Genomic DNA, 50520 nt, shown 5'->3' with positions numbered 1-50520 from the left:
TCCAGCGTCAGGTCATCGGCGAAACGCCGGTCACCGGTCGCGTCGGGCACGTACTTCACACAGACAACGATCCTCAAGCTCACGCCGGCTCTCCTGCCTACCTGGGTGTGGTCCCACCTGGGTGTCATTCGTACGGATGGACAGATTATGGCACTCAGTACCCTCTGTAAAGGTACGCAGTGCCAAATTGCTCCTTCCGGTGCTACGTTTCGCCGCATGAGCGAGGCGCGAGGACCCGAGAAGAAGGCACCCATGCGGGAGGTGCTCGCGCAGGCGGCCTTCCAGCTCTTCCTGGAGCGGGGCTTCGAGCGGACGACCGTGGACGACATCGTGGCGCGGGCCGGGGTGGGCCGGCGTTCGTTCTTCCGCTACTTCCCGTCCAAGGAGGACGCGGTCTTCCCGGACCATGAGCGCTGCCTCGCCGAGATGACCGAGTTCCTGGCCGCCGTCGACGGCAGTGACCCGGTCGGCGCGGTGTGTGACGCCGCCCGCATCGTGCTGCGGATGTACGCGGCCAACCCGGAGTTCTCCGTGCAGCGTTACCGCCTCACCCGGGAGGTGCCGGGGCTGCGGACGTACGAACTGTCGGTGGTGCGCCGTTACGAGCAGACCCTCGCCGGCCATCTCCGCGGCCGGTTCGGTGAGGGCGGCGACGGGGAGTTGAGGGCCGAGGTGATCGCCGCCTCTGTGGTCGCCGCGCACAACAACGGGCTTCGGCTGTGGCTGCGTTCGGGCGGCGAGGGAGACCCCGAGGCGGCCGTCGATCATGCGCTCGCCCTGGTGCGCGAGGTGTGGGGGCGGTCCGCCGCGGAGGCGGGCGCGCCATCGCCGGAAGGGGCGAGCGGGGGAGCGGAAGGGCTTCCGGGCGGTCCCGTGCCCGGCTCGACCGCGCCCCTTCCCGCGGCTCCCCCGCCCGCCGGCTCCTTTCCCGCCGGCTCCTTTCCCGCTTCCTCCTTTCCCGTCTCCGGCGACGGTGAGGTGATCGTGATGGTCGCGCGGAAGGGCACCTCGATGTGGCGTGTCGTGCAGCAGATCGAGGCGGCCGTCGGCGAGAACTGAGTGCCAATGGGCACTCAGTGCCTTTACGGTCCGGCACTGAGTGCCATATGGTGCGGACGCGCCCGCAGTGCAGGTGCGGCGCGTCCGAGTCGAGCGCAGGGGGTCGAGCCGTGTCCCAGACAGCAATGGGCACCGTAATGGGCACCGTCCAGAAGGCGCACGAGGAGTGCGGCCTCTCCTACAACCGCTGCCGCTGGTGCGGCACCGCCTCATTCCGGCGGCTGCTGTGCCCGGTGTGCGCGTCGAGCGAACTGGAGCCCGAACGCACCACCGCCCACGGAGTGGTCGTCCGGACCGCCGTGGTCCACCGCTACACCGAGGCGGCGCGCAACGAGTCCCTCGTGCGGTTCTCCGAAGGGTTCGTCTTCCGCTGCCGGATCGTGGGGGCGGCTCCGCACCTGGTGACGGTCGGCGCGCGCGTCCGGCCCGTCTCCGGGGAGGAGCCGGAGACGGGCGAGGTGGTCCTGGAACTCTGTGAGCCGCCCGCACGGCGCGACTGGGTCTGAACGTCCCGGCCGGCCGGGCGGCGCACCGCCGATCGGCCGGTCAGCCCAGCCGGTTGAGCAGCTCGGCGGCCAACGGGACGGAGGAGGCCGGATTCTGACCGGTGATCAGGTTCCGGTCGGTGATGACGAACGGCGCCCAGGGCTCGCCCTCCTGGAAGTCCGCGCCCAGCGCCACCAGCCGGTCCTGGAGCAGCCACTTGGCCTTGTCCGCGAAGCCCGCCTGGGTCTCCTCGGTGTTGGTGAAGCCGGTCAGCCGGTACCCGGCGAACGCGGATCCGCCGTCGGGGCCGGTCGCGGCCAGCAGCGCCGCCGGGCCGTGGCAGACGACACCGAGCGGCTTGCCCGAAGCCAGCACCCGGACGAGCAGCCGCCCGGAGACGGGGTCCACCGCGAGGTCCTCCATGGGGCCGTGACCGCCGGGGTAGAAGACGGCGTCGTACGCGTCCGGGTCCACGTCCTCCAGTGCGACCGGCCGCCGCAGCTCCTCGAACGCCTCAAGACCGGCCGCCACCGCGTCGGCACCCTCCTGGCCGCCGTTGACGTCGGGCGCCAGGCTGCCGCGGTCCACGGTCGGGACGACGCCGCCCGGGGTGGCGACGACGACCTCGTGCCCGGCGTCGGTGAACGCCCGGTACGGAGCCACGGCCTCCTCGGCCCAGAAACCCGTGGGGTGGGCCGTGCCGTCCGCCAGGGTCCAGTGGTCCGCGCCGGACACCACGAAAAGGATCTTTGCCATGTCGTACATCTCCGTTGGGTCGAGGTGGCTGACCAGGCCGACCGTAGGCCCGGCCAGGCCTGGGGCGTGTTTCGAAAGTCCCGCCTGCTCGGCGACGCCTGGCACGCACGCTCGCCGCGTTGTCGGGATCACCCCGATACGTCCAGTATCGGGGCGACCCTCCGCCTTGCGATCGCACGCACCAGACGCCGCCGAGCCCGCCCTCCGGGCGGACGGCGCTACTTTCGAAACACGCCCAGGATCCGCCTCCCGCCCACGTGTGCCGGAAAGAGGCTTCCGACGGGGCGGCGGCGATCGGCCGTCCGGCGGATCGCCTGCCCCCGGCGGACGGTCCGAATCATCCGGTGCGGCGGACTCGGCCGGCCGACTCATCCGGTGCGGCGGACTTGGGCGGCCGACTCATCCGTGCGGCGGACTCGGGAGGCAGAGCGCTACGCCGCCGGGACTCCCGAGCTCGGCGACTCGGTGAACTCGCGCATGTGGGCACGGTGACGTCCGGCTCGCCTCATTGCCCCGCCGGAGATGTCCGCATTCACCCGGGGGACGAGGGCTCGTACGGCCGTGCTTAGCTGGAGCCATGATCGATGACTTCCTGTACGGGACCGCCGGGCACACCGGACCGCAGGCCGAGGTCGAGGCCGCCGTGCGCGCCGCCGCCGCGGCCGAGATCATGCCGCGCCACCGGAAGCTCGCCGCCCACGAGATCATCGAGAAGAGCGGCCCCCACGATCTCGTCACCGCCGCCGACCGGCTGGCCGAGGAACACCTCACCGCCGCCCTCACCAAGCTGCTGCCCGGCTCGGTCGTCGTCGGTGAGGAGTCCGTGCACGCCGACCCGGCGGTCTACGACGCCCTCGGCGGCGACGCCCCGGTCTGGATCGTCGACCCGGTCGACGGCACCCGCCAGTTCGTCCGGGGCGAGGCCGGCTTCTGCACCCTGGTCGCCCTCGCCCTCCACGGCGAGGTGCATGCCTCCTGGACATACGCACCGGTCCGGGACGAGATGGCCGTCGCCGTACGCGGCCGGGGCGCCACACTCAACGGGGTGCCGATACGCTCCGGGGCGCCCGCACCCGGCGCCGTGCTGAACGTGGCGATGTCGCACCCCGACTACACCACCGAGGCCCAGAAGCGGGCCCTGCTCGGCCTGCGCACCGAATCCATCGCGGCCCGCCCCTGCGGCTCGGCCGGACTCGAGTACCTCGCCGTCGCCCGCGGCGCCCTGGACGCCACCGCCTTCAACTGGGAGTACGCCTGGGACCACGCCGCGGGCCTCCTCCTGGTCACCGAGGCGGGCGGCGCGCAGTCGACCCTGTCCGGCGCCCCGTTCCGTATCGCGGGCGGCAACGACCTGCCGTTCACGGCGGCCCGCGACGAGGCCACCGCCCAGCGCGTCCTTTCCGCCCTGCGCACGGACGGCTGACCCGCCCGACCGGGAACCCGGGGTACCCGCGTCCGCACGGTCGGTGGCGGCGAATACCCTGGAGGTCCGACTGCCGGCCGACGAAGGAGTCCCAAGGTGCCGTCGATGCTCGATGCGGTCGTGGTGGGCGCGGGTCCCAACGGACTGACCGCCGCGGCCGAACTGGCCCGCCGGGGCCTCGCGGTGGAGGTCCACGAGGCGCACGACACGGTCGGCGGGGGAGCCCGCACCGAGGAGCTGACCCTCCCGGGGTTCCGGCACGACCCCTGTTCCGCCGTGCACCCCCTCGCGATCGGCTCGCCCGCGTTCCGGGGCATGCCGCTCGACCGGCACGGACTTCAGTGGCTGCACCCCGAGGTCGACCTCGCGCACCCCTTCCCGGACGGCACCGCGGCCACGCTGACCCGCTCGGTGGGGGAGAGCGCAATGTCGCTGGGGGCCGCCGACGCCGGGGCCTACCGCCGCCTCGTGGCTCCCTTCGTCGGCCGCTGGGACACCCTGGCCGCCGACTTCCTGCGCACCCCCTGGGGCGGCCTGCCCCGCGACCCCTACCGGCTGGCCCGTTTCGGCCTGCTCGGACTCCAGCCCGCCACCTGGGTCTCCCGCCGCTTCGCCGGCGAGAAGGCCCGCGGCCTCTTCGCCGGCCTCGCCGCCCACGCCATAGCTCCCACCAGCGGATTCGCCACCTCGGCCATCGCCCTCGTCTTCGCGCTCGCCGCCCACGAGAACGGCTGGCCGGTGCCGCGCGGCGGCTCCCAGGCCATCTCCGACGCCCTCGCCTCCTTCCTCCGCGAACAGGGCGGCACGATCCGCACCGGCAGCGAGGTCAAGCGCCTGGACGAACTGCCGCCCGCCCGCGCCTACATCTTCGACACCTCGCCCTCCGCGCTCGCCCGGATCGCGGGCCTCGGCTCCGCGTACCACCGCTACCGCTACGGCGCCTCCGCCTTCAAGATCGACTACGCGCTGTCGGGCCCCGTCCCCTGGACCGCGTCCGAGGCCCGCCGCGCGGGCACCGTCCACATCGGCCCGGACGCCGGGACCATCGACACCGCGCTGAAGGCGGCCGTCGAGGGCCGCGACCCGAGCGTCCCCTTCCTCATCACCGCCCAGCCCAGTCTGATCGACCCCTCCCGGGCCCCCGAAGGACGCCATGTCTTCTGGGTGTACGGGCACGTCCCGGCGGGCTGGGAGGGCGACGCGACCGACGTCATCGAACGTCAACTGGAGCGCTTCGCCCCGGGGTTCCGCGACCTGGTGCTCGCCCGCGCTCTCGCCGGCCCGCCCCGGATCGCCGCGCGCAACGCCAATTACGTCGGCGGCGACATCGCGTGCGGAGCCTTCGCCGGCCTCCAGACGCTGATCCGCCCCAAACTCGCCCGCGTCCCCTACGCCACCGCGCACCCCGCGGTCTTCCTCTGCTCCTCGGCCACCCCGCCCGGACCCGGGGTCCACGGCATGTCCGGCCACCACGCCGCCAAGGCCGTATGGCGAAGGCTGCGGGCCTCCTGAACGGACCGGGCGGCGAAGGCCCCCGGTGCGCGGCATGATGTCCGCATGAGCACCTCTGTCTCCCCCGCCGTACGTCTGGTCCGCGGCGACATCACCGACCAGTCCGTCGACGTCATCGTCAACGCGGCGAACTCCTCGCTGCTCGGCGGCGGCGGAGTCGACGGCGCCATCCACCGGCGCGGCGGGCCCGACATCCTCGCCGCCTGCCGTGAACTGCGCGCCTCGCACTACGGGAAGGGACTGCCCACCGGGCAGGCCGTCGCCACCACCGCCGGACGCCTCGACGCCCGATGGATCGTGCACACCGTCGGTCCGGTCTTCTCCGGCGCCCAGGACCGCTCCGCCCTGCTCGCCTCCTGCTACCGCGAATCCCTGCGCCTGGCAGCCGAGTTGGGGGCCAGGTCCATCGCGTTCCCGGCGATCTCCACCGGTATCTACGGCTGGCCGATGGACGACGGGGCCAAGATCGCCGTACGCACGGTCCTGGCGGAGACCGTGGAGCCGGTGGAAGAGGTGCGCTTCGTCCTCTTCGACGCCCACGCGTACGTGGAGTTCGAGGAAGTCCTCGCGATGCGCTGAGGCCGTCCCTCGCGCTCCGCGCCCCGAAAGCCCCGTGCCCCGCGGCCACCGGACGGGTTCGGGCGGCTGTCGGATTTCCGCGTGAGGACCCTGTCGGATTTCCGCCAGCCAAGCCGCTGACCGGTGCACCATCCTGGAACCATGCACACCGACACCGAGCGCTGCGTGCGGGCCGTCCAGTCCAAGGACGCCCGCTTCGACGGCTGGTTCTTCACCGCGGTCCTGACCACCCGGATCTACTGCCGCCCCAGCTGCCCCGTCGTGCCGCCCAAGGTCCGCAACATGACCTTCTACCCCAGCGCCGCCGCCTGCCAGCAGGCCGGATTCCGGGCCTGCAAGCGGTGCCGCCCCGACACCAGCCCCGGCTCCCCCGAGTGGAACGCCCGCGCCGACTCGGTCGCCCGCGCCATGCGTCTGATCCGGGACGGGGTCGTCGACCGCGAGGGCGTACCCGGGCTCGCCTCCCGGCTCGGCTACTCCGCACGGCAGATCGAACGCCAACTGCTGGCCGAGCTGGGCGCCGGCCCGCTGGCCCTGGCCCGCGCCCAGCGGGCGCAGACCGCCCGCCTCCTCATCGAGACGACCGCGCTGCCCATGGCCCAGGTCGCCTTCGCCGCCGGCTTCTCCTCGATCCGCACCTTCAACGAGACGGTCCGCGAGGTCTTCGGCCTGGCCCCCGGCGACCTGCGCACCCGAGCCGCCCGGGGCCCCCGGCCCGCCGCCGTACCGGGTGTCATCGCGCTCCGCCTCCCGTACCGGGCCCCGCTCAACCCCAGCAACCTCTTCGGCCACCTCGCCGCGACCGCCGTCCCCGGCGTCGAGGAGTGGCGGGACGGCGCGTACCGGCGCACCCTCACCCTCCCGTACGGGCACGGCGTCGTCGCCCTGAGTCCGGCGCCCGACCACATCGCCTGCCGGCTCTCCCTCACCGACCCCCGCGACCTCACCCGGGCCATCAGCCGCTGCCGCTGGCTCCTCGACCTGGACGCGGACCCGGTCGCCGTCGACGCGCAACTGCGCACCGACCCGCTGCTCGCCCCGCTGGTCGACGCGGGCCCCGGCCGCCGGGTGCCCCGCACGGTGGACGGGGCGGAGTTCGCCGTACGCGCGGTGCTCGGCCAGCAGGTCTCCACCGCCGCCGCCCGCACCCACGCCGCCCGGCTGGTCACCGCCCACGGCGTCCCGGTCGAGGACCCCGAGGGCGGGCTGACGCACCTCTTCCCGACCCCGGAGGCGCTGGCGGGACTCGACCCGGAGGCCCTGGCCCTGCCGCGCACCCGCCGAACGACCCTCACCACGCTCGTCGCGGCCCTCGCGGAGGACCGGCTGCGGCTCGACACCGACACCGACTGGGAGCGGGCCCGCGCCGAACTGGCCGCCCTGCCCGGCTTCGGCCCCTGGACGGTCGAGTCCATCGCCATGCGGGCCCTCGGCGACCCCGACGCCTTCCTCCCCACCGACCTCGGCATCCGCCGGGCGGCCGAGCGGCTGGGCCTGCCGGTCACCCCCGCCGCCCTCACCGCACGGGCCGTCGACTGGCGCCCCTGGCGGGCGTACGCCGTGCAGTACCTCTGGACGGTGGACGACCACCCCATCAACCACCTGCCCGTCTGACGCCCGACGCTGACAAGGACACGGCTCCCATGACCACGACCAGCACCACCCCCATCTCACCGGTGACCAAGCAGCACACGGTCCTCGACAGCCCCTACGGCCCGCTCACGCTCGTCGCCACCGACGGAGTTCTCTCCGCCCTCTACATGACCGACCAGCGCCACCGCCCGCCCCAGGAGAACTTCGGCGTCCCGGATCCGGAGCCCTTCGCCGAGACGATCCAGCAGCTCACCGAGTACTTCGCCGGCCACCGCACCACCTTCGACCTCCCGCTGAGCCTGGCGGGCACGCCGTTCCAGCGGAGCGTGTGGGCGGAGCTGCGGAAGATCCCGTACGGCGAGACCCGTACGTACGGCGAACTGGCCGAGGAGCTCGGAAAACCGGGCGCCTCGCGGGCGGTAGGACTGGCCAACGGCAAGAACCCCGTCGGAATCATCGTGCCGTGCCACCGGGTGATCGGAGCCTCCGGGAGCCTCACCGGCTACGGCGGCGGCCTGGACCGCAAGCAGCGGCTGCTCGCCTTCGAGAGCGGGGGCACGGAGCACGGGGTGCAGGCGCTGTTCTGAGAGCGGGCCGGGGCGTGCCGCAGCCGGTACGCCCCGCCCTCGCGCTCCTCAACCGGTGAAGATCTCCACGGCCGTCCAGACGGCGAGGCCCAGCATGCAGATCCCGCCGATCCGCTGCACGGTCTTCAGCGGTACGCGCTTCGCGATGAACCGGCCCGCCAACAGCGCCAGCGCCGAGACGGACATCAGGGCGGCGGCCGCACCGATCGCCGTGGACCAGGTGCCGTTGCTCGCCGCGAGGTTGGCGGTGGTGATCTGCGTCAGATCGCCCCACTCGCTGATGAAGACCGCCATGAACGCGGTCGTGTAGACCGGCCAGAACCCGGTCACGGTCTTCACCTCGGCGTCCTCGTCGTCGTCCCCGCCGCTGCCGCGCAGCAGCATGAACGCGCCGAACGCGAAGAGCGAGGCCGAGACGAGCTTGACGATCCAGTCGGGCAGCAGCCCGATGAGGCTGCCCGCGCCGACGGCGATGGCGACGTGCACGACGAACGCGGACGAGGTGCCGAACCACACGTAGAGGGGCCGCATCCGTGTGCCCATGGCCAGCGACGCGAACATCGTCTTGTCGGGGAGCTCCGCGAGGAAGATCAGCCCGAAGGCGGTGATGATCGCCAGAGGGTCGAGGTGCATTCCGGGTGGCTTTCTGTTCGAGCCGGGCCCCGGATCTTCGCGAAGCGCCGCTCGGGCTTTTCGGAGGACCACTCGGCCCGGCATGACGGCTCCGCCCACAGGACGTGGACGTGTCATACAGGACCGAAGGTCTCGCCCGCCCGTGGCAGTCCTTCGCAGGACACACGAGCCCGGCCACCGGGAACCCGAAGGCTCCAGTATGTCGACGACCGGTTTGCGGGGCTACTCCCCTTCGCAGCCGTCAACACTACCCCACCCGTCCGGGCCCGGGTGCTGGTGTTCGAACCGTGAGCACCTCGGTAGCATCGTGATGATCACCCGGCCCGTGGTGGTCCGCCGCCATCCGACTCCACCCCACCGCGACGGGAAGTGCCCCCATGAGCCGCCGCCCCCGCAAGGACGTGCCCGCCCAGGGCACCCCCCGGCCCACCGTCAGCGTCTGCCGGGGCTGCTGCTGCGGCACGGAGAAGATCCCGGGCGTCGACCACGCGGCCCAGCTGACCCGGCTGCGCACCGGCCTGGAGGGCGCCGCCACCGTACGGGCGGTCGAGTGCCTGGACGCCTGCGAGCAGGGCAACGTCATCGTCGTGCAGCCCTCCGCCGAGGGCCGCCGAGCCGGGGGCCGGCCGGTCTGGCTGGGCCTGGTCAACGACGAGCACGCCGAGCAGGACATCGTGACGTGGGCGGCGGCGGGCGGCCCGGGGCTCGCGGATGCCCCGGACATCCTCGACCTCTACGTCTTCCAGCCCTCGCGCCGGGTCCGGGCGGGTCTGGACGGCTGACGCCCTCCAGCGGGGCCCGGAGCTCTTCGCGTCACAGGCCCCGCGTCAGGCGGTGGAGCCGCAGAGCCAGCTGGATCTCCAGGGTGCGGGCAGGCGTGTTCCAGTCCTGGCCGAGGAGCCGGCCGATGCGCTCCAGCCGCTGCACCACCGTGTTCACATGGACGTGGAGCAGGTCCTTGGTCCGGGTGAGGCTCGCCCCCTGGGCGAAATAGGCGTCCAGAGTGGTGACGAGATCGGTGCCACGCCGGCTGTCGTAGTCGAGTACGGGCCCCAGCGTCCGGTGCACGTAGCCGCCCAGGTCCGCCTGGTCGCCCAGCAGCACGCCGATGAACCCGAGGTCCCCGACGGCCCCGCCGCTCCCGGTGTGGCCGAGGGCGCGCAGCGCGGAGAGGCAGCGGTCGGCCTCGCTGTGCGCGCGCGGCAGCTCGGCCGGACCGGTGGCGGGGCCCGCCGAGCCGACCGTGACGGGGAAGCCGACCGCCTGGCCCAGTTCGGCGGCGAGCGCCTGGGCGGCCGGCCCCGGCGCGTCGGACGGCGCCACCAGGACGATGTGGTCGTGGTGCAGCCCGGCCAGACCGTTGCGGGCCTGCGCGCTCCGGGCGGCCGCGGCCAGCAGCCGGTGGCGGGGGGCCACCTCGCTGTGCGCGACGAACACACTGTGCCGCCCGCCCAGGTTGACGCCCAGCCGGCGTGCGCGGGCCGTCAGGGTGCCCGGGTCGCCGGTGCGCGAGAGCAGATCGCCCAGCAGCTCGCCCCGTACCCGGTCCTCCGTCTCGGCGACCGAGCGGCGCAACAGCATGAGCAGCGCGGTGACGACGCTCGCGCGCTCGAACAGGAGCCGGTCGGCGTCCGCCAGTCCCGCCCGGCCGGTCAGCGCGATGGAGCCGAGGAGCTCGGGGCCGGCGAGGACGGCGCAGACCCAGGTACCGGCCAGCGGAACGGCCCGGCCCCTGGCCCGGGACGCGGACACCGCGGGGATCGGCTGCGGCAGCGGCTCGGTGCGGGCGCGGGCCAGTTCGGCGCCGTCCGCGTCATGGATGAGGATCCCGCCGTCCAGGATGTCGGCGAGGGCCGCCGCCACGTCGTCGGCGCCGCCGCCCTGCAGGACGAGGTCGGTGAGCTGGTCGTGGGCCTCCTCGGCGCGGCGCATCGCCTCGCTGTGCGTCCGGATGGTCTCCGACGCCGCGTTGAGGTCGACCAGCGCGGCCCGGGTCTCCTCCAGTAGCCGCGCCCCGTCGATGGCGATGGCGGCGTGGTCGGCCAGGGACGAGAGCAGCGCCACCTCGGTGGCGGTGAACTCGCGGGGCGCCCGGTCGGCCGCGTACAGCACCCCGATGATGCGGGCGCCGAGGCGCAGCGGCACACCGAGGATCGCCCGCAGGCCCTCGTCCAGAACGGCGCTGTCGATGGTGGTGGTGTGGTGGAACCGGGTGTCGGCCTGGTAGTCCCCGGTGGCGTACGGGCGGGCGGTCTGGGCCACCAGTCCGCCCAGGCCCTCGCCCATGCCGAGCCGTACCCGCTGGAAGGCCTCGGCCACCGACCCGTCGGTGACCCGCATGTAGGTGTCGCCCGCGGCGTCGTCGTTGAGCGAGAGGTAGGTGACGTCCGTGCCGAGCAGCAGTTTCGCCCGGTGGACGATGGCCCGCAGGACGGCGTCCAGATCGCGCAGGGCTGCCAGGTCGCTGGCCGTGTCGAACAGGGCGGTGAGCTGCGCCTCGCGCACCCGGTGCTGGCCGAGGGTGCGCCGGATACGCAGCGCCACGGCCGCGGCCTCGGCGATCTCGGCCAGCTCGGCCTCGGACGCCCCCGCCTGCCGGGCGGCGGCGGCCGGCAGGTCGAACTCCTCGGCCGCCGCACCCCGGGCCAGCAGGTCGAGGAGCCGGCGCAGGGCGGGCGCGGAGTGCTGGGCGGCCGGTGGTGTCACGCCGGTGAGCATACGGTGATCGCCTCCCGGGAGGGGCCGAGCGGGCAACGGGGACGGCCCTCCCGAGCACCGCGGGGAGCGGTGCGCGGGAGGGCGTGGGATCAGTGGCCGAGGGGGACCGAGTCCTTGACGGCCGCGGCCGGCGCCGCCGGGACGGCGTCGTCGAGGCCGTCCTTGGTGAGGTCGCGGCCGCGGGTCTCCTTGGCCACCCAGACCGTCACCGCGGTGACCAGTGAGGCGAAGCAGAGATAGACGGAGATCGGGACCGACGACTCGTAGTCCTTGAGCAGCTCCACCGCGATGAGCGGGGCGAGGGCCCCGCCGATGATCGAGGCGAGCTGGGAGCCCATCGAGGCGCCCGAGTAGCGGACCTTCGTGTCGAACATCTCCGAGATGAAGGCCGCCTGCGGACCGTACATCGCACCGTGCAGCAGCAGGCCGACGGTGACCGCGGACACGATGACGGGGAAGGACTTGGTGTCCAGGAGCGCGAAGAAGCCGAACGCCCAGAACGCCATGCCGACCGCGCCGATCAGCGTGACCGGGCGGCGGCCCAGCCGGTCCGAGAGCGCACCCCACAGCGGGATGGTGACGAAGTGCACCGCGGAGCCGATCAGGACGGCGTTGAGGGCGTCGCTCTTGGACATCTCCAGGTGCACGGTCACGTAGACCAGCAGGAAGGCGGTGAGGATGTAGTACGAGATGTTCTCGCCGAAGCGCGTGCCGATCGCGAGGAGCACCTCGCGCCAGCTCCTGCGGAACACCTGGACGACCGGGGCCTGTTCCTTGACGCCCTGCTCGGCCGCGGCGGCCGACTTCCGCTGCGCCTCCAGGAAGACCGGGGACTCCTCGACCGAGATCCTGATCCACAGACCGATCATGACGAGGACACCGGACAGCAGGAACGGTATGCGCCAGCCCCAGGCGAGGAACGCCTCGTCGGACTGGACGGCGGCCAGCAGCGCGAGGACGCCGGTCGCCAGCAGATTGCCGCCGGGCGCACCGGACTGCGGCCACGAGGCCCAGAAACCACGGCGTTCGTCGCCGCCGTGTTCGGAGACGAGCAGCACCGCTCCGCCCCATTCCCCGCCGAGGGCGAAGCCCTGGACCAGGCGCAGGACGGTGAGCAGGATCGGCGCCCAGACGCCGATGCTCGCATGGGTGGGGAGCAGCCCCATGGCGAAGGTCGCGCCGCCCATCATGAGCAGACTGAGCACCAGGAGCTTCTTGCGGCCGATCTTGTCGCCGTAGTGGCCGAAGACGACGCCGCCGAGCGGACGGGCGGCGAAGCCGACCGCGTAGGTCAGGAAGGCCAGCAGCGTGCCGACCAGCGGATCGCTGCTGGGGAAGAAGAGGGTGTTGAACACGAGCGCGGCAGCCGAGCCGTAGAGGAAGAAGTCGTACCACTCGATGGTGGTGCCGACGAGGCTGGCCGCGACGATGCGGCCGATCTTGCCTCTGGGGGGCTGGACGGAACTGGGGGAACCCATGGTGGAGTCACCGCGTTTCATTGGCAGGGCGGTCAGGGACGGGGGTGCGGGTCGGGGCGGAGTCGCGAGCGGTACGAACGGGTGCAGCGGTACGAACGGATGAAGAGGTACGAACGGATGAAGAGGTACGAGCGGGTGGAGCCGGCGCCGACGGTGGGGGACCGTGGCGGAGATGGGGTCAGTGGGCGCCCCAGCCTCCGTCGACGGGGAGCGAGACGCCGGTGATGTAGCCGGTGTGGGGGCCGCAGAGCCAGCGGCAGACCGCGGCGACCTCTTCGGGCTCGATCAGCCGCTTGATCGCGGACCGGTCCAGGAGGATGTCGGTGACGACCTCCTCCGGGGGGATCCCGTGCGCGGCGGCCTGGCCCGCGATCTGGCCCTCCACCAGCGGCGTGCGCACATATCCGGGGTTGACGCAGTTGCTGGTCACCCCGTGCGGGGCGCCCTCCAGAGCGGCCACCTTGCTCAGCCCCTCCAGGCCGTGCTTGGCCGCGACGTAGGCGGACTTGAAGGCGCTGGCCCGCAGTCCGTGCATGCTGGAGACGTTGACGATCCGGCCCCACCCCCCGGCGTACATGTGCGGGAGGCAGTGCCGCATCAGCAGGAAAGGGGCGGTCACCATCACCTTCTGGATCAGCTCGAAGCGGTCCGGCGGGAAGTCCTCGATGGCCGCCACGTGCTGCAGCCCGGCGTTGTTGACCAGGACGTCCACACCGGTCGGCAGCGTTCCGATCGCCTCGGGTTCGGCCAGGTCCACGACGTGGGCCACGCCACCGATCGCGGCGGCGACGGACTTGGCGCTCCCGGCCTCGCGGTCGACCACGTGAACGAGGGCGCCGGCCCCGGCGAGCGCCTCGGCGGTGGCCCGCCCGATGCCGCTGCCGCCGCCGGTGACCAGGGCAGTACGCCCCCTGAGGTCCACGGCCCCGGCGCCCGGCGCGGAGGAACCGGAAGCTGCGTGAAATTGGCTCGTCATGGCCGGAAACGCTAGAGACACCTGGCCGGACATCCCATGGTGTGGATCTCCACAGCGAGCGGGCGCGGGGTGGTGGGTATCGCCACCCGGGTGCGAGTGGAGCGGCTACTGGTCCAGCGGGCAGCGGTCGAGCAGCTTGGCGGGCCCGGGCCTCCGTGGGGTGAGCGGTGTCAGGGGCAGGCGGAGTCGGCGAGGACGTAGTGGCCCGCCGGAGACTCCTTGAGGGTGTGCGTCACGAAGGTGTTGTAGAGCCCCAGCTGCTGGCCGGAGCCCTTCGCGTACACGTATCCGCCGGTGGTGGTGGCCCGTGCGGCGCGTACGTGCTCGTAGTTGCTCGCCGTCCAGCAGGCGGTGGGCTCGGTGGGCGGGTCCACGGGCGGTTCGGGGACGGTGCCGCCGTCCAGCCCGAAGAAGCGGGTGATCCAGTGGCTGGAGCAGATCGAGTCGATGAAGTGCTGGGTGCCGGTGGCTCCGCACTGCTCGCCGCCGCCACCCGGATCGACCGGAGTGCCGTGGGCGATGGCCGGCACCCTGTTGACCTCGACGACGCTCTCGCCGTCTGCCGACAGGTACGCGTCCCTGCGGGTGCTGTTGGGGCCGACGGTGGAGGTCCGGTCCGGCGACTGGTCGAGCCCGTGCACCGCTGTCCACTGGTCCCGCAGCTCATCGGCGTTCCTCGGGACGACGGTCGTGTCGTTGTCCCCGTGCCAGATGCTCACGCGGGGCCAGGGGCCCGCGTATCCGGGGTACGCGTCCCGGACGGCCCGCGCCCATGCCGCGGGGGTCCGGTCCACGCCGGGACTCATGCAGCCGAACGCCGACACCACGTCGACTCCGCAGCCGTGGGGGGTGCCCGCGACGACCGCGCCCGCCGCGAACACCTCCGGGTAGGCGGCCAGCATGACCGAGGTCATCGCCCCGCCCGCCGAGAGCCCTGTGACCCGGGCCCGGCCGTCCGCCCCGTAGGCGGACGCGGCATGGGCGACCATCTGCCGGATCGACGCGGCCTCGCCCTGCCCGCGCCGGGTGTCGCCCGGCTGGAACCAGTTGAAGCACTTGTTGGCGTTGTTGGCGGTGGTGGTCTCGGCGTAGACGACCAGGAATCCGTGGCGGTCGGCGAAGGTGTTGAGCCCGGCGTTGTCGGAGTACACCTGCGCGCTCTGGGTGCAGCCGTGCAGGGCGACGACCACGGGCGCGTCCGCCGGCAGGGCCGCGGGCCGGTACACGTACATGGTCAGGTTGCCGGGGTTGGCCCCGAAGGCGGTGACGCGCTCCAGGGAGGCGGCCGCCGCCGCTCGTGCCTCGGTGGCCGCCGCCGGGCCGGCCTGCGCCGCTCCTGCGGCCAGGGCGACCACGACGGCGAGCCGGGCGACGACGGCGGCGAGCCGGGCGACGACGGCGGCGAGCCGGCCGGCGACGACGGCGAGCCGGCCGGCGACACGGCGCCGGTGCCCGCCGCGTTCCGTTCCCGGCGGCGGCGGGGGCGGCGGTGGGGTCTCGGGCGCGTCCGGTTGCGACGGCACGACGTACGACATGGTGACCTCCCGTAGGACGGCGCACGGGATCGCCCGTGATCCCGTGACCCCTGCCGCGCGCCGCCGGTAGAACGGCGGCGGTGCGGCCGGGGTGCGGTCACCGTAGGGAGCGGGCGGGCGGCCCGGGAATGGCGGCGCCCTCCACAGCCCGCCGGGGAGCCGGGGGCCGCCACCCCTTGCGGGGCGCCCGCCCCTGCTGCTACGTGACAGCCCCGAGGGGCGGCCGGGACGGCGCTCCGGCCATCGACGCGAGCCCGTGCGCCACGGCCAGGTCCGCCCCGGTCGCGGAGCGGACCTGATCCACCGTCACCCCGGCGGCCAGTTCCCGCAGCAGGAAACCGTCGGGGGTGACGTCGAGAACCGCGAGATCGGTGATGATCCGGTGCACCACACCCCGGCCGGTGAGGGGCAGCGTGCACTCCCCGAGCAGCTTGGGGGAACCGTCGCGCGCTGTGTGCTCCGTCAACACGATGACGTGCCGGGCGCCGTGGACGAGATCCATGGCACCGCCCATCCCCTTGATCATCTTGCCGGGAATCACCCAGTTCGCGAGGTCGCCGGAGGCGGAGACCTGCATCGCCCCCAGGACCGCGACGTCGATGTGCCCGCCCCGGATCATCGCGAAGGAGAGAGCGGAGTCGACACAGGACGCCCCGGGCAGCAGGGTCACCGTCTCCTTGCCCGCGTTGATCAGGTCGGGCCGGACCTCGGACGCGACGGGGTAGGGGCCGACGCCGAGAAGTCCGTTCTCCGAGTGGAACACCACCTCGACGCCGTCCGGCAGGTGGTCGGGGATCAGCGTCGGCAGACCGATGCCGAGGTTGACATGGGCGCCGTCGGCCAGCTCCCCGGCGGCGCGGGCCGCCATCCGCGTACGCGTCAGCGGCATCTCAGGCGGTCCCTTCCTGGGCGGTGCGGACGGTACGGTGCTCGACGCGCTTCTCGGCGCGCGGGTCGGCCGTCCCGACGGGGACGACCCGCTGGACGAAGATCCCGGGCAGATGGACGTCGTCGGGGGTGAGTTCGCCGGGCTCGACGAGCTCCTCCACCTCCGCCACGGTGATGCGTCCGGCCATCGCGGCGAGCGGGTTGAAGTTACGGGCGGAGGAGTCGAAGCGGAGGTTCCCGTGCCGGTCGCCCACGGCCGCGCGCACCAGTGCGAAATCGGTGGTGATGCCCTCCTCCAGGATGTGCTCGCGCCCGCCGAAGGTCCTGCTCTCCTTGGGCGGCGAGGCCACCGCGACGGAACCGTCCGCGCCGTGGCGCCAGGCCAGACCGCCCTCCGCGATCACGGTGCCCGCGCCGGCCGGCGTGTAGAACGCCGGGATGCCCGAACCGCCGGCCCGCAACCGTTCCGCGAGAGTGCCCTGGGGGACGAGTTCCACCTCCAGCTCACCCTGGAGGTACTGGCGCGCGAACTCCTTGTTCTCCCCCACGTAGGAGCTGGTCATCCGCGAGATCAGCCCCTCCCGCAGCAGGAGGCCCAGGCCCCAGTCGTCCACCCCGCAGTTGTTGGACACCACCCTCAACTCACCGGCGCCCCGCTCCAGCAGCGCGTGGATCAGCACACTGGGTATGCCGCACAGCCCGAATCCGCCCACGGCCAGCGACGCCCCGCACCCGATGTCCGCGACCGCGTCCGCCGCGTCGGCGACCACCTTGTCCCTGCTCATCCGTCCACCTCTCGCCTCGTCGACTGCGCACGAGACTAGGAACCGGTGACGGCTCGCGGCGATGGCGGCCGACCCCATAGCGGGGCCGGGCCGGATGGTGGCCACGACGGTCGGCGCGAGCTCTCGGGGGAATGCGGCGCGCGTGCGGAACGCACCGGGGTAAGGTCCGCGCATGGCCAAGGTGAACGTCAGTCTGGATGCCGAACTCGTCGTCGAAGTGATGGTGCTCGCGGGGGTCGGGAACCCCCAGGACGCCGTCGAACTCGTGGTGCGCGACTACATCGCGCGCGGCCACCGCACCGAGGCCCTGGTCGCCGACCGCGAGGGCGCGGCGCGCGACGTGGAGATCAAGCCCGAGGCCCAGCAGGGCTGATCGCCCCGCGTCCCGCGCCGCTCACGCGACCGGCTCGCCGTCCTCCAGCTCCACGGTCCCGGCGCCGGACCCCAGTACCTCCAGCGCCGCCCGTACCCGGCCCCCGAGCGCGCCGAGCAGAAAGCCGTCCAGATCGGCCGGCGCCACCAGCCGCCAGGACAGCAACTCCTCCTCCTGGAGCCGGATCGCCGCCAGCTGGTCCGCGGTGAGCACCCCGCCGTCGTACAGGTACGCCACGATCGGCGGTCGGTCGGCGCCCCGCGCCCAGTCCACGGCGAGCAGCCGTCCCGGCGCCAGGTCGAGGCCGATCTCCTCCGCCGTCTCGCGCCGCGCGGCCTGCCGGGGCCCCTCACCCGCCTCCGACTCGACGGTCCCACCGGGCAGCGCCCAGCCCTCGCGGTAGTTCGGCTCGACGAGAAGGAGCCGTCCCTCGGCGTCACGGAAGAGCGAGGCGGCGCCTGACAGGACCCGGGGGAGCCCGGCGATGTACACGGCGTAGTCGGCATCGGGAGTCGTCACGGCCGACAGCGTAGTGGCGCGGGCCGGACCGCACGGGCGTGGACGGCCATGGGCAGATCAGGGGGCGTGCGGATAAGGTCGGGGCGGCGCGACTGCCTGTTCGAAAGCAAGGGATGCAAGGTGACGGACGGAGCAGATGTGGAGACCGCCCGCGTGCTCGTGGCGGCGGACAAGTTCAAGGGCTCGCTCACGGCCGTGCAGGTCGCGGAGCGGGTGACGGCCGGGCTGCGGCGCGTCGTCCCCGACGTGCGGGTGGAGACCCTGCCGGTCGCGGACGGCGGCGACGGTACGGTCGCGGCGGCGGTGGCCGCCGGATTCGAGCGCCGCGAGGCCCGGGTGACCGGTCCTCTCGGGGACCCGGTGACGGCGGCGTACGCGCTGCGCGGGTCCACCGCCGTGGTGGAGATGGCCGAGGCCTCGGGCCTCCAGCACCTGCCCGACGGGGTGTTCGCCCCGCTCACGGCCACCACGTACGGCTCGGGCGAGCTGCTGCTGGCCGCCCTGGAGGCGGGGGCGACGACGATCGTGTTCGGGGTCGGCGGCAGCGCCACCACGGACGGTGGCGCGGGCATGCTCGCCGCGCTCGGAGCCCGCTTCCTGGACGCGGACGGCAAGCCCGTGGGCCCCGGTGGCGGCCCTCTCGCGGAGCTGGCCGAGGCCGACCTCTCGGGGCTCGACCCCCGGCTGGCGGACATCGACCTGGTCCTGGCCAGCGACGTGGACAACCCGCTGACGGGGCCCAAGGGCGCGCCCGAGGTGTACGGCCGCCAGAAGGGCGCGAGCGAGGAGGACATCGCGGTCCTCGACGCGGCCCTGGCGCACTACGCCTCGATCCTGGGCCCGGACACGGCGGCCCTGCCCGGCGCGGGCGCGGCCGGGGGCATCGGCTACGGGGCGCTCGTCGCCCTCGGTGCCCGCTTCCGCCCCGGCATCGAGGTGATGCTCGACGTGCTCGGCTTCGCCCCCGCGCTCGCCCGCGCCACCCTGGTCATCACGGGCGAGGGCTCGCTGGACGAACAGACGCTGCACGGCAAGGCCCCGGCCGGGGTCGCCGCCGCCGCCCGCGCGGCCGGAATCGAGGTCGTCGCGGTCTGCGGCCGGCTCGCCCTGCCCCCGGAGGCCCTGGAGAAGGCGGGCATCCGCCGCGCCTACGCCCTGGCCGAGCTGGAACCGGACCCGGCGGTGTCCATGGCCCAGGCCGGGCCGCTGCTGGAGCGGGCTGCGGAGTCGATCGCCCGGGACTTCCTGCTGCGCTGACGCGAAGCGGCCGTCCGCGGATCACGGTCCGCGGATCACGGTCCGCGGATCACGGTCCGCGGATCACGGTCCGCGGGTCAGGCGTCCGCGGGCCAGGCGCACGGGGAGAGCACAGGGAGGGGCCCGGGGACAGACGCCGGGCCCCTCCCGCACGCCGGGCCATCGCGCCCCGCGCCGCGCGTGCCGGCCCCGCGCCCCCGGAGCCGCGCGCATTCGCTCCGCGCGTTCCCGCCTGGCCCCGGCCCCGCGCTGCACGTTCCCGCTCCCCGTCCCACGTACACCCGTGCGTTCCCGCGCCGCATCCCGCCCCACGTGCACCCCGCGCCGCACCCCGCCCCACGTGCACCCCGCGCCGCTCCGCGGGTTCCCGCCCCGCCCCGGGCCATCGCGCCCCGCCCCACGCCCCCGCCTCATGGCGGCGCCGACGACAGCCTCAGTACGTCCAGCGCCAGCACCAGGTCGACCAGCTCACGCGGCCGGGACAGCGAGCGCGCGGTCAACCGCTCCAGCCGCCGCAGCCGATTGAACACGGTGTTGCGATGACACCGCAGCCGTACCGCGGCCCGCCCCACCGAACCCTCGCACTCCAGCCACACCTCCAGCGTCCCCACCAGCACCGCACGCTCCGCCGGAACCAGCGCCAGCAGCGGACCGAACACCTCCGCTAGGAGCCGGGCCGACAGCTCCGGGCCGCTCACCAGCAGGGCCGTCGGCAGCCGCTCGTCGAGCCGTACGACCTCCCGGCTGCCGGGCGCGCACGTCAGCAGCGCCGTGCCCGCGAGCCGCCGTGCCGAGCCCAGCTGCCCCGGCGAGCCCACCACCGGACTCATGCCTCCCGGGCCCGCACCGTGCTCCCCGAGCCGCGCCACCGCCCCGGCAGGTCCCGCCGCACCCAGCAGCACCACCGCGACGTCCCCGTCCCCCGCACCGCACCACCACCAGCGCGCCCCGTCCCCGTCCGGGCCCTCCGCCACCGCGGCCTCCGGAACGGGCGTGCCCAGCACCACCACCGCGTAACGCCCCCGTTCCGGCAGCCCGAGGCCGCGCGCCGCACGCTCCACCAGGTCCGGCGGCGCCCCGCCCGCCAGCAGCGGGCCGAGCAGCGCCCCGTACCGCGTCCCACGCCGCATCCGCCGCTCCGTCCCCCGGGTCCGGGCGTCCCTGATGACCGATGAGGATGCCAGCGGCCGTACGGGCGGGCGCCCGCCCGTCACCGCGTCTGTGCGCGTGCACAACGAGGCCCTTCGTTCGCTGGTCGCCCGCATCGAGTCGGTCCCGCGCCGTGGACGCACGTCCCGCCCGGTGCTGGTCTGTGGCACCACACACGACGCCACGCCTTCACCGATGAGCACGACAGGTGAACACGGGACGACAAGGCGGAAGGAGGAGGACGCATGGCAACGCTAGAGATCCGCGCGCTGTCCGTCGGCTACGGCCCGGTCCGGGCGCTGCGCGACATCTCCGTCGATGTGCCGGACGGCGGGATCACCGCCGTACTCGGCGGCAACGGCGCGGGCAAGACCACGCTGCTGCGGGCCGTGTCGCGGACCCTCGGCTTCCACCGCGGGACGGGCACCGGAACCATCCGGTTCGACGGCCGCCCCCTGGAGGGGCTGCGGCCCGCCCAGGTGGTGGCCGCGGGAGTGGTCCAGGTGCCGGAGGGCCGGCAGGTCTTCGCCCGGATGACGGTGGCCGACAACCTGCGGGCCGGAGCCCTCGGGGCACGCGGCGGGCGACGGGCGACGGGCGCCGCGCTGGCCCGGGTCCACGAGCTGTTCCCGGTGCTCGCCGACCGCGCGCACCAGCGGGCCGGGCTGCTGTCCGGCGGCGAGCAGCAGATGCTGGCGATGGGCCGCGCCCTGATGGCGGGCCCGCGGCTGCTCCTGCTGGACGAGCCCTCGCTCGGCCTGGCCCCGCTGATGGCGGCCAGGATCGCCGAGACCGTGCAGGAGATCAACGCGGCCGGCACCTCCGTCATGCTCGTCGAGCAGAACGCGGCGATCGCCCTGCGGCTCGCCTCCACGGCGTACGTCCTCGACGTCGGCGAGGTCGCCCTGTCCGGGCCCGCCGACGAACTCGCCGCGTCCGACGAGGTCCGCCGCCGCTACCTCGGCGTCGTCGACGAGGACGCGGCGGCGGACGCCGACCCGGCCGCCCGGAACCGCCGCACCCTGAGCAGGTGGTCCGCGTGACCACCACCGCCACGGCCTCCGCGCACAGCACGACGGCCGCGCTCGCCGTCGAGGACGTCACCGTCCGCTTCTCCGGGCTCACCGCCCTGGACGGCGTCTCCTTCACCGTCGAACCCGGCAGTGTGCACGCCGTCATCGGGCCCAACGGCGCGGGCAAGTCCACCTGCTTCAACGTCCTGTCGGGCGTCTACCGCGCCACCTCCGGACACGTCCGCCTCGGCGACACCGATCTCACCGGACTCGCGCCGCACACCATCGCGGGTCTCGGGGTGGCGCGCACCTTCCAGAACCTGGCGCTGCCCCCGCACGCGACCGTCGCCGACAGCCTCCTGCTCGGCCGGCACCGGCTGACCCGCTCCGGGTTCGTCGCCACCGGCCTGCGGCTCCCCTCCGCCGCCCGGGAGGAACGGCGCCACCGCGAACGGGTCCGGGAGATCGCCGCGTTCATCGGTCTCGACAAGGAGTTGGAGCGCCCGGCGGGATCACTGCCGTACGGGCAGCAGAAGCTCGTCGAGCTGGGCCGCGCCCTGTGCATGGAGCCGAAGGTCCTGCTGCTGGACGAACCGATCGCCGGGATGACCGCGGTTGAGCGCCGCCGCACCGCGGCGGTCGTGGCCGACGTACGCGACAGCCTCGGCATCTCCATCGTGCTGGTCGAGCACGACATGGGGGTGGTGATGCGGCTCGCGGACGCGGTGACCGTACTCGACTTCGGACGACGGATAGCCGGGGGCACCCCCGCCGAGGTCCAGAACGACCCGGCCGTCGTCCAGGCCTACTTGGGAGCACCTCAATGACCACGTTCGTCGAACTCCTCCTCGGCGGCCTGTCGATCGGCTCGGTCTACGCACTCATCGCGCTCGGGTTCGTCGTCATCTTCAAGGCCACCGAGGTCGTCAACTTCGCCCACGCGTCGCTGCTGTTGGCGGGCGGCTACGTCACCGCCGTGCTCCACGACGACATCGGGTTCTGGCCCGCGCTGCTCGTCGGGATCGCGGGGGCGGCGACCGTCGGGGCGGGCATCGAGTTCTTCGTGATGCGCCGCTACCGGGGCAGTGACCAGAGCGTCCTGGCCATCGTCACCATCGGTGTCGACATCCTCCTGATCACCGAACTCACCCGCCGGATGGGCACGGACGTGCTCGCCCTCGGAGACCCCTGGGGCGACGAGGTCGTCTCCGTCGGCGGCATCACCCTCGCCCAGACCCGGATCGCCGCGTTCCTCGCCGCCGGGCTGCTGATCACGGTGTTCCTGCTCGCCTTCCGCTACACCTCGTGGGGCGTGTCGATGCGGGCCGCCGCCGAGAACCCGCAGACGGCGGCGCTCATGGGCATCAAGCTGGGGCGGGTCTCGCTCGCCGCGTGGGCGGTCGCCGGAGCACTCGCCGCCGTCGCCGCCCTCTTCCTCACCGTGTTCCCGACCCCGGGCCTGGAGCGTGCCACCTCGCTCGCCGCGCTCAAGGCGTTCCCCGCCGCGATCCTCGGCGGGCTCGACTCCACCACCGGGGCGCTCGCCGGGGGGCTCATCGTCGGCGTCACCGAGTCGCTCGCCACCGGCTACCAGAGCGACCTCGCCTTCCTCGGCCGGGGCATCGGCGACCTGGCGCCCTACGTGGTGATGGTGGCGGTCCTGCTCATCCGGCCCGCGGGCCTCTTCGGCACGAAGGAGCTGGCCCGTGTCTGACACCACCTCCGAAGCCGCCCCCGCCCCCGAAGCCCCTGCCGCGCCGGCCCCCGCACCCACCCGCGGCGAGGGCTTCACCGAACGGCTGCGCAGGCCCCGTACGTACGCCGTCCTCATCGGCTCCCTCCTGCTCCTCGTCCTCCCCTTCTACCTGGACCGCTTCTGGCTCCAGGCCGGACTGTTCGCGATGGCGGCGGCGATCGGCGCCATCGGGCTCAACATGCTCACCGGAGCCACCGGGCAGCTCTCCATGGGCCACGCGTTCTTCCTCGCCGTCGGCGCGTACGGCTACTCCGTCCTGGCGGGCGTGAGCAGTACCGAGAACGGGCACACGCTGACCGGGCTCGGGCTGCCCACCTGGCTGGCCGCGATCCTCGCCGTGCTGCTCGCCGGAGCGGCGGGCGGGCTCTTCAGCCCCATCGCCGGCCGGCTGCGCGGCGCGTACCTCGGCATCGCGACCCTCGCGCTGATCTTCATCGGGCAGCACGTCCTGTTCAACGCGGGCTCGCTGACCGGCGGTTACAACGGCCGGGCCGTACCGCCGCTTTCGCTGTTCGGCTTCACCTTCGACGACACCGAAGTGGTGGTCGCCGCCGTGCCGTTCGGCTCCTCGGAGAAGCTCTGGTACGTGGGCCTGGCCGCGCTCCTGCTGAGCGCGCTGTTCGCCCGGGGGGTGCTGCGCGGCCGGCCCGGCCGCGCGATGAACGCCATCCGCGACCACCGGATCGCGGCCGGGGTGATGGGCGTGCCGGTGGCCCGCTACCGGGCCGGCGTCTTCGTCCTGTCCTCGATGTACGCGGGCCTCGCGGGCGTCCTGCTCGCCCTGGTCTTCCAGCGGACCGTGCCCGAGTACTTCGGCATGATCCTCTCCCTCGAATACCTCGCCATGATCGTCATCGGCGGGCTCGGCAGCGTCGCCGGCGCCGTGATCGGCGCCGCCTTCGTCACCCTGCTCCCGCAGGTGTTCACGCACTACAGCGACTCCCTGCCGCTGGTCTCCGCCCCCGGCACGGGCGGGCTGGCGCCCGGTGAGGCGTCCCGCTATCTGTACGGCGCCGCGGTGGTCGCGGTGGTCCTGTTCCTGCCCGGTGGCCTCGCCCGCCTGGGCCTCGCACGCGCGAAGAAGCCCGCGGCTCCGAACGGGCCGAAGGCCACGAAGCGGTCAGCGGTTCCCAAGCAGTCACAGGCTCCGAAGAATCCAGGGGAGAAGTCATGAAACTCAGAGTGCTCACGGCCGTGGTCGCGACCCTCGCCGTCACCCTCGTCGGGTGCAGCGGCAAGGCGACCGACGGGAAAGCCGCCGAGGAGGGCGAGGGCGGGATCAAGACGGGTCCCGGGGTCTCCTCCTCGACGATCTCCCTCGGCGTGCTGACCGACATGACCGGCGTCTACGCCTCGCTGGGCAAGAGCGTCACCCAGGCGCAGCAGCTGTGGGTCAAGCAGACGAACGACGAGGGCGGCATCTGCGACCGGAAGATCGAACTGACGGTCCGCGACCACGGATACGATCCGCAGAAGGCGATCGCCGCGTACACCGAGCTGGAGCCGAAGGTGGTGGGCTTCGCCCAGTTCATCGGCTCCCCGTTCGTCGCCGCCGTCGAGCAGCGCATCGACGGCCAGGACAAGGGCCTCGTGCTGCCGCAGGCCTGGTCGGCGAATCTGCTGGGCTCCCCGTACGTCCGGGTCATCGGCGCCACCTACGACGTCGAGACGATCAACCTCATCGACTATCTCCTCGCCGAGAAGCGCATCGCCCAGGGCGACAAGATCGGTCATGTGTACTTCGAGGGCGACTACGGCGAGAACGCGCTCGTCGGCTCGAAGCACGCGGCGAAGGAGGCCGGGCTCACCGTCGTCGAGCAGAAGATCAAGCCGACCGACAACGACATGACGGCCCAGGTCGCCGCCCTCAAGCAGGCCGGGGTCAAGGCCGTGATCGTCAGCGCGGGCCCGCGCCAGGCGGCCTCGCTCGTCGGCGTCGCGGCGGCCACCGGCTTCAACGTCCCGGTCGTCGGCAACAACTCGGCCTTCGCACCACAGCTGTTGAAGACCCAGGCGGGTCCCGCACTGCTCAAGGACTACTACGTCGCCGCCTCCACGCTGCCCATCGGGGACCCGGGCGACGGCCCCGCCAAGCTCGCGAAGGAGTACGCCGCCCAGTACCCGAAGGACGTGCTCGACAACGGCGTCGTCGCCGGTTACACGGCGGCCTCCCTGTTCGGCGAGGCGCTGTCGAAGGCCTGCGACGACAAGGACCTCACCCGCGAGGGCATCGACAAGGCGCTGCTCACGATCAAGGGGTACGGGAGCGAGTTCGGGGTGTCGCACGACTTCTCGGACCCGAAGGCCCCGTCCACCCGGGAGAGCGTCATCATGAAGCCGGACGCGGGCGCCGCCGGTGGGCTGAAGGTGGTCCGGCCGGCCGAGGTCGCCGCGGCGGCGGAGTCCTTCACCGCCGGCTCCTGAGTTCTGCCGGGAGGTCCGGCCGGGAACGCCCGGTCAGACCTCCCGGCCGTCCATCCCGATGTACCGGAAGCGCCCCCGCTCCACGCGGTAGACGAAGACCCCGGTCCCGGTGTACATCCCGTTGGCGGGCTCGAAGGCGTAGCCCTTGGACACCCCCTTGTACGAGGTCGTCCGCAGCGCGGGCAGCAGGTCCTGGCGGCTGATCCTCTCCCGGCCCAGCCCCCGCGCACAGGCGGCGATCAGCCCGACCGCGTCGTACGCCTCCGCCGCGAACAGCGGTGGTGCACTGCCGAAGCGTTTGCGGTAGGCGGCGGCGAACGGGTGCACCGAGGGTACGGAAGCCGGGTCGGCGGCCGTCGAGACGACCAGCCAGCCCGCCGCGTCCTCGCCGGCCTCCGCCAGGAACCGTGGGTCGTGCACGGCCTGGGTGCCGATCTTCGGCCCCAGGAACCCGGCCCTGGTCAGCGACTTGGCGAACCGTCCGGCATCCCGCCACCCACCTCCGTACACCACCGCCCCCGGCCGCTTCGCGGCGATCCGCTCCGCCTCCGCGTCCAGGTCGCGCGTGCCCTCCCGTACGGTCTCCGCGAGCACCGTGCGGCCGTTGCCGCGCAGCCCGGTGTCGAGGAAGCGGGTGGTCTGCCTGCCGTACTCCGTGCCGTCGTCGACCAGCGCGATCCGGTCGATCTCGTACGCCCCCAGGAACTGGGCAACCGGCAGCATCTGCATGTCGTTGCGCGGCCGGGCGCACAGGAAGATCCGGTTCAGGTGCCGGATGTCCCCGTCGACCACGCTGAGCAGCGGCAGCGCCGCCTCGTCGTACGCGACCAGCGCCTCCCGCGCCGCGTCCGTGCCGGTCGCGCCCAGGGCGGCCACCAGCAGCGGGTCCTCGGCGAACCGGCGCACCGCCGCCCTGGCCCGCTCCTCGTCGCCCCCGTCGTCGACCGTGGTCAGCCGCAGTGTGAAGGGCGCGTCCCCCTGCGCGTTGTGCTCCGCGACCGCGAGCCGCGCCGCCCGGTCCTGTCCCTTGCCGAGGTCAGCCGACGGGCCGCTGAGGTCGGCCTGGAGCCCGATGTGCAGCTCCGGGCGGGTTGTCTTCCCGTCATCCCCCTCGCCCCCGCCGCCCGGGTCCTCGCCGTCGCCGGAGGAGACCAGCCACGCGGCGGTGCCGCCTGTCGCCGCTAGCGCCGCGCCGCCGGCGACGTACGCGAGGAAGCGGCGACGGGCGGGGGAGACCGGGACGGTGGCCGAGTCCCGGCCGCCGGTTCCGGTCCCCGTTCCGGCGCCTGTGCCCGTGTTCGTGCCCGTGTCCGTGCCCGTGTCCCGGCCGCCCGTCGTGCCGGCGTCCACGCTCGTCGCGTCGATGTCGGGCAGGGCGAGCATCCGCGCCGAGCGCTCGGCGATCAGATGGGTGACCGGACCGGGCAGCCAACTGCCGCCCGACACGTCCTCGGCGAACGCCCGGCGGATGTCCGCCGCCGCGGGACGGTCCCCGGGGTCCTTGGACAGGCACGCCTGGACGACGGAGAGCAGCCCGGGCGGCAGCGCGCTCAGGTCCGCCGTGTCGTGCACGGTGCGGAACAGCATCGCCTCCACCGGGCCGCTGCCGAACGGCCGCCCGCCCGTGGCCGCGTACACCAGGACGCAGCCCAACGAGAAGACATCGCTCTCCGGTCCGATCCGCCGCCCCTGCGCCTGCTCGGGCGAGAGGAAGCCGGGGGAGCCGACGATCACGTCCGTCGCCGTGAGGACGGTGTCGTCCAGGGCCCGCGCGATCCCGAAGTCGATCAGCCGGGGCCCGTCCAGGCCCAGCAGGACGTTGCCGGGCTTGACGTCCCGGTGCACGAGCCCCGCCGCGTGGACGGCGTCCAGCGCCTCCGCGAGCATCGAGCCCAGCGCCCGCACCCCGCGTTCCGGCAGCGGCCCCCCGCCGCCGACCGCCTCGCTCAGGGCGGGCCCGGGCACGAACTCGGTGGCCAGCCACGGGGCGGGCGCCTCGGTGTCGGCGTCGACCACCGGCACCGCCCACCGGTTGCGCACCTGCCGGGCGATGGCCACCTCCCGCCGGAAACGGGCGCGGAAGGCGGCGTCGTCGGCGTACTCCGCGCGGATCAGCTTGATCGCCACCAGCGCGCCGCCGGGCGACCGGCCCAGCAGCACCACGCCCATGCCCCCGGCGCCGAGCCGGCCCAGGACGCGGTACCCGGCGATCCGTGCCGGGTCGGTGGAACGGAGCGGTTCCATCAGGGGTCAGTGCCTTTCGTCCGGGCCCGCGGTCACTTCAGTTCCAGCTCGACGCGGTAGAGCACCTTGGCGCCGCCCTCGGCGGCGATCCGCAGCAGGTCGCTGTTCTGGTAGCCCTTCGCGCCCTTGACCGACACGGCCGTCGTCACCGGACCGATCCGGGACTTGGTCCACACATAGTCCTGGATCCCGCCCGACTCCGGGCCGGTGTACTTGCCCGCCTCGAACAGCGAGGCGTCCGCGTTGCGCACGTCCTTCTGATCGAACTGGAGCGACATCAGACCGCTGAGGCGCTGCCCGCCGCCCAACTCCTGCCGGGGGCAGCGGAAGCTCTCCTGGACGGTGTCCTTGATCTCCCTGTCCGCGCCCGCCACGCTCCGGTGCACGGTCACGGTCACCGCCCCCTGGACCCGGCCCCTGCCGTCCCGCGCCGGGATGTCGAGCCGCCGCGTGAAGCTGTCCAGGACGCCGGACGGCAGCGCGGAACGGGTCCAGACGCAGGAGTCGGGGAGCACGGGCCAGCTGCCGCCGCTCTCGTACGGGGCGTGCCGGACCATCCCGGCCGTCCAGTCGGCCTCCCCGAGTGCGGCGCTGCGGGTCAGCTTCCGTGCCCGGTCCGCGCTCTTCGGGACCCGCGCCGGGTTCGGCGTGAACTCGTAGGCGCCGGGCAGCGCACCCGGCAGCGTGGACTCCTTCGCGTCCGGCTTCCCCGTCTTCTTGCCGTCCGCCGCCCGGCTGCCCTGTTTCGCCGATCCGCTCGGCTTCGGGTCCGGCCCGTCCCCGCCCTTCGACGCCGACCCGCCGCACCCGGCCAGCAGTACCCCCGCCGCCGCGACCGCCACCGTGCGTGTCCCCACCGGCATCAGCTTCATCATCGAGCCCCCCTGGTCCCCCGCTCCGCACCCGGCCGAACGGTCCGGGCGTCGGTAGCGAGGCGATCCTAGAAGCGGACAGCGCCCCGGTGACGGGAACCCGGTACTCATCCGGTCGGCGGAACGGCTCAGCCGACAGCGGCGTTTCGTCTCTGGCGGCCCGGCGCGCGGGATGGTAGAGGCCCGACATGAAGGACGGCGGGCAATGGCCGGATCTCCACCGTCGACGCGAGGGGGAAGCCCGTTCCGGCGCGGCGCCAGCGGGGGCTCCGGTTTCGGGCGGCCGCTCTTCCGGGCCCCATGATCGGCGGAAAATTGGTCTGGACCACACGGAATGCCGGTGATTAGCTCATTCCGGACTCGGCGCCTCCGGGCCGGGTCCGCCCAGCTTTTGCCCATGTCCTGCCGAGTCCTGCTGAGGGGATCCATCCGTGATCGACATCGTGGCGGTACTCAGGACCGAGGACGCCGCTCTGGACTTCCTTTCCGTGCTCAGCGGCCGGGAGGACGAGGTCCACGTCCTGTGCGGCGACACCGGCGAGCGCCTGGTGCTCCCGGCGGGCCCTCCCCCGCCGCACCCCGGGGCCCTGACCACCCGCACCCCGGGGCCCTGACCACCCGCATGCCGGGGCCCTGACCACCCGCGCCCAGGGGTTCCGACCACCCGCCCGCCGAGCCGCCCGCACCCCCTCCGGAGGAACCGTGCCCATCTCCGTAACCCCGCCTTGGCGCACCGTCGTCGTCTCACCGCACTTCGACGACGCCGCCCTCTCCCTCACGGGACTGCTGCCCACCCTGCCCGGCCCCCTCGCGGTGGTCACCGTCCACGGCGGCTCCCCGGCCCCCGGCCTGGCGGTCTCGGGGTGGGACGCCCTCTGCGGGTTCAGCTCCGCCGTCGAGGCGTACCGCGTGCGGCGGGCCGAGGACGCCCGCTCCTGCGAGCTCCTCGGGGCCGAGCAGGTCCTCGTCGACCACCCCGACGGCCCGTACGTCGGCGAGGGCGACGAGCCCGTCGGCCTCGACGCCCTGCTGCGCTCGCTGGCCCCCGGCACCCGGGTGCTCGTACCGCTCGCCACCAACCAGCCGGACCACGAGGCGGTCCGGCTGCGCACCCAGCGCGTCCTCGCCGCGGCCGGGGCCCCCGAGCCCTGGGTGTACGCCGACCTGCCCTACACCGGACACCTCCCCGAATGGGGCACCCCCGGGGTGGGCGAGGCACTGGCCGCGAGCGAGGACTGGGGGTCCGCCTACCAGGCGCTGAACCGCACCCACCGGCTCACCGTCCGCCATGAGCTGGTGCTCTCCGACGAGCAGTGGGCGGCCAAGCGCGAGGCGGTCCTGTGCCATGCTTCCCAGCTCGCCGCGCTGGCCCCCGCCCACGGCCCCGTCCTGTCCCGGACGGGGCCGCTGCGCGCCGAGCTGATCTGGAGCCCGGAGCCCCGCGACGACGGCTGAGACAGGCGCCCGGAGCGTACGAGGGCCCGGTGCCGCATGAGCACCGGGGAACGCACGAGGGCCCCGGATGCCGGGGAGCATCCGGGGCCCTCGCCCTGATTTCGTTCATCCGCCCGCTACGGCAGCTGTGCCGCCCGCGCCTCGCGCCGGTTGTCACGGAACGTGTTCACCCGGCGCGCCGTGGCGAACAGCGGGATCACCGCGCCGAGCACCACCTGGAGCGCGCAGCCGGTCTGGAGCAGCAGCTGGCCGCCGGGCGCGTCGAACGCCCACGCGGCGAGCAGCCCCATCGCGGCCACGATCCAGCCGAGCATGGCCACCGCGAGGACGCCCCGCGGCTTGGGGTACTCCACCCGGCTCACCATCAGCCACGCCACACCGACGATCGCGAGCAGCGTCGGGATGAAGGGCAGCTCCAGGAGCACGATCGAGACGACCGTCAGCGCTCCGAAGGGGCTCGGCATGCCCTGGAACATGCCGTCCTTCAGCGTCACGCAGGAGAATCTGGCAAGCCGGAGCACCACCGCCAGCAATACGACGATCGCCGCCAGTGCCGACACCCGCTGATGGGCATCGTCGGCGACCATGCCGTACACGAGCACGAAGTAGGCCGGTGCGAGCCCGAAGCTGATGAGGTCCGAGAGGTTGTCCAGCTCGGCGCCCATCGGCGAGGAGCGCAGCTTGCGCGCCACGAGACCGTCGAACAGGTCGAAGATCGCGGCCATCAGCATGAGGATCACGGCGGTGGCGGCCGAGTGCCGGGCCATGCCCGTCTCGTCGCTGCCCGTGAGGTGCGGGATCAGAATGCCCGTGGTGGTGAAGTACACCGCCATGAATCCGCACGTCGCGTTACCGAGCGTGAGCGTGTCCGCTATCGACAGCCGCATGGAGAGCGGCATGTCCTCCGCGCCGTCGACGTCGTTCTCGTCGTCGGCCTCCGGCACCCAGCCGGCCTTGGTATCAGGATCAATCACGGTCAATTCGAGTCACCCCCGCGGTGGTGGCCTGACCGACCTCGACCGCGACATCGATACCCTCCGGGAGGTAGATGTCCACGCGCGAGCCGAAGCGGATCAGGCCGATGCGCTCGCCCTGCTCCACCTTCGTGCCCTCGGGGAGGTACGGCACGATCCGACGGGCGACCGCTCCCGCGATCTGCACCATCTCGATGTCGCCGAGCTCGGTGTCGAAGTGCCAGACAACGCGCTCGTTGTTCTCGCTCTCCTTGTTGAACGCCGGAACGAAGCCGCCCGGGATGTGCTCGACCGACGTCACGGTGCCCGCCAGCGGAGCGCGGTTGACGTGAACGTTGAGCGGGCTCATGAAGATCGCGACGCGGGTGCGCCCGTCCTTCCACGGCATGATGCTCTGCACCACACCGTCGGCCGGGGAGATGACCCGGCCGTCAGTGATCTCGCGCTCGGGGTCACGGAAGAACCACAGCATGCCCGCCGCGAGCGCGGTGGTGGGCACAGCCACTGCTGCCCAGCGCCCCGACTTGCGGGCGCGGGCCAGGCTGAGGGCTGCGGTGGCGACGGTCGGCAGGAGCCACGGCGATGCTCCGCGGGCGATGCGGACCCCGCCGCGGGATGCGGAGGAAGTGCTGTCGGGCATGAATGACCTTCGTAGCGGATGATGCCGCGCTGGCAACGGGGGACGGCGGCTTTCCGGCGATGCTATCGGTTGCCGGGCGCAACTGGGCAAGCCAGCAGCCGAGTCGGACGGCGGAAAGGCACCCGTCGAGGGTGACCCGGTGTGATGTTCTTCGCCACCAAATCACCCTGAAAGGGACAATCAGCCCTGGAATCGGTACTCCTCCAAGAGACGCCGGCCAATGATCATTTTCTGGATCTCGGCGGTACCTTCACCGATCAGCAGCATCGGTGCCTCGCGGTAGAGGCGCTCGATCTCGTACTCCTTGGAGAAGCCGTAACCGCCGTGGATACGGAAGGCGTCCTCGACGACTTCCTTGCAGTACTCGGAGGCGAGGTACTTCGCCATCCCTGCCTCCAGGTCGTTTCGTTCCCCGGAGTCCTTTTTGCGTGCCGCATTGACCATCATCGCATGAGCGGCCTCGACCTTGGTGGCCATTTCGGCCAGTTTGAACTGGATCGCCTGGTGCTGGGCGATCGGTTTGCCGAAGGTGTGACGCTGCTGTGCGTACGAGACGCCCAGTTCGAATGCACGTTGTGCGACACCGCAACCACGCGCGGCGACATTCACCCGGCCGACCTCGACGCCGTCCATCATTTGGTAAAACCCTCGGCCGGTCGTGCCCCCGAGGACGCGATTGGCCGGAATGCGCAGGTCGTCCATGATGAGCTCGGTCGTGTCGACGCCCTTGTAGCCCATCTTGTCGATCTTTCCGGGGATGGTCAGGCCGGGTCGGACCTCTCCGAAGCCGGGCTCCTTCTCGATGAGGAAGGTCGTCATCGACTTGTGGGGCGCGGTGCCCTCCGGGTGGCCTTCGTCACTTCGGCAGAGCACGGCCACCAGATTCGATGTTCCGCCGTTCGTCAGCCACATCTTCTGGCCGTTGAGCACGTATGCGTCGCCGTCCCTGACACCCTTCGACGAGATCGCCGAGACATCCGAGCCGAGCGCCGGCTCCGACATCGAGAAGGCCCCGCGCACCTCGCCCAGCGCCATCCGCGGCAGGAAGGTGTCCTTCTGTTCCTGGGTGCCGTGCTGTTTGAGCATGTAGGCCACGATGAAATGCGTGTTGATGATGCCCGAGACGCTCATCCAGCCGCGCGCGATCTCCTCCACGCACAGCGCGTAGGTGAGCAGCGACTCACCCAGCCCCCCGTACTCCTCGGGGATCATCAGCCCGAACAGGCCGAGTTCCTTCAGCCCCTCGACGATCTCCGTGGGGTACTCGTCGCGGTGCTCCAGCCGGGTCGCGACCGGAATGATCTCCTTGTCGACGAAATCCCGGACCGTGGCAAGGATTTCCCGCTGGATGTCGTTCAGACCGGCGGTCTGGGCGAGTCGCGTCATGGCTGCTTCTCCTGTGGCTTCACGCGGATGGCCTTAAGGCTTCACACAGTTACTTGGCGGGCGTCGGGCGGCCGGGCTGTTCGCCGCCACGCTCCTTGATGTACGTCTCGGTGGGGACCATCACCTTGCGGCGGAACACGCAGACGACCGTGCCGTCCTGCTTGTAGCCCTTGGTCTCCACGTACACGATGCCGCGGTCGTTCTTGGACTTCGACGGCGTCTTGTCCAGCACGGTCGTCTCGCCGTAGATCGTGTCGCCGTGGAAGGTCGGCGCGACGTGCTTCAGCGATTCGACCTCAAGGTTGGCGATGGCCTTTCCGGAGACGTCGGGCACCGACATGCCGAGCAGCAGCGAGTAGATGTAGTTGCCGACGACCACGTTCTTTCCGAAGTCGGTCGTGCTCTCCGCGTAGTTGCTGTCCATGTGCAGCGGGTGGTGATTCATGGTCAGCAGACAGAAGAGGTGGTCGTCGTATTCCGTGACCGTTTTTCCGGGCCAGTGCTTGTAGACCGCACCGACCTCGAACTCCTCATACGTGCGCCCGAACTGCATGATCAGGCCTCCGGGGCTTCGAACTTGGAGGTGCGCCGCATTCCGGCGGCCCGCCCCTTGCCCGCGATGACGAGAGCCATCTTGCGGCTGGCCTCGTCGATCATCTCGTCGCCGAGCATCGCGGAGCCCTTCTTGCCGCCCTCCTCGGAGGTGCACCAGTCATAGGCGTCGAGGATCAGCTCGGCATGGTCGTAGTCCTCCTGCGAGGGCGAGAACACCTCGTTCGCCGCGTCGACCTGACCCGGGTGCAGCACCCACTTGCCGTCGAAGCCGAGGGCGGCGGCGCGGCCGGCCACCTCGCGGTAGGCGTCCACGTCACGGATCTGGAGGAACGGGCCGTCGATCGCCTGGAGATCGTGCGTACGGGCCGCCATCAGGATGCGCATCAGGATGTAGTGGTAGGCGTCCGCCGGGTAGCCGGGCGGCTGCTGGCCGACGACCAGGGTCTTCATGTTGATCGAGGCCATGAAGTCGGCCGGGCCGAAGATCAGCGTCTCCAGGCGGGGCGAGGCGGCGGCGATGTCGTCGATGTTCACCAGGCCCTTGGCGTTCTCGATCTGCGCCTCGATGCCGATCCTCCCGACCTCGAAGCCCATCGTCTTCTCGATCTGGGTCAGCAGCAGGTCCAGCGCCACGACCTGCTGGGCGTCCTGGACCTTTGGCAGCATGATGCAGTCGAGGTTCGGCCCCGCGCCCTCGACGACCGTGATGACGTCCCGGTACGTCCAGTGCGTCGTCCAGTCGTTGACCCGCACGACCCGGGTCTTGCCGCTCCAGTCACCGTTGTTCAGCGCGTCCACGATGGTGTGGCGCGCGCCCTCCTTGGCGAGCGGCGCGCAGGCGTCCTCCAGGTCCAGGAACACCTGGTCCGCCGGGAGGCCCTGGGCCTTCTCCAGGAAGCGCGGGTTCGAGCCCGGAACGGCCAGACACGAACGGCGGGGGCGCAGCCGGTTCACGGGGGTAGGCGTGGTCATGCGGGGACCTCCAGAGGGTCGAGCTTGTTCGCTTTCCGGATCTCGTCGACGATACGGCCGATGATCTCGGTGATGCCGAAGTCCTTCGGGGTGAAGACGGCGGCCACACCGGCTTCGATGAGTGCGGCGGCGTCGGCCGGCGGGATGATGCCGCCCGCGATCACCGGGATGTCCGGGGCCCCGGCCTCGCGCAGCCGGTGCAGGACGTCGGGCACCAGCTCGGCGTGCGAGCCGGAGAGGATCGACAGGCCCACGCAGTGCACGTCCTCGGCGATCGCCGCGTCGGTGATCTGCTCGGGGGTCAGCCGGATGCCCTGGTAGACCACCTCGAACCCGGCGTCCCTGGCCCGTACGGCGATCTGCTCGGCCCCGTTGGAGTGCCCGTCCAGGCCCGGCTTGCCGACCAGCAGGCGCAGCCGTCCCACGCCCAGGTCGGCGGCGGTGCGGGTGACCTTCTCGCGGACCAGGGCGAGCGTGCTGCCCGGCTCGGCGGTGACCGCCACCGGGGCCGAGGAGACCCCGGTCGGCGCGCGGAACTCGCCGAAGACGTCCCGCAGCGCCCAGGACCACTCGCCGGTGGTGACACCGGCGCGGGCGCACTCGACGGTGGCCTCCATCATGTTCTCGGTGCCGGCCGCCGCCTTCTTCAGCGCGGCCAGCGCCTCGGAGGCGCGCGTCTCGTCGCGGTTGTCCCGCCACTCGTGCAGGGCGGCCACGACCCGGGCCTCGTTCTCGGGGTCGACCGTCATGATCGCGCCGTCGAGGTCGGCGGTGAGCGGGTTGGGCTCGGTCGTCTCGTAGATGTTGACGCCGACGATCTTCTCCTCGCCCCCCTCGATCCGGGCCCGCCGGGCCGCGTGCGAGGAGACCAGCTCCGACTTGAGGTAGCCGGACTCGACGGCCGCCATCGCGCCGCCCATCTGCTGGATCCGGTCGATCTCCGCCAGCGACTCCTCGACCAGCGAGCCCACCTTGGCCTCGATGACGTGCGAACCGGCGAAGACGTCCTCGTACTCCAGCAGATCGCTCTCGTGCGCCAGCACCTGCTGGATCCGCAGCGACCACTGCTGGTCCCAGGGCCGGGGCAGCCCCAGCGCCTCGTTCCAGGCCGGCAGCTGTACGGCGCGGGCGCGGGCGTCCTTGGAGAGGGTGACGGCCAGCATCTCCAGGACGATGCGCTGGACGTTGTTCTCCGGCTGCGCCTCGGTCAGCCCGAGGGAGTTGACCTGGACGCCGTAGCGGAAACGGCGCTGCTTGGGGTTGGCGATGCCGTACCGCTCGCGGGTGACGCGGTCCCAGATGCGGCCGAAGGCCCGCATCTTGCACATCTCCTCGATGAAGCGGACGCCCGCGTTCACGAAGAACGAGATCCGGGCGACCACGTCACCGAACTTCTCCTCGGGCACCTGGCCCGAGTCGCGGACCGCGTCGAGCACCGCGATGGCGGTCGACATGGCGTACGCGATCTCCTGGACCGGGGTGGCCCCTGCCTCCTGGAGGTGGTAACTGCAGATGTTGATGGGGTTCCACTTGGGGATGCGGTTGACCGTGTACGTGATCATGTCCGTGGTCAGCCGCAGCGAGGGCACCGGCGGGAAGACGTGCGTCCCGCGCGAGAGGTACTCCTTCACGATGTCGTTCTGCGTGGTCCCCTGGAGCTTGTCGGGGTCGGCCCCCTGCTCCTCCGCGACCACCTGGTAGAGCGCCAGCAGCCACATGGCGGTCGCGTTGATCGTCATCGAGGTGTTCATCTGCTCCAGGGGGATGTCCTGGAACAGCCGCCGCATGTCACCGAGGTGCGAGACGGGAACACCGACACGGCCCACCTCGCCGCGGGCGAGAATGTGGTCCGGGTCGTATCCGGTCTGCGTGGGCAGATCGAAGGCGACCGAGAGACCCGTCTGGCCCTTGGCGAGGTTGCGGCGGTACAGCTCGTTGGACGCCTCGGCGGTCGAGTGACCGGCGTACGTCCGCATGAGCCAGGGCCGGTCCTTCTGACGTTCGTTCATCGGAGAACCTCAGACGTTGCGGAAGCGGTTGATGGCGTCGATGTGCTGCTCGCGCATTTCCTGGTCGCGCACGCCCAGGCCCTCACGGGGGGCCAGGGCGAGGACGCCGACCTTGCCCTGGTGGGCGTTGCGGTGGACGTCGTGGGCGGCCTGGCCGGTCTCTTCCAGGGTGTACGTCTTGGAGAGCGTCGGGTGGATCTTGCCCTTGGCGATCAGGCGGTTGGCCTCCCACGCCTCGCGGTAGTTGGCGAAGTGGGAGCCGATGATCCGCTTGAGCGACATCCACAGGTAGCGGTTGTCGTACTCGTGCATGTAGCCGGAGGTGGAGGCGCAGGTGGTGATGGTGCCGCCCTTGCGGGTGACGTAGACCGAGGCGCCGAAGGTCTCGCGGCCGGGGTGCTCGAAGACGATGTCGATGTCCTCGCCGCCGGTGTACTCCCGGATGCGCTTGCCGAAGCGCTTCCACTCCTTGGGGTCCTGTGTGTGCTCGTCCTTCCAGAACTTGTAGCCGTCCGCGTTGCGGTCGATGACCGCCTCGGCGCCCATGGCGCGGCAGATGTCGGCCTTCTCCGGGCTGGAGACGACACAGATCGGGTTGGCGCCGCCGGCCAGTGCGAACTGGGTGGCGTACGAGCCGAGTCCGCCGCTGGCGCCCCAGATCAGCACGTTGTCGCCCTGCTTCATGCCCGCGCCGTTGCGCGAGACGAGCTGGCGGTACGCGGTGGAGTTGACCAGGCCGGGGGCGGCGGCTTCCTCCCAGCTGAGGTGCTGGGGCTTGGGCATCAGCTGGTTGGACTTGACGAGGGCGATCTCGGCGAGGCCGCCGAAGTTCGTCTCGAAGCCCCAGATCCGCTGCTCGGGGTCGAGCATCGTGTCGTTGTGGCCGTCGGAGGACTCCAGCTCGACGGAGAGGCAGTGGGCGACGACCTCGTCGCCCGGGTTCCAGGCGTTGACGCCGGGGCCGGTGCGGAGGACGACGCCCGCGAGGTCGGAGCCGATGACGTGGTACGGCAGGTCGTGACGCTTGGTGAGCTCGCTGAGCCGCCCGTACCGCTCCAGGAAGCCGAAGGTGGACACCGGCTCGAAGATGGAGGTCCAGACGGAGTTGTAGTTCACCGAGCTGGCCATCACGGCGACGAGAGCCTCGCCGGGGCCGAGTTCGGGGACCGGGACCTCGTCCAGGTGGAGCGACTTGCGGGGGTCCTTGTCGCGGGATTCGAGCCCCGCGAACATTTCCGCCTCGTCCTTGTGCACGGTGATCGCACGGTAGGACTCGGGGAGGGACAGGGCCGCGAAGTCCGCGGCGGTGCTGTCCTCGGATTGGATCGCGTCCAGGATTTCCTTCACGGTGTTGCCTCCGGTGATGCGGCGTCGAGGGAACGCTTGAGGGGCCCTGCTGGCAGGGAGGGGCGGTTTGGAGGTGTTGCCGTCGGTTCGGCGAGTAGATCTTCGGCTTTGCTCGGTGGAGCAGCGGGGTGCCTGTGACGCAGGCGTCCGGGCGCGCAGCACGGTGGTTGCGGGGACAGCCGGCGTACGTGTGAGGTCTCAGCACGCCGGCCGCCCGGACACCTTCAACGTATGGCACTCCGTGACACCTGACAAGGCACCCAGTGCCAACAATTTCTCTCACTTGTCATCCCGTGGGCACGCATGAGCAACACGATGGGTGTTACGGGACGCTCTGTCCTGCTGGCAGGCGGTTATCCGGCCGGGCGGTACACATACGGCGTCGTCGTGCCGAGCGCCGTGAAGCCGAGCCGGACCAGGATCGGGGCCGACATGTCCGTCGCGTCGACCTGGAGGTAGCGGTAGTCGCGCTCGGCGGCCACGGCGGCCCGACGGGCGACCAGGGCCCGGTACAGGCCCCTGCCGCGCCACTCGGCGACCGTTCCGCCGCCCCAGAGCCCGGCAAAACCCGTGCCCGGGTACAGCTCCATGCGGGCCGAGCTGACCGGCTCCCCGCCGGCCATCGCCACCACGGCCACGAAGTCGTCCGGAGCCCGTTCCAGCCGCGTCAGCACCTGGTGGCGCAGCCGGCCCGCGTCCGTGCCGAACGCCCGCTCGTGGGCCAGGGCCATCAGCTCGGCCCCGGCGGCGTCGGTCACCGGGCGCAGGGTGACGCCCTCGGGCAGCCCCGCCCCGGGCAGGTCGGTCAGCGCCTCGACGGGGGCGACCAGCAGGGTTTCCGGCGGGTCCGGTACGAATCCGGCCGCCCGCAGCCGGTCGCCCAGGTCGGCCGGCCGGTCATGGGAGTAGAGCTTCCACTCGAACTCCCCGTGGCCGAGCGCGGTGTAGTGCCCGATCTGGGCCCTGATCGCCGCGTCGGCCCCCGCGGCGTCCAGCTCCGGGTCCGACCAGACGATCCCGTTCCAGTCGTCGGGGCCGCCGACCTGGCGCACCACGGGCCCGGCGCGCTCGACGCGTACGCCGGGCCCGTCCGGGCGGGCGCGCTCGCGCATCGTGCGGTCGTACAGGTCGCGTACTTCGTCGGTTCGCATCCGCGCACCTCAGCACGGCGACGACCGGCGGACCAGTGGATTTCGGCCGCCTCCCGCGAGGAACGACTCGGGACCGACGCGTCGGAAGCCCGGATCGGGGCAGGTGGTCCAGGCAAGTGATCTTGAACTGGCCGCAGAAGCAGGGGTGGGGCACCGATGGCGATACCGATCCGCAGACGGACCGTCCGGGAGCGGCGCACTCCCTTCGACCTCCGGCGCACCACGTTCGGGTTCGCGCTGATCGCGCTGGTCGTCGCGGGCGGCGGGATGGGGCTGCGGGCCGCCTGGCGCGGCACCGGGCTCCCTCCGGCCGCCGCCGTGCTCCTGGTCCTTCTGGGGTTCGTCGTGGCCGTGGTGGTACTGCGCCGCCGACGACGGGCCCGGCGGGTCGCCGAGACCGTGACGGAAGCGGCGTACGGGATCGTCGACGCGGGCCTCGCGGAGCTGGACGCCGCCGAGGCGGCCCGCGCGGAGGCCCGGGAGCGGGCCCTCCCGGAGCTCCAGGAGCCCGCCCACCCCGTCGACTACGCCCAACTGGACCCGTACGCCTTCGAGGAGGCCGTGGCCGAACTCTGCCGACGCGATGGCTGCGCGGACGCCGAAGTGGTGGGCGGCGCGGGCGACCTCGGCGCCGACGTCCTGGCCACCACCCCGGACGGCCGCCGCCTGGTCGTGCAGTGCAAGCGCTACGGTCCGGACAACCGGGCCGGCTCCCAGGACCTCCAGCGCTTCGGCGGCACCTGTTACGCGGTCCACGAGGCGGATGTCGCGCTCGTCGTCTCCACCGGCGGCTTCACCGAGCCCGCGCTCGACTACGCGGAGCAGTGCGCCATCCTCTGCTACGGCCCCGAAGAGCTGGCCGCCTGGAGCGAGGGCGCCGCGCCGCCGCCCTGGGAGGCGGCGGTCGCGGTCGACGCCGGGGAGCCCGCCGCCGGACTCAGCGGACCTTGAGCGCCTGCTGGATCGTCCGCATGACCTCGTCGAGGGGGGCGTCGGTGCGCGCCACCGCGACGAGCACCTCGCCGTCCGCGGCCACCGTCGCGGCCGGGGCGCGCTCGGGCTCGGCCCCGGCGGTCCGGCCCGCTCCGATGCCCGTGCCGAAGGTGTCGCGCACGATGGCGAAGGCGCGGTCGAGCTGGGCCTCCACATCACCCTGCCCGCCCGCCCGCAGCCAGCGGCGCAGCACATGGTTGTGCGCGGTGACCACGGCGGACGCGGCGACCTCCGCGAGCAGCGGGTCGTCGTTGCCCACATGGTGGTCGCGCTCGTCGAAGTGGCCCAGGAGATAGCGGGTGAACAGCCGCTCGTAGCGGGCCACGGACGCGATCTCGGCCTCCCTGAGGGTCGGCACCTCACGGGTCAGTTTGTAGCGGGCCACGGAGACGGCGGGCTTGGCCGCGTACATCTTCATGACCTCTTTGATGCCCCGGCAGACGGTGTCGAGCGGGTGCTCGTGCGCGGGGGCGGCGTTGAGGACGGCCTCGGCCCTGACGAGGGTGTCGTCGTGGTCCGGGAAGATGGCCTCTTCCTTGGAGCGGAAGTGGCGGAAAAAGGTCCGCCGGGCGACGCCCGCGGCACCCGCGATCTCGTCGACGGTGGTCGCCTCGTAGCCCTTCGTGGCGAAGAGCTCCATCGCGGCGGCGGCCAGTTCACGGCGCATCTTGAGCCGTTGGGCGGCGGCGCGCGTCCCCGCGGTGGTGGTCTCCGGGGCGTCGGTCGCGGCGGTGGCACGGGGTGACTTGGCGGGCTGGGACATGGCATGAACGTAACGCATCGGTGCAGGAGAGCGCGCCTGCGGGGGCGGACCACCGGAGGGTCCCAGCAGCCCGCCCCACCCGGCTCCCGGGTCAGCGACGGGCATATTCGCGGAAGCCGCGCCCCGTCTTGCGGCCGAGGCACCCCGCGGCGACCAGGTGCTCCAGCAAAGGCGCGGGGGCCAGGCCCGGGTCGCGGAACTCCTTGTGCAGCACCTTCTCGATGGCCAGCGAGACGTCCAGGCCGACCACGTCGAGCAGTTCGAACGGGCCCATCGGGTAACCGCCGCCCAGCTTCATCGCCGCGTCGATGTCGTCCAGCGAGGCGTAGTGCTCCTCGACCATCTTGATCGCGTTGTTGAGGTACGGGAACAGCAGCGCGTTCACGATGAACCCGGCCCGGTCCCCGCAGTCCACCGGGTGCTTGCGGATCTTCGCGCACACCGCGCGGACCGTGGCGTGCACGTCGTCGGCGGTCAGGACGGTGCGGACCACCTCGACCAGCTTCATCGCGGGCGCCGGGTTGAAGAAGTGCATCCCGATCACGTCCTCGGGGCGCGCGGTCGCCCGGGCGATGGCGACCACCGGCAGCGAGGAGGTGGTGGTGGCGAGCACCGCGCCCGGCCGGCAGACCTTGTCCAGCGCGGCGAACAGCTGCCGCTTGATCTCCAGGTCCTCGGCGACGGCCTCGACGGCGAGGTCGACCTCGGCGAACGCGTCCAGCGAACCGGCCGCCGTGATCCGTGCCAGCGTCTCGTCCCGGGCCTCGGCGGTGAGCCGCCCCTTGGCCACCGAACGCTCCAGCGACTTCGCGATCCGGCCCCTGGCGACGTCGGCCTTCTCCTGGGACCTGGCGGCCAGCACCACGTCGTATCCGGCCTTCGCGAAGACCTCCGCGATCCCGGAGGCCATCGTCCCGGAGCCCGCGACGCCGACGGACGCCACATCGCGCCCGGCTCCGGAGACGGCGTCCGCCGCCGGGGTCAGCGCGTCGGGCACCACGGCCTGGCCGCCCGGGGCGTCGTACGTGTAGAAGCCGCGCCCGGCCTTGCGGCCGGTCAGACCGGCGCTGCTGAGCTGGCCGAGGACGGGGGCCGGGGCGTGCAGCCGGTCGTGGGACTCGGCGTACATGGCCTCCAGGACGGTGCGTGCGGTGTCGATGCCGATCAGGTCCAGCAGGGCGAGGGGACCCATCGGCAGCCCGCAGCCCAGCTTCATCGCGGCGTCGATGTCCTCGCGGGAGGCGTAGTTCGCCTCGTACATCGCGGCGGCCTGGTTGAGGTAGCCGAAGAGCAGCCCGTCCGCGACGAACCCGGGCCGGTCGCCGACCGCGACGGGCTCCTTGCCCAGCTCCCGGGCCAGCGCGGTGACGGCCTCGACGGCCGGCGGCGCGGTCAGCACCGAGGAGACCACCTCGACCAGTTTCATCGCGGGCGCCGGGTTGAAGAAGTGCAGGCCGAGGACGCGCTCGGGGTGCTGGGACTCGGCGGCCAGCCGGGTCACCGACAGGGCGTTGGTGCCGGTGGCGAGGATCGCGGTGGGGGAGACGATCGCGTCGAGCTCCCGGAACACCTGCTGCTTGATCTCGTACGTCTCGGGCACCACCTCGATGACCAGCTCGGCATCGGCGGCGGTGCGCAGATCGTCGGACGTACGGAACCGGGTCAGCGCGGCGGTCCGCTCCTGCTCGGTGATGCGGCCACGGCCCACGGCCCGCGCGGTGGACGCTTCGAGGGCGGCGACGGCCCCCAGGGCGGCCGCCTCGCTGATGTCGATGCCGATGACCTCGCGGCCCGCCAGGGCCAGGACCTCGGCGATGCCGGTGCCCATGGTGCCGAGGCCGACGACGGCGATGGTGGAGAGAGAGGTGTCCATCAGGGGACTCCAGGGTGAGTGACGACTGTGGGAGCACGGAACGCGCGGCGATGGGGGAGCGGCGCGGGGCGTACGGAAGCTGCGTGTCGTGGAGCACGGGGCCGGCGCGCGGGAAGCGCGCCCGGCCGTGGGGGTGACGGACCCTGTCCCGGGGTCACGTCGCACGGAAAAGCCGAACCGACAAGCACTCCGGATGGCTGCGTCACCAGGCCACCGGAGCCTGCGGGGAGTGTGTCCCGCTCAGATGAGAGTAACTGGCGAGTAACGAGCGCGCCACCCCTGGGTCCTTGTGCCCTGGACCACATGAACTCCTCGATGCCGCCCCGTACGGAACGTGTCCGTCGATACGCTGAGCGTCATGGATGAGGAGTTCCGTTCACTCATGGACCGGCTGGAACCCGAGGCGGCCGGGTCACCGCAGTACGCCCTGCTCGTCGGCGCCGAGGACCCCGAGGAGCTGGCCCGGGTCCTCGTGGAGCCGCACCGCCCCCTGTGGGCCCGCGAGATCGCCGCCTTCCGGCTCGGCTGCGCGGGCGACCGGCGCGCCTTCGAGGCGCTGGTGCTCCTGCTCAACCACCGCGACCCCGAACGCTGCGTCTCCGCCGCCCACGCCCTGGCCCGGCTGGACGACCCCCGCACCCCGAGGGCGGCCGCCGCCCTCGCGACCAACAGCCTGCGCACCGCCTACGCCCTGCACCCGGTGCGCCTGCTGACCGACCTGCGGGCACCCGAGTCGGTCCCCGCCCTGGTCGCCACCCTCCAGCGCCTGCTGGCCCCCGGTGAACCGCACTGGCGCGTCGCCCTCGCCTGCGTCGAAGGGCTCGGCCGCCTCGCCGACGAACAGGCCCGCCCGGTTCTCACGGCGGCCCTGCCGCACCCGCGCCTCGGCACGGCCGCCGCGGAGGCGCTCGGGCGGTTGCCGGGGGAGTGAGCGGGCGGACGGGCCCCGTTGTGCGGCGAGAGGCCCCTGCTCCCGGCGTACGCCCCGCTGCCTGGCGGGCGCCGCCACTCCCCGGCGTAGGCAGCCACTCCGCGGCGTACACCCCTGCTCTCCGCCGGACCGCCCGCGCGCCTGCTGTCGTCGGCCGCGCGGGCGTCCGTGCCGCTCAGCGGCGGAAGCCGAGCAGGCCGTGCAGTCGGCTGCCCTCGCTGTTGTCCACCGACTGGGCCGCCGCCTTCTCGGCCGGCAGCGGCTTCGGGTCCGGGAGTGCGGCGCAGACCGCGTCCGCCTCGCCCCGGCCGCGCGGGACCGTCCCGTCGGTGAGGTAGGCCGCCAGGTGCTCGTCCAGGCAGTCGTTGCCGCTCAGCGTGATGCCGTGATTGCCGCCGCCCTCCTCCACCACGAGGCTGGAGCCCTTGAGCTTGCGGTGCATGCTGACCGCGCCGCCGTACGGGGTCGCCGCGTCGTCCGTGGCCTGGAGGATGAGCGCCGGGGGCAGCTGACGGTTGTTCACCGGAACCGGCTCCAGCGGCGCCACCGGCCAGCTCGCGCACGGCGCGTTGTACCAGGTGTTGTTCCAGGTCATGAACGGCGCCTTCTTGTGGATCCGGCGGCTGTCGTTGCGCCAGGTGCTCCAGTGCTCGGGCCAGCCGGCGTCGCGGCACTGGACGGCCGTGTAGACCGAGTAGCCGTTGTCGCCGCCCGCGTCGACCGCGCCGAAGTCCTCGTACACCTCGACCAGCGCCTCGGCGTCCCGGTTCTTCGCGTACGCGGCGAACGCCTCGGCGAGGTAGGGCCAGTAGCCGTTGTAGTACCCACCGGGGAGGAAGGTGTCCTCCAGTTCGCTCGCGCCGACCGTGCCGCCCGCCGGCTTCCGCGCCACGTCCGCCCGCATCCGGTACCAGGCGGCCTCGACCTCGGCCGGGTCGCTGCCCAGGCCGTACGCGGCGTCGTTCTTCGCGACCCAGGCGGCGAACGCCTTGTGGCGGTCGTCGAACGCGTGGTTCTGGCCGAGGTTGCCCTCGTACCAGACGTCGTCCGGGTCGACGACCGAGTCCAGGACCAGGCGGCGCACGCGCTCCGGGTACAGCTTGGCGTAGACCGCGCCGAGGTAGGTGCCGTAGGAGTAGCCGAAGTAGTTGATCTGCCGGGAGCCGAGCGCCCGACGGATCACGTCGAGGTCCTGGGCGGCGCTGACCGTGTCCATGTACGGCAGCACATCGCCGTGCTTCTCCCCGCAGGCCCGGGCGAACGATTCCGCCCGGTCGCGGTTGATCCGCTCCGAACGGGCGGAGGCCGGCACCGTGTCGGGGCGCACCGGATCGAAGTGCCCCGGCAGGCAGTTCAGCGCCGGGGTGCTCCTGCCGACCCCGCGCGGGTCAAAACCGATCACGTCGTACTGCGCCGCGACCTTCTTCGGCAGCGAGGACGCCACGAACCCGGCCATCGACAGGCCGCTGCCACCGGGGCCGCCCGGGTTGACCAGCAGCGGGCCCTGGAAGGTCTTCGCGGTGTGCGGGACGCGGGACAGGGCGAGCGTGATCTGACGGCCCGACGGGCGGCGGTGGTCCAGCGGGGCTTTGACCTTCGCGCACTGGAGCGTCGGATAGCTGTCGGTCGGACAGTTCGTCCACTTCGGTTTCGGGGCGGGCGGCGTGCTCGCCGCGGTGGCGGCGGCCGGCGCGGGCGCGGCGGTCAGCAGACCGGCGACGGTCGCGCCGACGGCGACCAGAATTCCTGCACGTTTCGTCATGGGGCCTCCCGGGGTGACGGGACGCGGCGCCGGATCACCGGTCCCCGCCGCATGCTCCCCGAATACCCCTGCGGAAGGACCTGTTCCGCGCGGAGTCGCCCGTACGGTCACGCCATCGGCCCTGCGGGCGACTCCCCGGGCTCCGCCACGGGCCTCACAGCAGGGTCAGCTGGGTGGGGCCCGGCTCCGGTGCGTCGGTCGGCGCGGGAGCCGGGCCGATCCGCCGGGCCTCGCCCCGGTGCGCCGGGCCGATCCCGAACTCGTCCGCCAACTCGTGCACCTGGCGCGTGATCCGGCGCTGGTACCAGGTGGGGGCGTACGCCCCGTCCGCGTACATCCGCTCGTAGCGCTCCACCAGCCGCGGATGGTGCTGACCCAGCCAGTGCAGGTACCACTCGCGCGCGCCCGGGCGCAGATGCAGCACCAGAGGGGTCACCGAGGCCGCCCCCGCGTCAGCGATGGCGGCGACCGTGGCGCGCAGCTGCTCCGGGCGGTCGCCGAGGAAGGGGATGACCGGGGCCATCAGGACCGAGCAGCCGATCCCCGCGTCGGTGAGCGCGCGCACCACGTCCAGCCGGCGTTCGGGGGAGGGGGTGCCCGGCTCGACGGTCCGCCACAGCTCGGAGTCGGTGAAACCGACGGAGACCGAGACGCCGATCTCGGCGACCTCCGCGGCCTGCCGCAGCAGCTCCAGGTCCCGCAGGATCAGCGTGCCCTTGGTGAGGATGGAGAAGGGGTTCGCCCGGTCGCGCAAGGCGGTGATGATGCCCGGCATGAGTCGGTATCGTCCCTCCGCCCGCTGGTAGCAGTCGACGTTCGTGCCCATGGCGACGTGCTCGCCCCGCCAGTGCCGGGAGGCCAGCTCCCGCTGGAGCAGCTCGGCGGCGTTGACCTTGACGACGATCTGTGAGTCGAAGCCGATGCCCGTGTCCAGGTCCAGATAGCTGTGGGTCTTGCGGGCGAAGCAGTACACACAGGCGTGCGTGCAGCCCCGGTATGGGTTCACCGTCCATTCGAACGGCATCCGCGAGGCGCCGGGCACCCGGTTCAGGATCGAACGGGCCCGGATCTCGTGGAAGGTGATGCCCCGGAATTCGGGGGTGTCGAACGTGCGCGTGGTCACCGCGTCCGCGGCGAAGAGCGCGCTGTTCCCGGCCGTCGAGTTCTTCTCGACCAGATTGTCCCAGCGCATGGACGCCTCCTCGGTAGCACTCACCGCAGAATAGAACACTTGTTCCCTTGATCGTGCGAGGTCGGCCCGTGGCACCCCACGACCAGGGCCGCTCGCCTAGCGTGTGACCCCTGGCCAGACGCGATGTATCCGACCGACCTGGAGGTCCCGACCATGTCCAGCAAGTTCACCGAGCTCGCGATCGACTGCGCGGATCCCGTCGGCCTCGCCCGGTTCTGGTGCTCGGTCCTCGACTACGAGGTGCGGGACGAGGACGCGGAGGAAGGCGTCGTCACCATCGGCCCGCCCACGGCGCGTGGGGGAGCGGACCGCCCCGGTCCCGTACCGCCGGTGCTGACCTTCGCGCGGGTGCCCGAGGGCAAGAGCGCCAAGAACCGGCTCCACATCGACGTCAGTCCCAGCGACCGGGAACAGGGCGACGAGGTCCGCCGGCTGATCGGCCTGGGCGCCCGCCGCGCCGACGTCGGCCAGGGTGACGCGAGCTGGATCGTGCTCACCGACCCGGAGGGCAATGAGTTCTGCCTCCTCGGGGACCGCCGCCCCTGAACCCGGACGGCCCCGATTTTGAGCGGCTGTGCCCGAGGTGGTTGGCTCAGCTCACCCACCGAACAACCGACTGCTGGAGGAACAGCCATGGCGCAGGTCGAGGCCACGACGGAGCGGATCATCGCGGCGGACGCAGAGGCGGTGTTCGACGCGCTGGCTGACTACAAGGACGTCCGCGGCAAGGTGCTGACCGCGCACTTCAGCGAGTACGAGGTCCGGGAGGGCGGCGACGGCGAGGGCAGTCTCGTGCACTGGAAGCTCCAGGCGACCAGCAAGCGCGTCCGCGACTGCCTGCTGGAGGTCAGCGAGCCGACCGACGGGCAGCTCGTCGAGAAGGACCGTAACTCCTCCATGGTCACCACCTGGACCGTCACCCCGGCCGGTGAGGGAAAGTCCAAGGCCGTCGTGACCACGGTCTGGGACGGCGCGGGCGGCATCGGCGGGTTCTTCGAGCGGACCTTCGCACCCAAGGGCCTCGGCCGGATCTACGACGAGCTGCTCCAGAACCTCGCCACCGAGGTCGAGAAGTAGGACCGACCGGCCAGGGGGCGTTCCGACTCCCCCTCCCCGCACCGGAGGCCGGACAGGTCCGGCCTCCGCGGGACGATCGGCCTCACCGGAACGGGTGGTTTTCCGGGGCGGCCGGTTGTGCGCCGTAGCACCTCCCACCGGCGCATAAGCCCTCCGTGCGCGCCGCGTACGCCCCTCGTCACGTTTGCCCTGCCTTGCCGCGCGATGCGAGAAATGGGCGGCGCAGGTGCGACGAGGGGAGCGTTACGTGGTGGGTGGTATCACGCTGGTGAAGGACGAGCCGGACGGCCCGGGACCGGACGGCCCGACGCCGCAGGACGGCACGGCGGCCACGGTCGAACTCCCCGCCGCACCGCCCCCGCCACCCCCTCCGGCGGGACCCGGCCCGGACGCGGCGGAGATCAGCCCCCGCAAGGTCCGCATGGTCTTCCTCGGCCTGATGCTCACCCTGCTGCTCGCGGCGCTCGACCAGATGATCGTCGCCACCGCCCTGCCGAAGATCGTCGGTGAGCTGCACGGCCTGGAGAAGATGTCCTGGGCGGTCACCGCCTACCTCCTCGCCTCCACCATCGTTCTGCCGCTCTACGGCAAGCTCGGCGACCTCTTCGGCCGCAAGGGCGTCTTCCAGTTCGCCATCGTGGTCTTCATCATCGGCTCCGCCCTCGCGGGCTGGTCGCGCACCATGGACGAGCTGATCGCCTTCCGCGCCCTCCAGGGCATCGGCGGCGGCGGCCTCATGATCGGCGTCCAGGCGATCATCGCGGACATCGTCCCGGCCCGGGAGCGCGGCCGCTACATGGGCCTCATCGGCGCGGTCTTCGGCCTCGCCTCGGTCGCCGGCCCGCTGCTGGGCGGGTTCTTCACCGACCACGTCTCCTGGCGCTGGTGCTTCTACATCAACGTCCCCTTCGGCCTGGTCACCCTGGCCGTCATCGCCGTCGTCCTCAAACTGCCCAAACCCGCCGTCCGGCCCCGGCTCGACGTCCTGGGAGCGGTGCTGCTGGCCGTCGCCTCCACCTGTCTGGTGCTGGTCACCAGCTGGGGAGGCACCGAGTACGCCTGGGGCTCGCGCACCATCCTGGGGCTCGCGGCCGGCGCGGTCGTCACGACGGTGCTCTTCGTCGTCGCCGAGCACCGGGCCGCAGAACCGATCATTCCGCTGCGGCTGTTCCGCGACTCCGTCTTCAACGTCACCGGTCTGGTCGGCGCGGTCGTCGGCATCGCGCTCTTCGGGGCGGCCAGCTACCTCCCGACCTACCTCCAGATGGTCGACGGGGCCAGCGCCACCGAGTCCGGGCTGCTGATGCTCCCGATGATGATGGGCATCGTCGGCGGCTCCATCGTCTCCGGCCAGCTCATCACCCGCACCGGCCGCTACCGGATCTACCCGATCATCGGCAGCGCCGTCTCGGTGGTCGGCATGTGGCTGCTGTCCCTGCTGGAGGCGGACACCTCCCCCCTGGCGTACAGCTTCTACCAGGCCGTCCTCGGCACCGGCATCGGACTGGTCATGTCCGTCCTCGTGCTCGCCGTGCAGAACTCCGTACGTCCCTCGGACCTCGGCACCGCGACCAGTGCCAACAACTACTTCCGGCAGATCGGCGGCAGCGTCGGCGCGGCGATCTTCGGCACGCTGTTCGCCGGGCGGCTCTCCGACGCGCTCGGGGTGCGCCTGCCCGCCGGTGCGGAGCTGCCCGATCCCGAGTCGATCACCCCGCAGATCGTCCACGCGATGGAGCCCGCGCTGCGCGACGCCTACATCCAGGCGTACGTCGACGCGATGCCGCGCATCTTCCTCTACCTCGTGCCGGTGCTCGTGCTCGGCCTGATCCTCGCCTTCTTCCTCAAGGAGAAACCGCTGGTGTCCCACCACAGCCCCGAAGCCGCCGCCGAGGCCATGACCTCCCCGATTCCCGCCGCCCGCGCCGACTCCGGCCGGCCCGCCTCCGGCTACCTCTCCGGCGTCCCGGTCCACGGGAGCGTCCAGCACCCCGACGGCACCACCGTCCCCCGCGCCGCCCTCACCCTCATCGACGTCCAGGGGCGGCAGATCGGGCGCGGGGCGAGCGGCGAGGACGGGCGGTACGCGCTGAGCGTCCCCGGCGCCGGCTCCTACGTCCTGATCGCCGCCGCGGGCGGACACCAGCCGCAGGCCGTCAGCGTCACCGTGGGCGAGCGTCCCGTCGAGCTGGACGTGGTGCTCGGCGGTGCCGGACGCCTTGCCGGATCCGTCCTCACCCCCGACGGGGCCCCCGTACGCGACGCCGCCGTCACCCTGACCGACGTACGCGGCGAGGTCGTCGCCTCCACCCGTACCGGTCACGAGGGCGGCTATGTCATCGGCGAACTGGTCGCCGGCGAGTACACCCTCGCCGCCAGCGCCCCCGCCTTCCGCCCAGCCGCCCTCCCGGTCAGCGTGCAGGCCGCCCGGGAGACCCGGCAGGACATCGAGCTGGCGGGCGGGGCCGTCCTGCGCGGCGTCGTCCGGGCCACCGGCGGGCGCCCCGTCGAGGACGCCCGGGTCACCCTGCTCGACGCGGCGGGCAACGTGGTGGACACCCTCACCACCGGACCCGACGGATCGTTCCGGTTCGTCGACCTGTCGTCCGGCGAGTACACCGTGATCGCCGCCGGATACCCGCCGGTCGCCACCGTCCTCCAGGTCGCGGGCGGCGGCCGCACCGAACGCGATCTCCAGCTCGGCCACGAGGACTGAGACGTACGCGACTAACTGATGGTTTCAGAATGAGGTCGCGAGGCGTATGGGGCGCCGCCGGATGAGGCGAGAGCCTGCCCGGTCTGCCCCGTGCAGTTCTGTCTCGCGG

46 protein-coding genes and 1 pseudogene are annotated in these 50520 nt (G+C 72.4%); 22 read left to right on the top strand and 25 right to left on the bottom strand.

All coding sequences use genetic code 11. The annotated features are described in order from the left end of the window. A pseudogene (locus ACIQRW_RS37190) lies at window positions 1-83 on the bottom strand (electron transfer flavoprotein subunit beta); the annotation flags it as partial. A 169-nt stretch (window positions 84-252) separates the two neighbouring features. Between ACIQRW_RS37190 and ACIQRW_RS37185 the strand changes: the two are divergent. Together ACIQRW_RS37185 and ACIQRW_RS37180 are read left to right on the top strand one after the other, a co-directional pair. Continuing rightward, window positions 253-1059 (top strand): TetR family transcriptional regulator, encoded by an 807-nt coding sequence (locus tag ACIQRW_RS37185; protein ID WP_403769499.1) that lies wholly within the window; start codon window positions 253-255, stop codon window positions 1057-1059. A 137-nt stretch (window positions 1060-1196) separates the two neighbouring features. After that, on the top strand, window positions 1197-1565 hold the full coding sequence (locus tag ACIQRW_RS37180; protein ID WP_403769496.1) for a Zn-ribbon domain-containing OB-fold protein: 369 nt from the start codon (window positions 1197-1199) through the stop codon (window positions 1563-1565). Window positions 1566-1605: 40 nt separating this feature from the next. Here ACIQRW_RS37180 and ACIQRW_RS37175 read toward each other — a convergent pair whose 3' ends face one another. Then, a complete protein-coding gene (locus ACIQRW_RS37175) occupies window positions 1606-2301 on the bottom strand; it encodes a type 1 glutamine amidotransferase domain-containing protein (RefSeq protein WP_403769481.1) in 696 nt (231 codons plus the stop codon). Window positions 2302-2878: 577 nt separating this feature from the next. Here ACIQRW_RS37175 and ACIQRW_RS37170 point away from each other — a divergent pair. The 5 genes from ACIQRW_RS37170 (at window position 2879) to ACIQRW_RS37150 (ending at window position 7995) form a co-directional block, all read left to right on the top strand. Continuing rightward, window positions 2879-3724: an inositol monophosphatase family protein gene (locus ACIQRW_RS37170; RefSeq protein WP_403769478.1), complete on the top strand. Its 846-nt coding sequence runs from the start codon at window positions 2879-2881 to the stop codon at window positions 3722-3724. A 96-nt stretch (window positions 3725-3820) separates the two neighbouring features. Continuing rightward, window positions 3821-5236: a phytoene desaturase family protein gene (locus tag ACIQRW_RS37165; protein WP_403769475.1), complete on the top strand. Its 1416-nt coding sequence runs from the start codon at window positions 3821-3823 to the stop codon at window positions 5234-5236. A 45-nt stretch (window positions 5237-5281) separates the two neighbouring features. After that, window positions 5282-5815: an O-acetyl-ADP-ribose deacetylase gene (locus ACIQRW_RS37160; RefSeq protein WP_018955169.1), complete on the top strand. Its 534-nt coding sequence runs from the start codon at window positions 5282-5284 to the stop codon at window positions 5813-5815. 141 nt (window positions 5816-5956) lie between these two features. Continuing rightward, window positions 5957-7429 carry an AlkA N-terminal domain-containing protein gene (locus ACIQRW_RS37155; protein WP_403769472.1) on the top strand — a complete coding sequence of 491 codons (1473 nt, stop codon included), beginning with the start codon at window positions 5957-5959 and terminating at the stop codon, window positions 7427-7429. 29 nt (window positions 7430-7458) lie between these two features. Further along, on the top strand, window positions 7459-7995 hold the full coding sequence (locus tag ACIQRW_RS37150) for a methylated-DNA--[protein]-cysteine S-methyltransferase (protein ID WP_403769469.1): 537 nt from the start codon (window positions 7459-7461) through the stop codon (window positions 7993-7995). Between the two features lie 48 nt (window positions 7996-8043). Here ACIQRW_RS37150 and ACIQRW_RS37145 read toward each other — a convergent pair whose 3' ends face one another. Next, entirely contained in the window at window positions 8044-8628 is a 585-nt protein-coding gene (locus ACIQRW_RS37145; RefSeq protein ID WP_397917280.1) for a TMEM165/GDT1 family protein, read from the bottom strand. Window positions 8629-9005: 377 nt separating this feature from the next. Here ACIQRW_RS37145 and ACIQRW_RS37140 point away from each other — a divergent pair, with 377 nt between their 5' ends. Next, window positions 9006-9410 carry a (2Fe-2S) ferredoxin domain-containing protein gene (locus ACIQRW_RS37140; RefSeq protein ID WP_361326531.1) on the top strand — a complete coding sequence of 135 codons (405 nt, stop codon included), beginning with the start codon at window positions 9006-9008 and terminating at the stop codon, window positions 9408-9410. A gap of 31 nt (window positions 9411-9441) precedes the next feature. On the opposite strand, the gene ACIQRW_RS37135 is transcribed toward ACIQRW_RS37140, so the two are convergent. The 6 genes from ACIQRW_RS37135 to ACIQRW_RS37110 all read right to left on the bottom strand — a co-directional run bounded on the left by ACIQRW_RS37135 (window position 9442) and on the right by ACIQRW_RS37110 (window position 17008). Next, entirely contained in the window at window positions 9442-11346 is a 1905-nt protein-coding gene (locus tag ACIQRW_RS37135) for a helix-turn-helix domain-containing protein (protein ID WP_403769465.1), read from the bottom strand. 89 nt (window positions 11347-11435) lie between these two features. Then, a complete protein-coding gene (locus ACIQRW_RS37130; RefSeq protein WP_403769463.1) occupies window positions 11436-12824 on the bottom strand; it encodes an MFS transporter in 1389 nt (462 codons plus the stop codon). Window positions 12825-13002: 178 nt separating this feature from the next. Continuing rightward, entirely contained in the window at window positions 13003-13800 is a 798-nt protein-coding gene (locus ACIQRW_RS37125) for a 3-hydroxybutyrate dehydrogenase (protein ID WP_403769460.1), read from the bottom strand. Between the two features lie 170 nt (window positions 13801-13970). Further along, window positions 13971-15335: a PHB depolymerase family esterase gene (locus ACIQRW_RS37120; RefSeq protein ID WP_403769458.1), complete on the bottom strand. Its 1365-nt coding sequence runs from the start codon at window positions 15333-15335 to the stop codon at window positions 13971-13973. A 199-nt stretch (window positions 15336-15534) separates the two neighbouring features. After that, a complete protein-coding gene (locus ACIQRW_RS37115; protein WP_403769456.1) occupies window positions 15535-16224 on the bottom strand; it encodes a 3-oxoacid CoA-transferase subunit B in 690 nt (229 codons plus the stop codon). Between the two features lies 1 nt (window position 16225). Further along, a complete protein-coding gene (locus tag ACIQRW_RS37110; protein ID WP_403769453.1) occupies window positions 16226-17008 on the bottom strand; it encodes a CoA transferase subunit A in 783 nt (260 codons plus the stop codon). A 172-nt stretch (window positions 17009-17180) separates the two neighbouring features. On the opposite strand from ACIQRW_RS37110, the gene ACIQRW_RS37105 reads away from it, so the two are divergent. Then, a complete protein-coding gene (locus ACIQRW_RS37105) occupies window positions 17181-17381 on the top strand; it encodes a type II toxin-antitoxin system VapB family antitoxin (protein WP_403769450.1) in 201 nt (66 codons plus the stop codon). A gap of 21 nt (window positions 17382-17402) precedes the next feature. On the opposite strand, the gene ACIQRW_RS37100 is transcribed toward ACIQRW_RS37105, so the two are convergent. Beyond that, window positions 17403-17900, bottom strand: coding sequence for an NUDIX domain-containing protein (locus ACIQRW_RS37100; RefSeq protein ID WP_403769447.1), 498 nt, complete (start codon window positions 17898-17900; stop codon window positions 17403-17405). A gap of 138 nt (window positions 17901-18038) precedes the next feature. Between ACIQRW_RS37100 and ACIQRW_RS37095 the strand changes: the two genes are divergently transcribed. Further along, the gene (locus ACIQRW_RS37095) at window positions 18039-19157 is read left to right on the top strand and encodes a glycerate kinase (RefSeq protein ID WP_403769493.1); all 1119 of its coding nucleotides are present in this window, start codon (window positions 18039-18041) and stop codon (window positions 19155-19157) included. Window positions 19158-19567: 410 nt separating this feature from the next. Here ACIQRW_RS37095 and ACIQRW_RS37090 read toward each other — a convergent pair whose 3' ends face one another. After that, a complete protein-coding gene (locus ACIQRW_RS37090) occupies window positions 19568-20287 on the bottom strand; it encodes a PucR family transcriptional regulator (protein ID WP_403769444.1) in 720 nt (239 codons plus the stop codon). 264 nt (window positions 20288-20551) lie between these two features. Here ACIQRW_RS37090 and ACIQRW_RS37085 point away from each other — a divergent pair, with 264 nt between their 5' ends. The 5 genes from ACIQRW_RS37085 to ACIQRW_RS37065 are packed head-to-tail and all read left to right on the top strand — an operon-like array spanning window position 20552 to window position 25499. Further along, a complete protein-coding gene (locus ACIQRW_RS37085) occupies window positions 20552-21349 on the top strand; it encodes an ABC transporter ATP-binding protein (protein ID WP_215111361.1) in 798 nt (265 codons plus the stop codon). After that, window positions 21346-22146 carry an ABC transporter ATP-binding protein gene (locus ACIQRW_RS37080; protein ID WP_403769441.1) on the top strand — a complete coding sequence of 267 codons (801 nt, stop codon included), beginning with the start codon at window positions 21346-21348 and terminating at the stop codon, window positions 22144-22146. The genes ACIQRW_RS37085 and ACIQRW_RS37080 overlap by 4 nt, the downstream gene beginning before the upstream one ends. Further along, window positions 22143-23033, top strand: a complete 891-nt coding sequence (locus ACIQRW_RS37075) for a branched-chain amino acid ABC transporter permease (RefSeq protein WP_403769438.1) — start codon at window positions 22143-22145, stop codon at window positions 23031-23033. Before ACIQRW_RS37080 ends, ACIQRW_RS37075 begins: the two co-directional genes overlap by 4 nt. Continuing rightward, a complete protein-coding gene (locus ACIQRW_RS37070; RefSeq protein ID WP_403769435.1) occupies window positions 23026-24249 on the top strand; it encodes a branched-chain amino acid ABC transporter permease in 1224 nt (407 codons plus the stop codon). The genes ACIQRW_RS37075 and ACIQRW_RS37070 overlap by 8 nt, the downstream gene beginning before the upstream one ends. Beyond that, window positions 24246-25499 (top strand): ABC transporter substrate-binding protein, encoded by a 1254-nt coding sequence (locus ACIQRW_RS37065; RefSeq protein WP_403769432.1) that lies wholly within the window; start codon window positions 24246-24248, stop codon window positions 25497-25499. The genes ACIQRW_RS37070 and ACIQRW_RS37065 overlap by 4 nt, the downstream gene beginning before the upstream one ends. 33 nt (window positions 25500-25532) lie before the next feature. On the opposite strand, the gene ACIQRW_RS37060 is transcribed toward ACIQRW_RS37065, so the two are convergent. Both ACIQRW_RS37060 and ACIQRW_RS37055 read right to left on the bottom strand, forming a co-directional pair. Then, complete coding sequence (locus ACIQRW_RS37060; protein ID WP_403769430.1) at window positions 25533-27743, bottom strand: bifunctional serine/threonine-protein kinase/ABC transporter substrate-binding protein; 2211 nt, start codon at window positions 27741-27743, stop codon at window positions 25533-25535. Window positions 27744-27775: 32 nt separating this feature from the next. Continuing rightward, window positions 27776-28615, bottom strand: coding sequence for a hypothetical protein (locus ACIQRW_RS37055; protein WP_403769490.1), 840 nt, complete (start codon window positions 28613-28615; stop codon window positions 27776-27778). A gap of 431 nt (window positions 28616-29046) precedes the next feature. Between ACIQRW_RS37055 and ACIQRW_RS37050 the strand changes: the two genes are divergently transcribed. Continuing rightward, window positions 29047-29229, top strand: coding sequence for a hypothetical protein (locus ACIQRW_RS37050; protein ID WP_403769427.1), 183 nt, complete (start codon window positions 29047-29049; stop codon window positions 29227-29229). An 88-nt stretch (window positions 29230-29317) separates the two neighbouring features. After that, window positions 29318-30070, top strand: coding sequence for a PIG-L deacetylase family protein (locus ACIQRW_RS37045; RefSeq protein ID WP_403769424.1), 753 nt, complete (start codon window positions 29318-29320; stop codon window positions 30068-30070). A gap of 116 nt (window positions 30071-30186) precedes the next feature. On the opposite strand, the gene pssA is transcribed toward ACIQRW_RS37045, so the two are convergent. The 8 genes from pssA to ACIQRW_RS37005 form a co-directional block, all read right to left on the bottom strand. Beyond that, the gene (gene pssA / locus ACIQRW_RS37040; protein ID WP_403769487.1) at window positions 30187-31014 is read right to left on the bottom strand and encodes a CDP-diacylglycerol--serine O-phosphatidyltransferase; all 828 of its coding nucleotides are present in this window, start codon (window positions 31012-31014) and stop codon (window positions 30187-30189) included. Between the two features lie 22 nt (window positions 31015-31036). After that, window positions 31037-31684 (bottom strand): phosphatidylserine decarboxylase, encoded by a 648-nt coding sequence (locus ACIQRW_RS37035; protein ID WP_003965076.1) that lies wholly within the window; start codon window positions 31682-31684, stop codon window positions 31037-31039. A gap of 180 nt (window positions 31685-31864) precedes the next feature. Then, on the bottom strand, window positions 31865-33070 hold the full coding sequence (locus ACIQRW_RS37030; RefSeq protein ID WP_265598265.1) for an acyl-CoA dehydrogenase family protein: 1206 nt from the start codon (window positions 33068-33070) through the stop codon (window positions 31865-31867). 49 nt (window positions 33071-33119) lie between these two features. Beyond that, window positions 33120-33623 (bottom strand): MaoC family dehydratase, encoded by a 504-nt coding sequence (locus ACIQRW_RS37025; RefSeq protein ID WP_403769419.1) that lies wholly within the window; start codon window positions 33621-33623, stop codon window positions 33120-33122. Window positions 33624-33625: 2 nt separating this feature from the next. Beyond that, window positions 33626-34597, bottom strand: coding sequence for an HpcH/HpaI aldolase/citrate lyase family protein (locus ACIQRW_RS37020; protein WP_403769416.1), 972 nt, complete (start codon window positions 34595-34597; stop codon window positions 33626-33628). Then, window positions 34594-36606, bottom strand: coding sequence for a protein meaA (locus ACIQRW_RS37015; RefSeq protein ID WP_403769413.1), 2013 nt, complete (start codon window positions 36604-36606; stop codon window positions 34594-34596). The genes ACIQRW_RS37020 and ACIQRW_RS37015 overlap by 4 nt, the downstream gene beginning before the upstream one ends. Window positions 36607-36615: 9 nt before the next feature. Continuing rightward, the gene (ccrA, locus tag ACIQRW_RS37010) at window positions 36616-37953 is read right to left on the bottom strand and encodes a crotonyl-CoA carboxylase/reductase (RefSeq protein ID WP_403769410.1); all 1338 of its coding nucleotides are present in this window, start codon (window positions 37951-37953) and stop codon (window positions 36616-36618) included. Window positions 37954-38306: 353 nt separating this feature from the next. Continuing rightward, window positions 38307-39104 (bottom strand): GNAT family N-acetyltransferase, encoded by a 798-nt coding sequence (locus ACIQRW_RS37005; protein WP_403769407.1) that lies wholly within the window; start codon window positions 39102-39104, stop codon window positions 38307-38309. Window positions 39105-39260: 156 nt separating this feature from the next. Here ACIQRW_RS37005 and ACIQRW_RS37000 point away from each other — a divergent pair, with 156 nt between their 5' ends. After that, window positions 39261-40055: a restriction endonuclease gene (locus ACIQRW_RS37000; RefSeq protein WP_403769404.1), complete on the top strand. Its 795-nt coding sequence runs from the start codon at window positions 39261-39263 to the stop codon at window positions 40053-40055. Here ACIQRW_RS37000 and ACIQRW_RS36995 read toward each other — a convergent pair. Together ACIQRW_RS36995 and ACIQRW_RS36990 are read right to left on the bottom strand one after the other, a co-directional pair. Beyond that, window positions 40042-40860 (bottom strand): TetR family transcriptional regulator, encoded by an 819-nt coding sequence (locus ACIQRW_RS36995; protein ID WP_371626909.1) that lies wholly within the window; start codon window positions 40858-40860, stop codon window positions 40042-40044. The two genes, ACIQRW_RS37000 and ACIQRW_RS36995, sit on opposite strands and share 14 nt — an antisense overlap. A gap of 91 nt (window positions 40861-40951) precedes the next feature. Further along, complete coding sequence (locus tag ACIQRW_RS36990; RefSeq protein WP_403769401.1) at window positions 40952-42733, bottom strand: 3-hydroxyacyl-CoA dehydrogenase family protein; 1782 nt, start codon at window positions 42731-42733, stop codon at window positions 40952-40954. A 358-nt stretch (window positions 42734-43091) separates the two neighbouring features. On the opposite strand from ACIQRW_RS36990, the gene ACIQRW_RS36985 reads away from it, so the two are divergent. Beyond that, the gene (locus ACIQRW_RS36985; protein ID WP_403769398.1) at window positions 43092-43664 is read left to right on the top strand and encodes an adenylosuccinate lyase; all 573 of its coding nucleotides are present in this window, start codon (window positions 43092-43094) and stop codon (window positions 43662-43664) included. Between the two features lie 175 nt (window positions 43665-43839). Here the strand turns inward: ACIQRW_RS36985 and ACIQRW_RS36980 are convergent, their stop codons facing one another. After that, window positions 43840-45426 carry an alpha/beta hydrolase gene (locus ACIQRW_RS36980; protein ID WP_403769395.1) on the bottom strand — a complete coding sequence of 529 codons (1587 nt, stop codon included), beginning with the start codon at window positions 45424-45426 and terminating at the stop codon, window positions 43840-43842. Between the two features lie 154 nt (window positions 45427-45580). Continuing rightward, window positions 45581-46618 (bottom strand): Rv2578c family radical SAM protein, encoded by a 1038-nt coding sequence (locus ACIQRW_RS36975; RefSeq protein WP_403769484.1) that lies wholly within the window; start codon window positions 46616-46618, stop codon window positions 45581-45583. 153 nt (window positions 46619-46771) lie between these two features. On the opposite strand from ACIQRW_RS36975, the gene ACIQRW_RS36970 reads away from it, so the two are divergent. The 3 genes from ACIQRW_RS36970 to ACIQRW_RS36960 all read left to right on the top strand — a co-directional run bounded on the left by ACIQRW_RS36970 (window position 46772) and on the right by ACIQRW_RS36960 (window position 50411). Then, window positions 46772-47164, top strand: coding sequence for a VOC family protein (locus ACIQRW_RS36970; protein WP_403769392.1), 393 nt, complete (start codon window positions 46772-46774; stop codon window positions 47162-47164). An 87-nt stretch (window positions 47165-47251) separates the two neighbouring features. Further along, the gene (locus ACIQRW_RS36965) at window positions 47252-47695 is read left to right on the top strand and encodes an SRPBCC family protein (RefSeq protein ID WP_265598252.1); all 444 of its coding nucleotides are present in this window, start codon (window positions 47252-47254) and stop codon (window positions 47693-47695) included. 247 nt (window positions 47696-47942) lie between these two features. Further along, window positions 47943-50411: an MFS transporter gene (locus tag ACIQRW_RS36960; protein WP_403769389.1), complete on the top strand. Its 2469-nt coding sequence runs from the start codon at window positions 47943-47945 to the stop codon at window positions 50409-50411. The last annotated feature ends 109 nt before the right edge of the window (window positions 50412-50520 follow it).

Source organism: Streptomyces sp. NPDC091287 (assembly GCF_044768525.1).
Taxonomy (GTDB): Bacteria; Actinomycetota; Actinomycetes; order Streptomycetales; family Streptomycetaceae; genus Streptomyces.
Note: the sequence above shows the minus strand (reverse complement) of the source record. Positions and strands in the feature narration are given on the sequence as shown.

Coding starts and splice junctions, on each gene's coding strand:
- ACIQRW_RS37075 (WP_403769438.1), top strand. CDS start 22,143: ATGACCACGTTCGTCGAACTCCTCCTCGGCGGCCTGTCGATCGGCTCG.
- ACIQRW_RS37025 (WP_403769419.1), bottom strand. CDS start 33,623: ATGCAGTTCGGGCGCACGTATGAGGAGTTCGAGGTCGGTGCGGTCTAC.
- ACIQRW_RS37170 (WP_403769478.1), top strand. CDS start 2,879: ATGATCGATGACTTCCTGTACGGGACCGCCGGGCACACCGGACCGCAG.
- ACIQRW_RS36965 (WP_265598252.1), top strand. CDS start 47,252: ATGGCGCAGGTCGAGGCCACGACGGAGCGGATCATCGCGGCGGACGCA.
- ACIQRW_RS37015 (WP_403769413.1), bottom strand. CDS start 36,606: ATGAACGAACGTCAGAAGGACCGGCCCTGGCTCATGCGGACGTACGCC.
- ACIQRW_RS37065 (WP_403769432.1), top strand. CDS start 24,246: ATGAAACTCAGAGTGCTCACGGCCGTGGTCGCGACCCTCGCCGTCACC.
- ACIQRW_RS37160 (WP_018955169.1), top strand. CDS start 5,282: ATGAGCACCTCTGTCTCCCCCGCCGTACGTCTGGTCCGCGGCGACATC.
- ACIQRW_RS37155 (WP_403769472.1), top strand. CDS start 5,957: ATGCACACCGACACCGAGCGCTGCGTGCGGGCCGTCCAGTCCAAGGAC.
- ACIQRW_RS36980 (WP_403769395.1), bottom strand. CDS start 45,426: ATGACGAAACGTGCAGGAATTCTGGTCGCCGTCGGCGCGACCGTCGCC.
- ACIQRW_RS37110 (WP_403769453.1), bottom strand. CDS start 17,008: ATGAGCAGGGACAAGGTGGTCGCCGACGCGGCGGACGCGGTCGCGGAC.
- ACIQRW_RS37135 (WP_403769465.1), bottom strand. CDS start 11,346: ATGCTCACCGGCGTGACACCACCGGCCGCCCAGCACTCCGCGCCCGCC.
- ACIQRW_RS37125 (WP_403769460.1), bottom strand. CDS start 13,800: ATGACGAGCCAATTTCACGCAGCTTCCGGTTCCTCCGCGCCGGGCGCC.
- ACIQRW_RS36995 (WP_371626909.1), bottom strand. CDS start 40,860: ATGTCCCAGCCCGCCAAGTCACCCCGTGCCACCGCCGCGACCGACGCC.
- ACIQRW_RS37115 (WP_403769456.1), bottom strand. CDS start 16,224: ATGCCGCTGACGCGTACGCGGATGGCGGCCCGCGCCGCCGGGGAGCTG.
- ACIQRW_RS37130 (WP_403769463.1), bottom strand. CDS start 12,824: ATGGGTTCCCCCAGTTCCGTCCAGCCCCCCAGAGGCAAGATCGGCCGC.
- ACIQRW_RS37105 (WP_403769450.1), top strand. CDS start 17,181: ATGGCCAAGGTGAACGTCAGTCTGGATGCCGAACTCGTCGTCGAAGTG.
- ACIQRW_RS37145 (WP_397917280.1), bottom strand. CDS start 8,628: ATGCACCTCGACCCTCTGGCGATCATCACCGCCTTCGGGCTGATCTTC.
- ACIQRW_RS36970 (WP_403769392.1), top strand. CDS start 46,772: ATGTCCAGCAAGTTCACCGAGCTCGCGATCGACTGCGCGGATCCCGTC.
- ACIQRW_RS37175 (WP_403769481.1), bottom strand. CDS start 2,301: ATGGCAAAGATCCTTTTCGTGGTGTCCGGCGCGGACCACTGGACCCTG.
- ACIQRW_RS37140 (WP_361326531.1), top strand. CDS start 9,006: ATGAGCCGCCGCCCCCGCAAGGACGTGCCCGCCCAGGGCACCCCCCGG.
- ACIQRW_RS37085 (WP_215111361.1), top strand. CDS start 20,552: ATGGCAACGCTAGAGATCCGCGCGCTGTCCGTCGGCTACGGCCCGGTC.
- ACIQRW_RS36975 (WP_403769484.1), bottom strand. CDS start 46,618: ATGCGCTGGGACAATCTGGTCGAGAAGAACTCGACGGCCGGGAACAGC.
- ACIQRW_RS37060 (WP_403769430.1), bottom strand. CDS start 27,743: ATGGAACCGCTCCGTTCCACCGACCCGGCACGGATCGCCGGGTACCGC.
- ACIQRW_RS37120 (WP_403769458.1), bottom strand. CDS start 15,335: ATGTCGTACGTCGTGCCGTCGCAACCGGACGCGCCCGAGACCCCACCG.
- ACIQRW_RS37185 (WP_403769499.1), top strand. CDS start 253: ATGCGGGAGGTGCTCGCGCAGGCGGCCTTCCAGCTCTTCCTGGAGCGG.
- ACIQRW_RS37180 (WP_403769496.1), top strand. CDS start 1,197: ATGGGCACCGTCCAGAAGGCGCACGAGGAGTGCGGCCTCTCCTACAAC.
- ACIQRW_RS36985 (WP_403769398.1), top strand. CDS start 43,092: ATGGATGAGGAGTTCCGTTCACTCATGGACCGGCTGGAACCCGAGGCG.
- ACIQRW_RS37055 (WP_403769490.1), bottom strand. CDS start 28,615: ATGAAGCTGATGCCGGTGGGGACACGCACGGTGGCGGTCGCGGCGGCG.
- ACIQRW_RS37150 (WP_403769469.1), top strand. CDS start 7,459: ATGACCACGACCAGCACCACCCCCATCTCACCGGTGACCAAGCAGCAC.
- ACIQRW_RS37090 (WP_403769444.1), bottom strand. CDS start 20,287: ATGCGGCGTGGGACGCGGTACGGGGCGCTGCTCGGCCCGCTGCTGGCG.
- ACIQRW_RS36990 (WP_403769401.1), bottom strand. CDS start 42,733: ATGGACACCTCTCTCTCCACCATCGCCGTCGTCGGCCTCGGCACCATG.
- ACIQRW_RS37020 (WP_403769416.1), bottom strand. CDS start 34,597: ATGACCACGCCTACCCCCGTGAACCGGCTGCGCCCCCGCCGTTCGTGT.
- ACIQRW_RS37005 (WP_403769407.1), bottom strand. CDS start 39,104: ATGCGAACCGACGAAGTACGCGACCTGTACGACCGCACGATGCGCGAG.
- ACIQRW_RS37030 (WP_265598265.1), bottom strand. CDS start 33,070: ATGACGCGACTCGCCCAGACCGCCGGTCTGAACGACATCCAGCGGGAA.
- ACIQRW_RS37035 (WP_003965076.1), bottom strand. CDS start 31,684: ATGCCCGACAGCACTTCCTCCGCATCCCGCGGCGGGGTCCGCATCGCC.
- ACIQRW_RS37000 (WP_403769404.1), top strand. CDS start 39,261: ATGGCGATACCGATCCGCAGACGGACCGTCCGGGAGCGGCGCACTCCC.